Here is a 57,671-nt window from a genome sequence, read left to right as displayed (position 1 = left end):
CCGAAGAAAGCCCGGCTTCCTATTCTTCAGAAGACTGCACTTGCAGTCATTGAGGATATCCGTTCCATTTGGAAAGCACAGATGCCCTTTTTCTTCTCGGGTAATGTCTTCTACTGGGGAGAGCAGCCGGAACAGCCTCTCATATACGAGTTTGTCTATGCCGAGAATATCATCTCACTGGAGCGTTCAGGCGGTGCATGGGAACTCGAAACCGTGTCCGTCCCTTTTGTTAGGCATTCGCATGTTATTCGGGTACAACATCCGAAGGTATCGGGCGAGTTCGCTGTCAAAAAGGTTGTATTTTCTACATCGGCAACGGGATTTATCCGAACTCGAATTTACTTTTAAGGAGGGCGGTATCTTGTTAGAGGACATGATTCAAGCGGTCATTGATAAGCGGATCAAAGAGCAATATCCTCATGTGCAGCTCGCCGCCGGAATGCTCGCCGAAGTGACCAGGGTTAGCGAGGGGACGGATATCCACGAATATAACCTGAAGATGCTAAACGAAGCTCGCACGGTTGATGAGCGGTTTCCGGAGATCCCGAATGTCAAGTCTGACAAGAAATTCGATCTAGGTGATATTGTGGCCGTGCTTCTTCTCTACGGACAAGTGGATGCCCATATCATTGGCAAGGCGGCGGTGGAGTAATGGCAGGCCTTCACGATTCAGACATCCGTCTGGATGCCAACTGGCAGCCAGCGGCAGCCGCAAACGGCGAGGCCTTGCTCGTCACTGACTATGATTGTTTATTCCAAGATATCCGATTGGAAGCGTTGACCCAGGAAGGCGAGCTTTTCTATGACGAGTCCTGGGGGTGGTCATTGCTGGAGTTTATCCAGTCGCAGGATGATGAGCTCACGAGGCTGGAAATCGAGCAACGCGTGAAGGAAAAGCTGGAGCGCCGGATCGAGATTGACGCGGACACAATTCAGGTCATTACAGCGTTCAGGGGGGATGCCATTACCGTTCATGCTTCCTTCAGGTTTCGAGGCGACGAACGCTTGTATGAGCTTGATGTCGACCTGGACAGAGTGAAAGTTGAGGTGGTACTCGTTGATTGATGATAAGGTGTTGGATCAACTGCTCCCCATCCCCGACCGGGAAGAGACAAAAAACAAGCTGCGGGAAGAGCTTGAACAAGAAGGCTTCGTCATAACGAATCTATTCACGGGCGGCGTATTCTATACGCTGATGATGATTGCCATTCAAGTACGGATTGACTTGGTTCTTCTTTTGCGAAAGGTGTTGAACAACCAGTTTGTTGCGCATGCCGAATCCGGTTGGTTGGAGCTGAAAGCAGCGGACTTCTCCAAGCGGAGAAAACAGCCCGTAAAAACACGGGGATTCGTGACGTTGAAGCGCAAGGCGGCAGGAAAAGCAGTCAAGATTGCCAAAGGAGACGTTTTCCGGACGGAACCGGATATGCTCGGCGAGGAACTCCGGTTCATCGCCCTGGAAAATAGCACAATGCCAGCGGATGCCCTATCCCATCGTGTGGCAGTAGAGGCCGAAAAGGCAGGATCAACATACAACGTTCCGCCCGGTCAAATCCGGCGGTCATTGACCCACATCGAGAGCATAGACGAGATTACAAATGATGTAGATTGGATTACCCGTGAAGGCAGCGACCTCGAAGATATAGAGAGCCTACGGGCACGAACATTGAATTCCTGGGCGGAGCTCTCCACGTTGCCGATAGCTGCCAAGTACAAAAACGTATGCGAAGCTATCCCCGGCGTGCTATATGTACGCGTCGATGACCTTCACCCTCGCGGCCAGGGCACGATTGACATCATTGTCACGGGAACGGCGGGCACACCATCAGAAGGCCTCCTTCAAAAAGTCCGAGAGGAGGCCGAGAAGATAAAAGGCCCGGACGACAACCTCCTGGTTAAGGCATCGGATACGGTGACACAGGACATTGATATAACCATTTGGATAGCATCGGATGCATCCGATGCAGGCATAGAAGAGCGCGCCAAGGCCATTCTGACAGAGCTCCTCCGAATCAAAAAAGGTCGCAGCCTGAATGAATTGAATCATTCAGACATCATTTTCGCGATTCGGAAGGAACTCGACGTCAGGAACGTAAAGGTCAATAATCCGCCGCAAGACGTTGTCTTGGACAACTCCAAGGTGATTGTTCTCGGTGAGGTCACCGTTAGGCTGATGAGGGGGTAACTACATGTTTCAAAAATTCAGTGATTACATGTTTTATCTCCTATATGGCCCATTAAAAAAAATTGCCAAGAAGGATAATCAGTTCTATATCTTTCTCAAGGTAATTGGCAAATTGTTTGACCAGACGAAGGAAGACATCTTCCGCGTCCGCGAGGAATCGATGATCATCTCTGCAAGCGAGACGATGCTACTCGAACACGGTCGGGATCGGGACATGCCACGATTAAAGGGCGAAGACGTTGAGGCGTATCGTTTACGGTTGATGATGAAGAACCTTATAGCGGAACAAGCCGGAACCAAGGAAGGCATACTTACCGCGCTTCGGGCGCTTGGATATGAGCATTCATATATCGAGCCCTATTATATCCATGACCCGGAGCGTTGGGCCGAATTTATTGTCTACCTGGGCAGCTCGGCACCGAGCGGAATTAATGACATCGCCGTCATTGATGCAGAAGTGATGAAGGTAAAGCCAGCTCGTTCAAAGCCTAGTTACGGCATCGAAGAAGGGGCCGGATCGACTGTAGTGATACAATCTACCTTCAGCTTCGGCTCTGTAGGGCTGCCGCTCTGTAATACCATTAAATGCGGGACGTGGCCGACAGGGGTTGGTTACTTGATCCATACTCCTCCCTGCAACACAATCAAATGTGGCACATGGCCACCTGCTAACGAGGTGACGACGTCGTGAAGACTTTTACAGAAATCGGACTTCAAAAGCAATTACAAAGATTCGCCGATTCTCTCTCTCATGCAGCATATCAAAACTCAGGCGAGACGAAACGGATTGACTTCATGAAGCTTACTGCCGAGGGAGATACAGTTCGAGTGTACATCTATTTCGATGACAGTGTCGCGGGTCAAATTGGAAACGTTGAATTGATAGACCATGACGGCGATATTGTTGCCCGGGCTGAAAGAGAATTCATCAAGCCAGCGAGTAAGGGCTTGTATGTAGCATTCAAATATAGATTGATTGAAATGGAGGTCGAGGGGCTTGGCATATAACCGCACCGAATGGCGTGACCATATCGTTGCACCGACTGGCGAAGTCATCCAGGAAGGCACGCCGATATCAGCCCGAAACCTAAATAACATTGAGGAAGGGATATACCAGCTCAGCCAGCGGATTGATGATGTGAAGGTTCCGGCTGCTTCCCTGACCCAGGCGGGCATCACCCAGCTATCAAATGCAACGGACAGCACCGACGAGACGAAGGCAGCCACGCCGAAGGCCGTAAACGAGGCGATGCAAGCAGCTGTCAATGCACAAGGAGCCATCGAAGCTCATACTGAGGATCAAGTCCGGCATATTACGGCTGCCGAGCGGACGGCTTGGAATGCAAAGGAAACGACTGAAGGGGCACAGGCAAAAGCAAACCAAGCTGAATCGAACGCCAAAAGCGCAAGTCTGCCGCGCTCGGGTGGCACTATCACGGGCGGGCTCACTGTTAACGGTGCACTGACCGTCCAATCGCGCAATATCATAACGGAGCTCGATTCGGTAAAGCAATCTGTCGTTGATGGGAAAGGGAAAGTCGCGGGGGTCATCAACGACAAAGGTGGCGGGCCAGTCTCCGCGAATAGTACGTTTGACCAATTGGCTGCTGCAATTAGTGGTATTCCACAAGCGAAGGGCAACCTCGCCCTAACAAGCACGTTCTTTGACATGCTGGGAAACTATGTTGGGAAAGGCATGTTTATCAACAAGGATAATAATTTTGTACTAGTCAAAGAAACAACATCAGGTTCCCCGGTAAAATACCAATCGGAGCTACATGAGGTGTCGCCAAACGGAACTGTTGTGAGGGCAGTACATCTGGGCGCTCCACGGGAGTTTGCGGCGAGTAGTTTGGTGGTAGGCGATAATGTTGTACTTATCGTGTTGAGTGGCTCTTCAAAAACATATGAACTGTATGACCATGCGGGAAAACTCATATCAAAAAACAATGTGGATTCTTCTGCTCCCGACTACGAAGTAATCGCAGTCACTCGTGACGGCTCTAACACGTTCATTGTTGATAGAGGTTATAGAGATAGAGACCCTGTAAGAATTTTAAACCATGCAGCAGTACCTTATTTCACAATGCCTTCCGGAAGTGTCAGCGCCGAGGAAGCTGTTTTTTTAAGCAAGACAAAACTGTATGTAGCACGACAAAGTTATTCGCCGATAGCTCGCAAGCATACTATTATTACGAGAAACAACCTGTCCTTTAGTTACGAAATGACAGACAAAAGCACATCAGACTCAGGCGTTATTCAATTTCTTGGAGCACACGCATATCGATAAGGAGGATTAACATGATTGGATTAAAATTAACAAATGTTATAGGGCCGAGAGGCGGTAACTATGATTACAAGGGTTTGGACACGAACAAGTTTGTCCCGGGCACACTGGTATATCCTTCAGAATCATATGACTTTTATGTCATAACAGAGCAGTCAAGGGAAGAAATCCCGGAACACGAGGACATCCATCTTATTACGGAAGAAGAGTACGAGGCAGCTTATGAAGCAGAACGCAATAGACCACGTGAGCCCGGCCCGATTGAAAAGCTACAGGCGGAGAACGAAGAGCTTCGGAGGCAGCTTGACGCGTTGCAGTTGGCTGTGATGGGTATGATGGACGAAGGGGGTAATGCATAATGAAGAGCCTATTTTTCGCATTTCTTATGGACTGCTGGCGAAAAGGTTTTGCTGATGAAGATAAGCTTCAGTCGTATGTTCCTAAGTACATTTCGGCTGAAGAATGTCAAGAAATCATTGAGACGAAAGGGTGAGAACCTCACTTCTATAACGGCGCAATTTTGCCAAATATCTTGATAAACATTGCCAAAAAAAATGCGCCGCTACAAGCTATGCTACGATAAACCTTAACCTGAAGAAAAAGAATGGAGTGGAACATATGATAAAAAAGAAAAAAAGGTCACCAATTTTTTTTAAAAGTATAACCGCAGTTGCTATTTTACTAGGCTCTCTAACCTTAAATGGAACATCTGTCTCTGCGCAAGTAGCCAAAAATTCTCCAATCGATATTGGACAAGGCGCAAAGGTATACAATAACTTATCGACAAGGTTTGGCGATGAAAAAATAAAAACCTCTCTTTCTGTTTCTTTTATTGACGATCCCCATAGTAATAAACAAATTGCAGTCATTACTACGGAAGGAAGCAACATTGACGCGGACAGAAAAATCTCTTTTCCTGAACAGGATTCGTATCCAGGGTATTATAGAGCGACAATGCATTGGGCATCTTCTTATCGGGTAGCCATGGAATTAAACGGAAGCGGGGATTTTTTCAAGGTAGCTCCTACGAATACCATCGATAAAAAAACGGTATCCTCTACCATTGGATATACCATTGGCGGTACAATAGGCAGTCTCCCTAATAGCAGCAACAATTGGTCAACCTCCGTTTCTTATGAACAAGCAGACTACAAAACGATTTTAAAAACCGATACCAATAAAAAGGTGGAATGGACGGTTCCTTTTGTTTCCGCGATGAACCAAGGATGGGGACCGTATGATAGGGATTCATTTACTGTTAATTATGGCAATGAGCTTTTTAGTAAATCTCGTAACGGCCAAGTGTGGGCAAAAGATAATTTTCTTTCCAGCGATCAGATGCCTGCTTTAGCGGCTTACAGCTTTTCTCCTGCCGTTGTCGCCGTTGTCATTGCAGATAAAACGGATTCCCTTTCTGAATTAACGGTACATTTAGGAAGAACGCAAGATAGTTATAAGCTGCAATGGCATAATGAACTATTTGGTCTTGGCTTTTGGGTAGGAAGCAATGAAAAAGACACCTCCCAGGCCACCTTTACTACGAAATATATTCTTGATTGGAAAAATCATAAATTGGTAGAGAAAAACTAAGTAACTTATGGAGAAAGGTCGGAGATCATCTCCACTCGCAAATGAGGCGAATCTCCGTTTTCTTTGGTTTACTTCAAATTCTATTCAATCGATCCATCACAGCGAGCGCTCCCCTGATCTGAGCAGGAGCGCTCGTTTTTGCTTATCCCCGGCTAGTAACATGATTGCTACAAAATATAACAATCCTTATGCGATGAGGAAAGAAAAGGCATGCGATGGTAACCTTAACCCGAAGGAAAGGAGGCTTAGGAAGTAAAGTCAGCAGCATACTCAACTCGGAGGGGATACACAATGGGAATGAGAAATGGTCTCTTGTTATCGGGCTTTCTGCGCTCATGCTTGGAACCGCTTCCGTTCCGCCCCAGGCTTAAGCCGAAGCCTCGATTGCCCAAGAGAAAAGCATCGGGATCGTGGATGTGAATGAAGTGCTCAAAAAAGTGGGCACGTATTATTACAAAAATCATTTGGCAAATACGGTCGCCAACCCGGAAAGCAATGGTTTTAGATACAGGCTTCAGGCGAATCCGGATAGTGTTACGCCCGTAATCGATCTGTCTATTGAGGCGAGAACGGAAAATATACACTATGATTCAACGATACCTGTCTTTGTAGGAGAAAACATATTCACCAATAAGTGAATCCGACACATTGGAAGCTCCTTCGCAACCCGTGAAGGTTCCCCCGCATAAAACGTATAAAGCCGTAGTGGAGTTCAGTCAAAGGACGTATCGCGGAGATGTCGTATTTACAGGCCGGACGGGAAGCACGATGGCAAATCGCAGCATCATCAAAGCAACCGGCGTATATACGGGCTGGATGGGCATGCAAACATCGAAGCAATTCACCTACGACAATTTTCTGGGGAGACATTATGCCGGCCTGACAGCCGCCCAGCAGCAAGAAATCAAAAATGCCGGAGTTCTGATTACAACAAGCGGTTACGGAGCTGCGGCTGATTCCTATTCTTCTGTTGAAGTAAGCGGGAAAGGTTCTTTTTCCGGCGTATTTGGCTCCGAGTTAATCGTAAATACCTATGATATCACCGACGGGAAACCTCAGCTTGTAGAAAAACGTACGATTCCAATCGGTATGGACTGATCATTTCCGCACGGCGCTGCAAGGCTGTCCCTTAGGCAGTACACAAGGTGGCTTAACTGTAATTATAGTAAGGTACCGGCGTAAGATGGATGATTCAGTGCAATCCTGCGTTAACGCAGGAATTTACGCCTTTTGAACCGATATTTTAATAAATTACTGCAAAAGTCCATCATTTCCGCCTATTTTTGGTTTTCACCCCTTTTACAAGCTGAAATTCATGCGTTTTTACAGGAATTCCTGTAACGAAGCAAACGTCATTAGGGAAAACTGCATTTTCGCAGTTTTTCGGCAAGTCGAGCATTGAGAATAAGGGGGGTGTCTCACCATAGCAAAAAACTACGTTTGGGACAGCCCCATTATTATGAACTTTCTAGAACCCTCGCATCGCTGGCGCATGATAATCGACATACCGCGAAATATATTCCGGGAAGGTCAGGATTTCACTACCCAAGGTGTACACCCGGTCTTCCGGCCGCACGAAGCTCAGCCCCAGATGCTTGATGACGCTCGGGTATATCGGGTGAATCAGATCGATAAAGTCCGTGTCGTGAACGACGTGCGCAATCTCCTGCCCTGAAATGTGAAGCCGCTCCAAAATGTTCATCGCCAAGTACCGTATAATCTGATACCGCGGATGGCATATCGTGGCGAACAAGTGAGCTTGCCGATAGTTCTGTTCGATGAAATCGGCCAGAGGGATATCGATCCCTGCTTCCCGGCTCCGCAAATTAAGCATGAAATCATGATGATATTGATGCAAGAACCGAGCGGGGTATAAATTCTCGTCCGACAAAATAGCGATAATCATCTCTTTGCTTACTCCCGCTTGCAGCAAGCGGATAACATTCTGATCCGCATAGGCGAACAGCGGCTCCTTATTGTCCGGGATGAATTGAGGATAATAGGACATAAAAAAAGCATTGCCGATGCTGATGCGGATACAGTGGTCCGGCAGTCTGGTCAATATATAGTCGGTGGACAGATAAGGCCCGAAGGCATCGCTTGTTCTCATATAGATGAACAGATCACATTGGCTCAACAGATGATCGCCGATGCCGGTGGCCTGATTGCATACCTGAATCATCGGCACCTCTACCAATTCGTAGAATTGGCGGAACGTCGCCGACGAAGCCAAATATTTGCGAATCGGAATGCCATGGCAGTTGGCGAACACAATGCATTTCTTCATCATGCACCTCTCCCCTAGCCCTTGCGGGCGTTCGTCTTCGTCCCTTCTTCGGTTTTTTTACATATAATGCAGATCCCATGCCTTCTGCCAGGGACATTCCGTCCTTTCCGCTTCTCCAAGCGCCAGAATAGGCCCTTCACGGCGAGTTCGGGGCGGGTTCGGAGCGAGTTAGGCAATATACGGAACGGACGGCACCACATATGTGAAGGCCGGGTTGTACGGACGCGACTCCGGGGAAAAGCAAGCGTCGGAGATGTCATTCATTGCGCTCCATAGCGGCAGGTACGGTACAACCTTCGAAGCTGTCGCCTCTTGTTGCAGCCCTTCGATAAGAAAGTCCAAGGGATTTTTCGCGCTCCATTTGGACTCGTCTCTCCGTAGAAAAAATGGATTTAACACGCTCTGATCGGAGTGCCTGAAAACTGTACAATTTCCTTTGAAACGTCTATCCGGTAGGCGAAATCCGCAAAACTAACTTTCCAGACACGCCGATCCAATAAGCGAAATCCGCAAAACTGAATATTTTTTCCAGATACGTCTATTCGGTAAGCAAAATCCTGCATAAATACAGCAATTGGATATAGATGACTTCACCAAAAAGAGAATCCTGCAAAACTACAGCAATTTCACCCGTTTTGCTTCCACTTGGAGCAAAAGAGCCTAAAATGATGTAGCTGTGCAGCAATTCCTCGGGATGCGGACGCATTGAGCCGAAAATCCTGTAAAATAGCAGCAATTCCCTCCACATGTTCAAACCCCGGGAGGCAACGATGCCCTCAGGAGGCAACGATACCTCCAGAATGCAACGTACCTCAAGAATGCAACGTACCTCAAGAATGCAACGTACCTCAAGAATGCAACGTGCCTCAATAATGCAACGTGCCTCAATAATGCAACGTGCCTCAATAATGCAATGATGCCTCCAGGATCCGACGCAGTCTCTTGGTTTCCGTAAATCAGGCCGATGAGAAAGTCCATAGGGTTTTTGGCGATTCAGTTATAAATTCTATAATATAAACAAAGAAGCAGATCTCCGGGCGTTACCGCCCAGGGAGACCTGCTTTTTCTGTCGTTCTTGCATGCAAGGAATACGTTATGATTTCATCCAGCAGCCGGCTGTAAGAAAGGCCCGCCGCTTTGGCGCTTCTCGGGAGCAAGCTGTTCTTGGTCAAGCCCGGTAGCGTGTTCACTTCCAGTACATAGGGAATCCCGTCGGCAAGCATCATGTCGATGCGGGCATACACGCTGCACTTCATGGCCTTATAGATGCGGAGAGCTGCCTCGCGAACCGCCGTGCCGCACGGCTCGGGCAATTCGATGACTTCCTCCTTCGCCCCGCCGTCGCAATATTTGGACGAATAGTCGAAGAAATGAGCCTTGGCCTTGATCGATACGGTGGGCAGCAGCGTTCCATTCAGCACCGGGCACGTGATTTCGCCGCCGGCAACATATTGCTCCAGCAGCACTTCCCGGTCCCACGCCAGCGCGTCCGCCACGGCTTGACGCAGGCGGTCCGGGCCGTCCGCGATCTGCACGCCGATGCTGGAGCCGCCCGTATTCGGCTTCACGACGACGGGATAGCCGAGCCGCCGGCCGACTGCCGCCGTATCGAGCTCATCGAGCGAAGTAATCAGCATCCAGTCCGGCGTCGCCAATCCTTCGTAGCGGATGATTTTCTTCGTCAGCTCCTTATCCATGCACAGGCTGCTGGATAAGACGCCTGATCCTGTGTAGGGGATGCCGAGCGTCTCCAGCGTGCCCTGTACCGTTCCATCCTCGCCGTATTTGCCATGCAAAGCCAACAGGGCGATATCTATCCCTTTGACCTTGTCGATAAGCTCTTCCGTGGAATTCAATTCGATGGGGATCGCTTCATATCTATCATCCAGATTCGCCATCATTTCCTTCCCCGTCATGAGCGACACTTGGCGTTCAGAGGAGACGCCTCCCATAATCACGCCGACTTTCATCGCCTTCATCCCGTTACCTCCCCCATGAGCTGCCTGACCGTCCTGCCTATCGTCGCGATGCCTGCCTCCAATTCCCCTTCCGAGACGCGCGAGAAGCCGAGCCGGAACGTGTTGGCGCCGGAGCCGTCGGTATGGAAAATATCGCCCGGCGTAAAGACAACGCCTTGCCGCACGCACACGCTGAGCACATCGCGCGCGGCTAGCGATTCGTGCAGTTCAATGAATAAGTGCAGTCCTCCGTCTCCGCTCAGCCTGGCGAACGGAATATGCTCCCGGCACCATTGCACGGCCAGCTCATATTTGCGCTTGTAAGCGTTTCGGGCCCGCTTGATATACTTTTCGAAATTTCCGTTATGCAAGTATTGATATAAAATCGCTTGATCGAGCGTAGACGTATGAATGCTCCGCGCCCGCTTCATGCTCTCCAAATAATCGACGAGCTCCCGATCCGCCAGGACCCAGCCTACGCGAATCCCCGGAAACAGCACCTTCGAATAGCTGCCGATGTAGACTACGTTGTTCCCGCTGCCGCCGCAGGCAATCATCGGGGCGACATGCGAGCCGGAATAGCGCAGTTCCTCGTTGAAGCCGTCCTCGATCACCGGGATGCGGTACTCGCCGAACAAGCGCAAGGCCTCCATCCGCTTCTCCGGGGACATGACGATGCCGGTCGGATTATGATAGGACGGAATGAGATAAGCCAGGTCGAAGGACTGTCGGGCCAATGCCCGCTCCAGCTCCTCCAGCTTGAGGCCGTCCTCCTGCATGGCGATTCCGTTGATCTCCAGGCCGTGCATCTTGAACAGCTTGATCGCCGTATGATGGGTCGGATTCTCGCACAGCACGCGCCCGTGCGGCTTGCGTATGGCCGAGAGGACGAGGTCGAGCCCTTCGGTAAAGCCGTTCGTCACCAGCAAATCTTTGCCGGATAAATCCACGCCCTTCGTCTCCATGTACCGCAGCAGGCAGTCGATTAACGGCTTGTAGCCTTTTGCATAGCCGTAGTTCAGCAAAATCTCGCCTTCGAGCGACATCCGATCGAGAAAGGCCCGCTTCATATTGTCCAGATCGAACAGCTTCTCGTCCGGGGCAATGCTCGTGAACGAAATCATCCCCTTCTCCCAGCGAACGCCATGCTTCATCAGATCGAGCTCCTCGGCCGTGCGGGCGCAGGCTCCGATCCTTCCCTTCCAATCCAGCCGCGCGCCGTCCACGGCCGGCACGACCTCCTGCGCCACATAGCTGCCTTTGCCCGCCACGGAATGAATCAGTCCTTCGTCCTCCAGTTCCCGGTACGCCGTCATGACCGTGTTGCGGCTCAATTGCCATAAGGAGGCGAACTCGCGGGTCGAAGGGAGCTTCTGATCGGCGCGCAAAATTCCTTTATATATCAACTCTTTGATATAGTCCTTCACTTGAACGGAAGCGGGACGTCCATCTACGAGCTTGAAATCGTTGAACATTCACTCATCCCCTTACGACTATATTGGCATATTTCCGCGGAGAAACAAAGAACCGCGCTCTGCCTTTTTCCGGCAAAACGCGGTTCCTTCCCTGGTTATATTCATAAGATGGTCACACCATGCTATACGCTTCTTCCAGCACGATCACATATCCTGTCGTGCCGTCCAGGCGAAGCAGATCGCCCTCACGGATCAGCTTCGTCGCGCGCTCGACCCCGACGATGGCGGGAATGCCATACTCGCGGGCGATGACCGAGCCGTGCGTCATCAGGCCTCCAATCTCGGTGATGAGCCCCCTCGCTTGCTGGAACAGCGGCGTCCAGCCCGGATCGGTGAACGGCGCCACCAGTATCTCGCCTTCCTTCAGCGCAGCCGCGCTCGGATCCAGCACGATTCTCGCCCTGCCTTCGACGATGCCGGGAGAGACCGGCAGTCCAATCAAGGCCCCTTCCGGCGCATCGCCGCCGTCCAGTCTGCCCTCGATAATCTCCCCTTCGCTCGTGAAGACGCGCGGCGGCTGCAGCCGCTGATAGTGCTTGAAGCTCTCCTGTCGGGCCGCGATCAGCGACGGAACATCTTCTTCGAAGGCGCCGGTTATGATCTCCTTCATTTCGGGCAGGGTCAGGAAGAAAATATCGTTCCGTTCGCGCAGGACGCCCCGTGCCGCGAGATCATCGCCCAGCTCAAGCACCGCTTTCCGATACAGCGCCAAATGCCGCACCAGCACGAATTTGTGATGCTCCCGCAAGCCCATAAAGCTGCGGTAGACGGTAATCAAGCGGGACACGATCCGTTCCTTGAACGCTCCGTCTTCCAGGCCGCGGACTTGGGTCAGAATGCGTTCGGCGGCCCTCTCGGCTTCCTGCTCCCCTTGGCGGAAGCGTTCGCGGTGCTCTCCGTGCTTGACGCTGTCCAGATGTCCCACAATCGAGGGGATCAGCATATAAGGCCGTTCCGACCAACGCGTTCTCATGATGTCAATCTCGCCCGGACAGCGCACGCCGTATCGTTCCAGCCACGGCGCGAAGGCCGCCTTGAATTCCGGGCCTCCGGCAATGCCGTCCAGCCCCTCCATAAATCCGTCCTCGGCCGCGTTCCGCAAATACGCCGTCACTTCCGGATAAGGACGGGCGATATCCGCCACATCCCCCAGATCCAGCCCCATCTCGCTCGTGACATTGAATGGCAGGGACTTGTTCAGTGTAATCAGTTCGCCGCCGTCGAACCGCCACCATTTCGCCAGAAGCTCGAGCAGATGCTGCGCCACCATGGCTGCCACCATGTAGTGAAAGCTCTCGCCCATCAAATAGCGCGCCAAAGACTCGTAGTTTTGATGAATATACGTAATTTTGTCTGCTCCGCCGCATTCGTCCAACCGCTGCCGGCATATATCCACAAGGTGATCCGCTCCGTCCTCGACCTCCGTGTAGGCCGCTTGGCCACCACCCTCCAACATATCCTTGAGCACTTGCGTCGCAAGCCGGGGGAGCATCTCTTCCAGCCCCTCCCAACCGGAAGAGGATTCTTCTTTGACCGGAAAACGGTCAAGGATTTGTCTGGCCGCGCTGCCTATGAGGGCGTCCATCTTGCCTATCATGTGCAGCGTCACCTTCCGGGCCAAGCCGGCCTCCAGCGAACGCGTGGCATCCATGAACAATCTGCCGCCGGCTTCTACCAGCGCTACCGCGCGTTCCTGCCCGGAGGAGGCGAATTCTCTTGTCATTTGCCAGACCGAAATTCCGGCGGGCGACATCGCATCCGTCATCATCTGGATATGGCCGAACGAGAAATAAACATGCAGCTCATCGCCGGGCGCTTTCGGTATCGGAAAAAGGGAAGTGATCGGTCTGGCCTGAACAATATAAAACTGTCCGCCGGACAGGCACCACTCAATATCTTGCTCCGTCCCGTAATGCGCTTGAATCCGTTCACCCATTCGGGCCAAAGTCATGATCTCCTCATCGGACAGCGCCTGCTCCTTCTGCTTCGGTTCAGGGAGTTCTTCCACGGCTGTGCCGCCTTCGGCAAGCGTATAGACAGCCGACTTCTTGCATGAGATCTGTTTCTTCACGATCTCGCCCTGCCTGACTTGGTACAGATCAGGGTTGACGATCCCCGACACGAGCGCTTCTCCCAGCCCGAAGCTGGCATCAATCGAGATGATGCTCCGGTTCCCCGTTATCGGATCGGCGGTGAACATCACCCCCGACACGTCAGGCGCGATAAGGCGCTGGACGATGACGGCCAGCCGGACGGATCGATGATCGAACCCGTTTTTGATCCGGTAGGCAATGGCCCGTTCGGAGAAGAGGGATGACCAGCACTGCCGAATGGCAGCGAAGAGCTGCCGCTCCCCTTTGACATTCAAGAGCGTGTCCTGCTGCCCGGCAAAGGAAGCTGTCGGCAAATCCTCCGCCGTCGCGCTGGAACGAACGGCTACGACAGGATTGTCGCCCATCTCTCTCCATGCCTTGAGAATATCTTCGATCATCTCATCCGGGATTGGCAAGCTGCCGATATGCTGCTGTATGCGCTGGCTTAGACGCCGGATCGCTTCGTTATCTTGAACGTTCAAGAGGCCGAGCTCTTCGTAGAAAGAGTCCATCCGATCCGATTGTCCCACTACCGCGTCATAGACGGAAGTCGTAACGCAGAATCCCGGGGGAACGGGAAATCCGGCTTGCCGCAATTCTCCCAGATTGGCTCCCTTGCCGCCCACGAGCGGCAAATGGGTCCGATTCACGCTGTCCAAATTGACCCAATACATCAATGGCCTCAACTCCTTAAAAAAGGTTAAATTAGCCACTAACACTAGTAAATGAATATATTGTTGAAAATCATCCAATTGGATGTTTATAATTTTACCAAGTCTTGTTATTTGTTCAATGCGCAGTTCGCTCTCATCTGTTCATTACCGTACACATGCAGCCAGATTGTTGATTTTTGTGTAAATAATTTGTAAATAAGAAGGTGAAGCTTGATGTCCAACACGACGGATCGGCGAGTCAAAAGAACGAAAAGAAAAATCAGACGCGCATTAATCGAATTGATGAACGAAAAGGAGTTCGGGGCGATCACGGTGCAGGATATTGCCGAACGGGCGGACATTAATCGAGGGACATTCTATTTGCATTATCAAGACAAATACGATCTTTTCGAACGAAGCGTGGACGACATGCTGGAGGAGCTCGCCAAGGCGGTCGGGCCGACCGAAGACGAGGAGCGGAGCGCAGCCCAAAAGTACCCGGAAAAGCAAGTCATCCGCTTGTTCTCCCATTTCCGTCTTCACCGCGATTTTTACAAAACCATGTTCGGAGACAACGCGAGAACTTATTTTAACAATCGCTTCATGGAGATGTTATACCGGCAATTCAGCCAGGCCTTTGAAGCGTTGAAGCTGACGCCGCGCGCCGTGAACGGCTTGAACAAAGAGATTGTGAGCCACTACGTTCTGTTCGCTCATCTGGGAGTCTTGGTGAACTGGCTGGAGCAAGACACGCCTTATTCGCCCGAATATATGGCGAAGCAATTGGAAGCGATCTACCATTACGCCTATCCATCCGGGCGGTCGAAGGAAGAGCAAGCGGGGAGCGCCAATCTGCATCTTATGGAGGACAGGTAGACTCGATTAGAGATCGATGTACGCGATGAAATGCAAAAGAGAGCCGCGAGGAGTAAGGATTATGTCCCTCCCTGCGGCTCTGTTCTTCTAGCGGCTTGCTTGTTCTCTTACTTGCTCATCCCGTTCAGGAACGTCTCGGTGTAGACAGCGGCCACCTCGGCATCGGACAACGGGCCGTCTGGCTTGAACCAGGTATAGCACCAGTTGCAGGCGCCGAGGATGCTGAACGCCATCATGTCTGCCGGCAGATCATTCCTGAACTCGCCGCTCTCCATTCCCCGCTCGATGACAGACTGCACATTTAACCGGAACCGATCCCGCTTCTGTTTGATAGCGGCGAGGTTGTCGCCCGTAATATGAAGGAGTTCACGGAAAAAAATGCGTGCGCTGCCGCCCTGGCCTTCGATGGCCCGAATCATCATGAGGATGATCCCGGACAGCTTCTCCCGCCAGGAGCGACCGGGCTGCTCGATGATGCGCCGCTGCTCCTCCAGCATGTAATCGATATACTGCAGATGAATCTGCGTCAGCAGTTGCTCCTTGCTCGCGAAGTAATAATAGAAGGTCCCCTTGGTCACGCCCAGCGTGTCGACAATGTCCTGGATCGAGGCTTCGCTGAACCCTTTCGCTTCAAAAAGAGCAATGCTATGCTTCATAATCTTCTCTTTCATGGACGGCTCCAAACCTGATCTCCCTTCATAGCGAGTCTGGCGGCGCACTATTGTCGGCCAGGGCCGGAATCTTCCCGCTTCGCTTTGTCCCAAGCCTCATCCTGCAGCTTGCGCCATAATATTTTGCCGCTGCCGGTCACCGGAAGCGAAGCGACGAATTCGACCCGGCGCGGATATTTATAGGCGGCCATATGCTGCTGGGCCCAGCGAATAATATCGTCCGCCTCCACCGTGCCGCGCTTGTCTTCCTGCAGGACGACGTACGCCTTGATCTCCTCGCCCTTTCTCTTGTCCGGTATCCCGATGACGCAGGCTTCCTGAATCGCCGGATGCTTATACAGAATCGACTCCACTTCGGTCGGCCACACTTTGAAGCCGGAAGCGTTAATCATGCGCTTCACCCGGTCGACGATGAAGAAGTAGCCTTCCTCGTCGCAGTAGCCGATATCGCCGGAGCGGAGAAACGGTTTGCCGTCTATCTCGACGAAGGCGTTTTTCGTTTCCGACGGGTTGTTCCAGTAGCCTTGAAATAATTGCGGGCCATTCAGGATGATTTCCCCTTCTTCGCGCGGGCCCTTCTCTTCCAGCGTAACCGGGTCAATGATGCGCGCGTCCACGTCAAAGGACGGAATGCCGAGACATTGCAGCTTCGGGCGATCGAGCGGATTGAAATGCGTCTGCGCCATCGTCTCCGACAGGCCGTAGCCTTCCACGAACCGGATGCCGGTGGCTTGATGCAGCTTCTCCCCGACCGCCTCCGGCAGCCCCGCCCCGCCTCCGGTAATGGCGATCAGCGAGCTCAGATCGTAATGCGGAAGCTCGGGATTGGCCAGAAAATCAATAATCATCGTGCTGATTCCCGTCCAATGCGTGCACTTGCGGGTCTCGATGAGCCGCGCGGCCGTATTGCGGTCCCACCGCGTCATCATGACGATGGCGGCCCCCATATAGATAGGCGTGTGCATGCCGTGCACCATACCGGTCACATGGAAGAGGGGTAGCGTGGACAGCACGATCGATTCCGGCGTCAGCGCTCCCCAGAAGGCCGTCGCAATCACGTTCGCCTGCACCGATTTATGGGTATGCATGCAGCCTTTCGGCTGGCCGGTCGTCCCGGATGTGTACGGCAAGACCGCCAGATCGCTCCCTGCCGTCTCCGGGACCGGCCGCGCTCCGATGGCGGCTCCCATCGCTTCCGCCCACGGGATAACTTGAGGGGAGGCCGGGTCCAGCCGGGGAGCTTTGACGAAGTCCGGGGCATCCGCGCCTGGATTCGGGCAGTAGTCGGAATATGCGGCGAGAATAATGCGTTTCAGGAAGGTCGTTCCCAGCAGCGGCTCGATGCGCGGATACAGTTCCTGGCTGACCAGGCCGACCTTTACGGTGCCGTCTTTAATATAGAAAGAGAGCTCCTCCGTCAGATTCATCGGATTGATCGGCACGACGATGCCGCCGCACCGCAAAATGGCATAATAGGAAATGATGAATTGGGGACTGTTCTGCATGTAGATCAGCACGCGGTCGCCTTTGTCGATGCCCAGATGCAATAAATAAGCGGCCATGCGGTTGACCTCGTCTCTCAACGTTCGGTAGGTGATGACCTGATCATAATACACAATCGCCGTCCGGTCCGGGTAGCGGCGGGCGGTCACTTCCAGATTGTCGCTCAGCGTCGTGTCCGGCACCGCGAGCGTAAGCGGCATGCGTGCAGGCCAAAACGCAAAATGGGGACGTGTCACCCAAAATCTCCTCCTCAGGCATACGAATGGTCAAATGCTCGGAACGGATATAAAGTCAGCGCTTAGATCTGCCTTCGTTCCGTCTGCCGCCAAGCATGCGCAATCAACGCACGGACGGTGTCATCGAAGCGGGCAAACCGCTCATCGTTCGTCTGTCCTTTTTTCCAGCGGTAATAGATCTGCTGACATATGACGGCCAGCTTGAAATAAGCAAACGTCAAATAATACGAAATTCCGGACACATCGCGTCCGCTCCTGGCCGCATAGGCTTCGAGGAATTCATCCCTCGTCATGAAGCCCGGCAGCACCGTCAACGGCGGATGCCCCAGCCCGCGCAGCAGCTCCGGCGGATCGTCCCGCTCGAACCAATAGCTGAGCGCCGCGCCGACATCGGCCATCGGATCGCCGACCGTCGCCATCTCCCAGTCGAATACGCCAGTCATCTCGCTCGGATGGCTGCGGGAGAACATCACATTGTTCAGCTTGTAATCATAGTGGATGACGGCCGGGGTCTGCGAAGCGGGCAGCGTATCGATCAGCCGCTTCTGAAGCCGCTCCGCCTCCCGAATCTCCTCCGTCTTGGCGCGTTCATAGCGTTCGACCCAGCCCTGAACCTGACGGCGCATGAAGCCTTCCGGTTGGCTGATCGCCCGCAGATTCGCCTCTTCATAAGGCACTTCATGGAGCTGCGCGAGTGTCGACACCATCGTTGCGGAGATCTCCCTGCCCAGCGCGGGCGTATATTCCACCTGCGGGGGAAATTCCCGATCCAGAATGATTCCATGCCGTCTCTCCATCACAAAAAACGGACTGCCGATCACCGAAGAATTCCCGCAGTACAGATACGGACGGGGAGCAAGCGGGAACAAAGGATGGAGCCGCTTCAGCAGCGTGAACTCGCGCTCCATGTTATGCGCCTTCGGCGCTACCGGGCCGAGCGGAGGCCGGCGCACGACCGCTTCCCAGTCTCCGGCGCGAACCAGATAGGTCAAGTTCGAATGTCCCGCCCCGAACTGCTCGATCTCGATCGAAGCGCCGTCCGGAATGTCGAGATGCTCCCGTAAATACGCGTTAAGCGAGGCCACATTCAGCTCTTCGCCCCTGCGCACGGGAATCGTGTCCTTCGGCACTGCCTTTTGCTTGGACATCGTTTTGATAAGCCCCCTTTTCCGTACCATTCCTATTCAATCCTGCTCCCGGGCATGACTGGCTTCCTTCGCCAGCTCTGCCGCGGCGCTGCATGGCTGATATGCCCCAAAAACGGCTATGCTGACAATCATCACGAACGGAACCTGCCCGTGCTACATGGCCGACATGCCCCCATCCACGGCCAGCACCGCTCCGGTCATGTAATTTGAAGCGTCGGACGCCAGAAATACGGCGCTCCCCTTGAGATCGCTGTCCGAGCCGAGCCGCCCGAGCGGAGTATGGCGGAGGATCTGCTCGCCTCCATGATGGAGCACCTCCCGGGTCATCTTGGTCGGGAAAAATCCGGGCGCAATCGCATTGACGCGAATCTGATGCTTGCCCCATTTGACCGCCAGATCCTTCGTCAACGCGATGACCGCTCCCTTGCTCGCGCTGTAGCCGACGGCATCCAGCCACTGCGGATCGGTTCCGCTCAGGCCGGCTACGGAAGCGATGTTGATGATTGCGCCTCCGCCCTGCCCGATCATCATCCGGCCGACCGCCTGCGACATGAGGAATGTCCCCGTCACGTTAATATCCATCACTTTGTTCCACGCTTCGAGCGGCATCTCGACAGCGGGCGCGCCCCAGGAGGCCCCGCTGTTGTTGACCAAAATATCGATGCGGCCATAGATCTCCGCCGTCCGCTCCGCCACCCGCCGGACCTCGTCCGGATGTCTGACGTCGCATGCCATCGCATGGCATCTCACGCCCGTATCCCGCTCGATGCGAGCGGCCGTCTCCCGGCATGCTTCTTCCTTTCGCGAGCACAGGACCAGATTGGCCCCGGCTTCCGCCAGCCCTTGTGCAATCTGGGCCCCAAGCCCGCGTCCGCCGCCGGTGACGATTGCCGTCTTGCCCGTCAAGTCGAATAATTGCCTGACATTCACTTCTGTCTCCCCCTTCTGGATGGCAGAAATTGAATTGACTCACAACGTCGCAATCGCTCACATTAATCGTCAATTTTCGTATTTGCGAAGCTCCAGCTTGGCAATGGCGGCTTGATGCACTTCATCCGGGCCGTCCGCCAGACGCAGCGTTCTCGCATTGGCCCAATGCGAGGCGAGCGGGAAGTCCTCGCTGACCCCGGCGGCGCCCAGCGCCTGAATAGCCCGGTCCAGCACCCGCAGCGCCATATTGGGCGCGACGACCTTAATCATCGCAATCTCCGCCTTGGCGGCCTTGTTGCCGACCGTGTCCATCATATAGGCCGCCTTCAGCGTCAGCAGGCGCGCCTGCTCGATCTCGATTCGCGACGCGGCGATCCACTCCTGAACGACGCCCTGCCGGGCGAGCGTCTTGCCGAAGGCCGTGCGCCGCCGCACGCGCTTGCACAACTGTTCGAGCGCCCGTTCGGCCGCCCCGATGAGCCGCATGCAATGATGGATTCGGCCGGGGCCGAGCCGTCCCTGCGCGATCGCGAATCCTTTGCCCGCTTCCCACAGCATCGAGTCCGCCGGCACGCGAACGCGGTCATACTCGATCTCGGCATGCCCGTGCGGCGCATGATCATAGCCGAACACGGGAAGCATGCGGCGGACCCGAACGCCGGGCGCTTCCATCGGCACCAGAATCATCGACTGCTGCTCATGGCGCGGCGCGCCCGAATCCGTCTTCCCCATCACGATCGCCACCTTGCAGCGCGGATCGCCCGCCCCGGAAGACCACCATTTGCGCCCGGTCACGACATACTCCTCCCCCTCGCGCTCGATCGTCGCCTCGATATTCGTCGCATCCGAGGACGCGACATCCGGCTCCGTCATCGAGAAGCACGAGCGGATTTTCCCTTCGAGCAGGGGCACGAGCCATTTATCCTTCTGCTCCCGGGTGCCGTACCGGACAAGCACCTCCATATTGCCCGTATCCGGCGCCGAGCAATTGAACACCTCCGGCGCAATAAGCGAGCGGCCCATTATCTCGCACAGCGGCGCATACTCGAGATTCGTCAGGCCCGCTCCATACTCTTCGTCCGGCAAGAACAGATTCCACAGCCCGGCCCGCTTGGCCTCCTGCTTCATCTCCTCCATCACCGGCGGCACCGTCCACCTGCTGCCGGCCTGCTGAAGCTGCTCCTCATACGTCTTCTCGTTCGGATACACCACTTCATCCATGAACTCCAGCAGCGTACGCTGCAGCGACTTGACCTTCTCGGAATAATCAAAATTCACTAGCCTATCCCCCTTCAACCGAAACATACTGACCGGATAGTATGCTGACATGGTACATACTTACATCACCGAATTCCAAAATATTCAATATTTTTGTTTTTTAGTGATGGGCGTTGCTAGGTGGAGTGGTGGACTTATTTGTGGGGGATGTGGATGCGAACCGGGAAAAGGAGGTTAATGGAGAGGGGATGGGAGGGGAAATAGAGAAAAGCGCCTCCTGGAGGGAGACGCTGAAGGTAAGAGCATGTGCTTTTGAGGCTGGTTAGGTATTTCAATGCAAAAATGAAAAGAGATTTGGGGAGTTCGGTCTGGTTAGTTGCAGAAAAAGTACAAACGGGGCTCGAATTCGCTGGGAAGAAGCCATTGGAGCGAGATTTCAAATCCTCGTAGGTACGTTCAAAACCCCAAAAAGTGCCGTTCCTACGCCAATTCTATCAAACAGATAGTCCTCCGACAAACTAACTAATAAATATCATAATTTGCTATGTTAGCTCCAGAAACCCATGTTTCTCTGCTGATTTCTTTATCTTTCATTTTGTCGTCGATCCCCCGGGGTTTTTGCGCTATTGGGGGTCGACGACAAGTTACGGCAGGTCAGCGGTTTGGCGATTTTAGCCGCCATGTTTTCGGATATCCCCCGCCTTTTCCGGTGTTACTTTCCTTGGCTATCTCTTCAATAACACTTTCCCAAGTGACGTGTTTCGGGTTTTGCTCCGTTCCGTCACCTTTTCCGCTAACCAAATTATTTTCTGATTTGCTCTGCACGTATCTTTCAAAGTGGATCCTTTCAAAATAAGAGGTACCACCTGACTCTTCCGGTTCATTCAAAGTCAGTCCCATTGCTATCTAGTAGAACATGTTTGATTCCGATCTGCACCTTGCCAAAGCCATATGGCTTCGCTCCGCCAATGAGTTCGTATGCCTTATCGGCCGTGTCGCGATACTTTGCCGTTAATTGGCCGTATTTGCTTGAGGCAAGTACTTCTCTCCAATCTAGGCTGAGCAGCAGCAATCCCAGTTCCGCTTCGGACAAGTTTCGGAAAAACAATTTCCCTGTAAAGCTGATCCCATCACAAGATATGGCTTCCCTCGCGCTTACCATATTTTTTAGCTTTTCATCTTTACTCTTTGCCACTATCGGTTCAGGGCTAATGGTTATGTAATTGTACTCAAACCCGGGAAGTTTACTGCATATTCGAGAGACATCTGGGGATTTAATAATTATGGTCTTACAATCACAAGTTAAGTCTCTACTAGTGGTGATCGTACTAATTAGGGCTTGCTGAATAGGTATAGGTAAGGCTTTGAATAGCTCGCCACCTTTTCCCCACCTCCACACCGTGCATGCGACTTTCACCGCACACGGCGTTCCATCTTGCTACTTGAATTAAACAACAGTGCCCAAGTTACTCATTTTGCGGTATTGGTTTACCTTTTTAATCATGCTGCCTGTTAGGCCAAGCATGTTTATGAGTTTCATAATCGTTTCCTGGTTTGTGGCATGAATAAGTGTATGGACATCTTGATGAAGGATCCTCAGGTTATTGTAGCTGTCATCTCCACCAAGGTAAGTTGGAAGATAATGATGACAGTGCACATCGTCTGCATAAAGGAATATACCTGTGATCTCGCATTTTCCCATGACCATACTGTACCTACTAATCCGATTATCCAAGTATTCTGCACTGCGTTGAGGATTGTCTGATTTCATTAATATAATGATTTCTGATTGTACAAATCCAACCAGTTTTCTAGTAATCCTCTTCCGCCCCTCGACAGTAAATGGAGTTATCTCTTGACTGAAGTTCAGATTGTTAGAGGTAGTTACATCTACTATCGGGTATAAGTAGACTCCATCCACCTTGAACGTGCGATAACTGGTTGAGTAAAACTTCCTATATGTCGGAGGTGGATTATCAGGATGTTCGTATTTACCAGCCCGTTTCAAACGATTATAAGTGAACTTTTTCAGGTCATAGGCAAGTCGTGAGAACTCAATGAACACATGCGTTGCTTTCCTAAAGTAATTGTGAATCCCGAGAACAAAACTATTGAATTTGTGCACATTACCGGCTGAGGGTGATTGTTGAATATGTTGAATAAGTTTCTTATATTGTATCTTAATCTGTTGTTTTTTCTTCTCAATCACACCGGTATGTGCAACTGCCTTTTTCCCCTTCATTGTAGCTTTAATTGTAAAGCCGAGAAATTCAGATTTCTGTTTCCTCAAATTCAGAATTTTTGATTTCTCAGGGGAAATGTCCAACTTAAGGCGATCTTTCAAATAAAGTTTTACGGCATGGAACCATTTTTGGGCCGTTTTCCAATCACGACAGAGGATTTTGAAGTCATCGGCGTATCTGACGATGAATCCTTCTTTAAGCTTTGACTTCTTAAGAGCATTATATTTATTCCTCTTCGTATATGCATGTTTTGTTTGGAAATTCTCCCATTGTCCAGCTACCCAAGTATCAAGATCGTGCAGTGCAATGTTAGAAAGTAAAGGGGATAAAATTCCTCCTTGTGGGGTTCCTTTTACAGGAGTACCTTCACCTTCTATTACAGCTTTTAGCATTCGACTGATAATCCGTAAAACCTTACGATCGTGTATTCCAAGATTCCATATCTGCTTTAGCAAGGTTGAATGATTAATGTTATCGAAGAATCCTTTGATATCGATGTCTACGATAAAGTGAAGTCCCCCGTTATTAATCAAAAATTGAACTCTAGCCAATGCATTATGGGTGGAGCGCAATGGTCTGAACCCATAACTATGTTTATAAAAGTGCGCCTCGGCGATTGGTTCAAGTACTTGCTTAAAGCACTGCTGTATTAGCCGATCTAGAATGCATGGAATTCCCAGTGGTCTCTTTCTCCCATTAGGTTTTGGAATAAAGACCCGTCTAACCTTTTTAGGTTGGTAATTCTTAAGTTTTGTTTTAACAAGGTTCACAAGATCGCTGTCTGTCATTGTTTTAAGATTCTCGATTGTTTTGCCATCTGTTCCTGCTGTTTTAGATCCCTTATTTGACTTGATTGTACGGTAAGCAAGAAGGATATTTTCTCTTGATGTGATTAGTTCATAGAGACGTTTGAATGTTTTTCCTTGCTTGGCCTGCTCGTGTAAGTCTGTAAAGGTATCTGTTAGATTATAGTAATCCCAATAACGCAGAGCCTGTATTGTGGCAACCCCCTTGCAGAGATTGTCCCCACATTCATACCCGACCGATACAGTTCACTTTTGGAAAGTTGTTGTCAAGTAACAAGACTCAGGGCTGTTCCTCCACTTCTATTACGGAAGTTTCATTGGTCGTGCCCCTACTCTCACAAGGGTAAATGCATTTCGGTGTAACCTTATAGCAACCGTCTTGGACGGCAGTCCATTGTTGCAACGTCCCTTGCTTTCCTTGTTCCTTCTATCCTAGCTATGCATACTGCCCTTAGGTGACTCCTTTGAACCTGCAAGCTTGATACCGCCATTGTTCGGTATAGCGTATTTCCTAACATGTAATTGTACTTTACGCCACTTGCCCCAACATTCATTGGTCAACATGTTTCCATGAGGTAGGCATTTAGATTCTTACATTCGGAGTTTCGTCAGTTCCCCTTTGAACATTCTCACCATAGGCAATTTTTCAGCCGTCCGGCATATCAGTAAGCATACCTTCCTTGATTGGTGGCTCCAGCTTCCTTCTGCCGACTTCACCTAGCTTCATACCTCATGCCCTGCCGAACAAGACGCATGTAGGAGTCTCAACGGAACAGTTTTGGAAAACATGGATTCCTCATTCCTGTTCTCGGATAGAAAGTTAGACTTTTCTTTATAAAGTCCTTGCTTTTCCTGAAGTTATTCAGTTATAGCAAAACAAGTCGCACACATATTGCCTTTTAGGCCCACAGAGGCTGACGGCACAGATTCAGCAGCAGTCTGAAAATCGGCAAAAAGAGAACGCGCAGCTTGCGTTCGAGATTCATAACAAGCAGTTGCAGGGCAATGACCGTTTCGCTTGTCTCTCGAAGGCGTGCTCGAATACGCCCCAGTCCGTAGGAGCGTTTGCCTTCTCCGAATTTTCCTTCGATTGCGTTACGCATTGAAGCATCCTGTCTGGCCTGGTTCCGATCGGGTTCCGCTTCTTTCTTCGGACGCCCTAAGTTTGGACCACTCAAACGGATGCCGTGCTCCTTACAATAGCGAAGGTTCTCCCGATTTCGGTAGATTTGGTCGGCTAGAATGGCTTCCGGATAACACCCATATCGCTGGACGAACGACTCCACGGAAGCTTTCAGTGTCATGCTTTCGTTGAAGTTATCCCAGGACAGCTTCTCCATTCGAGCGTAACCGTCCACCAGACTGATCGCCAGCTTTGCCCCAAACTCGACGGGAGCATTCACTTTCCCGCGTACAATCGGCCGTACATGCGGTTGGGAAAGACTGACGATTCGATCTTCCACCGAGTGTGTCCGTTTGTCGTACATCTCTTGTTGTTGACGATACAGCTCGGAAATGACGAGCAATTGCCGATACTGCTGCGAACCCAGTTGATTCAAGCTGCTTTTCGCTCCCAGCATTTCGATGATGCGAAGATTACGCGAAACATAACGAAGCTGTTTGCCAACCGCTTTCCGGATGGATTTGGCACCCGTTCGCCGTTTCTTGGCGATCTCGAGGTAGCGTTTGCGGGCAGTTTGACGATACGTTCTCGGTTTCTTGGCCTTCCCGACGAAAGGCTCGTGCAGAACATCGATGATCGCTTCGAGTTTTTCCCGCGCCTCGTTCAATAATTTCAAATCGGTCGGATAGGAGATGTCGGCCGGTGCGCAGGTCGCGTCGAGCATCAAGGTGCCTTTGTTGCATGGTTTCTCTTTGCTTTTGCCGTCTTCATTAACGGATGTTCCATCAGAACCATGGCCGCTGCCTGGAGGATCTTGAGGATCGCTCTTGTTTTGTTCCTGCTTCTTTCGCTCTGCGTCCTCTTCCAAAATCCAATCGTTGATTTGTCCAATGACATCCGCACCCAATCGCTTGCGGAAATGGGTCAACAGCGAGTGATGGAACGGAGGCTTGTCTTGGAACGCCGGCAACCCAAGAAAGTACTGGTAGTACGGATTTTCGGTGATCTGCTGGACCGTCTCTCGATCATCGAGCTGCATACGTTCCTGAATGTACAGCGCTCCCAAAGCCATACGAACAGACAAAGGGATCTGACCGCGCATTGATTTCTTGAACGACTTCGCGTAGAATTCTTCTGCCCGCCACCACGGGATGATAGCGGCCAGTTGAACCCAACGGTTCTCCTTATTCAATTTACCGCCAAACGGCAAGTAGAAATCTTCGAACAACTGAAGCTGGCTTTCGGTTCTACGATACATGTCGGCTCACTCCACGTGCACGATTTTTTTCAAGAAATTCGCATTTTCCTTGCATTTTATTTCGAGTTAGAGTCCAGAAATCCTTGTAAAACCTTAGAAAAATGATTGTTCAGCAAACCCTAATTAGGGCTTGCTGAACATATTGCCTTTTAGGCCACAGAGGCTGACGGCACAGATTCAGCAACAGTCTGAAAATCGGCAAAAAGAGAACGCGCAGCTTGCGTTCGAGATTCATAACAAGCAGTTGTAGAGCAATGACCGTTTCGCTTGTCTCTCGAAGGCGTGCTCGAATACGCCCCAGTCCGTAGGAGCGTTTGCCTTCTCCGAATTTTCCTTCGATCGCGTTACGCGTTGAAGCATCCTGTCTGGCCTGGTTCCGTTCTGGTTCCGCTTCTTTCTTCGGACGTCCTAAGTTTGGACCACTCAGACGGATGCCGTGCTCCTTACAATAGCGAAGGTTCTCCCGGTTTCGGTAGATTTGGTCGGCTAGAATGGCTTCCGGATAACACCCATATCGCTGGACGAACGACTCCACGGAAGCTTTCAGTGTCATGCTTTCGTTGAAGTTATCCCAGGACAGCTTCTCCATCCGAGCGTAACCATCCACCAGACTGATCGCCAGCTTTGCTCCAAACTCGACGGGAGCATTCACTTTCCCGCGGACAATCGGCCGTACATGCGGTTGGGAAAGACTGACGATTCGATCTTCCACCGAGTGTGTCCGTTTGTCGTACATCTCTTGCTGTTGACGATACAGCTCGGAAATGACGAGCAATTGCCGATACTGCTGCGAACCCAGTTGATTCAAGCTGCTTTTCGCTGCCAGCATTTCGATGATGCGAAGATTACGCGAAACATAACGAAGCTGTTTGCCAACCGCTTTCCGGATGGCTTTGGCACCCGTTCGCCGTTTCTTGGCGATCTCGAGGTAGCGTTTGCGGGCGGTTTGACGATACGTTCTCGGTTTCTTGGCCTTCCCGACGAAAGGCTCGTGCAGAACATCGATGATCGCTTCGAGTTTTTCCCGCGCCTCGTTCAATAATTTCAAATCGGTCGGATACGAGATGTCGGCCGGTGCGCAGGTCGCGTCGAGCATCAAGGTGCCTTTGTTGCATGGTTTCTCTTTGCTTTTGCCGTCTTCATTAACGGATGTTCCATCAGAGCCATGGCCGCTGCCTGGAGGATCTTGAGGATCGTTCTTGTTTTGTTCCTGCTTCTTTCGCTCTGCGTCCTCTTCCAAAATCCAATCGTTGATTCGTTCAATGACATCCGCACCCAATCGCTTGCGGAAATGGGTCAACAGCGAGTGATGAAACGGAGGCTTATCTTGGAACGCCGGCAGCCCAAGGAAGTACTGGTAGTACGGATTTTCGGTGATCTGCTGGACCGTCTCTCGATCATCGAGCTGCATACGTTCCTGAATGTACAGCGCTCCCAAAGCCATACGAACAGACAAAGGGATCTGACCGCGCATTGATTTCTTGAACGACTTCGCGTAGAATTCTTCTGCCCGCCACCACGGGATGATAGCGGCCAGTTGCACCCAACGGTTCTCCTTATTTAATTTACCGCCAAACGGCAAGTAGAAATCTTCGAACAACTGAAGCTGGCTTTCGGTTCTACGATACATGTCGGCTCACTCCACGTGCACGATTTTTTGCAAGAAATTCGCATTCTCCTTGCATTTTATTTCGAGTTAGAGTCCAGAAATCCTTGTAAAACCTTTGAAAAATGATTGTTCAGCAAGCCCTAATTAATTGTATTTATAAATCTGTACCAATGTAAACTATTGCCCGTAATTACCAAACAAAAAGAGCCGGAAGGGTTCTTTGAACTGAACCCCGTCAAGTAGACAGTACAAAAAATAAAAATTTTTAAACGGCCTGGTTCTGAATTCCATCGGACTGAGGCCGTTTAGTTTTGCTTGTAATCGTTCGTAATTGTAAAAGTGGATGTAGGTCTGGATGTCCCCTTCGTACTCGTCCGTATAATAATGCTTCCTCTCCACCAGCTTCGTACTTCTTTACCAACTGCTATACTTGCTGGTACGACCTGATATTGGTTTACTGCCTTCTGGTACTCATGGTCATGGGCAAGACAATAAAGGACAATATCCACTCGTTCTTGCCAAGTGGTAGACCGCCCCTTAGCCATACTTTCGCTCCCCCTACATAGATTTTTAAGCTCCTATGACTAATATACTTCTTAATCCAATTGCGGAGGTTGAGTTCGAGAGGCAATCTTATACTTATGGATAATTTGACTTTGTGATAACCCCCCGAATAGATAATCTTTTACCGCCTGGAGTTTGACCTCCGCAGAATAACCTCTGTTATGGGGATGATGTTCCAACCCATCATATCCATATTGTTCTTAACGCTCCCGCCATTCAATTAGTGTCGTTGCGAGTTTTTCTTTAGCATTCAATTTTTTCGCATACTAAAAGCTCCCCTTATAGCAGAAGGTTTTGGTTATTTCACCTGTCTACTTTAAGGGGAGCATATCTCCTTCCTCAACGGCTCTTCATTTTGTTTCCCGGCGGATAATAGTACCATAAATATTAAATATTTGTTTGAGAATTTTGTCGAAAATCATACCTTTAAAATCTGGAAACCTGAAACTCACGTCCTATTGAGGTGGTAAAATGTCTCTGTTATTATAAATTTTGCAGATGTAATTTAATACCATTAAGGGGGCTATATTATTATTATGAAGAAGAAAATATTGGCGAGTATAGTTGCTACGAGTCTGCTTACTTCCGCGTTTGCTCCAACGTTAATTTTTGCTGAATCATTATCTCCAATCTCTCAATCTCAATTAGAAGAAGCTCAATCAAGAATGATTAAAACAACGGCAACTGGTGGTATTGAATTAGACCAAAAATTTATTGATGAGACTAATATTCTTAACGATTATATCACAAAAGGCCCAGACGGATTATTACACATCGATCCTAAAGCACGAGAAAAAGTTAGCAATTATTCATACATACTAATTGAAAATGGTATAAACATTCTTAACGAGTCTCTTAAATCAAATAAAACAATAATTCAGAATAATCTAGTGATTGCAAATCCGAATGCTACTGATAATAACTCAGTTCAACTTCGATCTGCATTCGCCAATACTTACTGGTGGGGCGTAGCAATAACGATGAATCAACGTGACACTGAATTGTTTGCATACCAAATGAAGCAATTCAAAGAAGGATTTGCGACAGAAGCCGCTATAGCGGGGGTTATTGGTGGTATAATTGGTGGACCCGCTGCATGGTCCGCTTCGGCAGCAGGCGCAATAATGGCGCTTGGCTACAGTCTAGTCGCGAACAGTCTTGAAGCTCACAATAATCCAAATGGTGTCACACTTAATATACATTGGTTACCACTTCCGTATTACGAAGTCACAGAAAACAGTAAAAAACCATATTGATTATGTTATAATTAACGTAACACTTCTGGGGGTGTGATTCTTTGCTTAATAACGTATCGCCAATATTAAGTGTTACTGCTCTTCTCCTTTTTTACGCACTAATTGCTGTAGGATTTGTTGTATTGATCTTTAAACGTTCAAAAAAACCCAATGTTATTAGTGCGAAATTGTTGTTAGTTATCACTTTAGTTGGTGCGCTTTGCCTGTTTATAAGCAACTCAGATAATTTCTCGATATTTGATGTTACGACTTTAAGTGTTGTGATGATAATTATTGTTACCATAACAACGATTCGTCGAAAAAACGTTTAGTTCAGTTCTGACGACTGTAATCAGGGATATATTCCTAATTACAGTCGTCGTTTTGTTTTTTCAACTTTTCGTATTTGCTATTTCCCCATCTGCTTCAAGTTGCACTCCTCCTTCGCCACCACAAGTGATTAGCCCAATATACCAACCCATCATTTCAGAGTTCATTATAAATCTTTAAAGTATTTTCAAAAACAAGGACACGATCCGTCATTTTTTGATATATTCAAAAACGTCATTTTTTTTACAAGGAATATACGTCATCCAGCACCATATATTAGACACTTTAGCTGTACGACGAGATAAGGGGGGAATATCCTATTTGATTTTCTAACGAAAAGGAGACGAACATGAAAAAATATATTTCCTTGATGTTATTTTTTATCCTTTCAGTTACATGCATTCCTCTTGCTTCTGCTCAATCCATCGCTAATTGCAATTTGCATTGCTTCTCTGCCGGCACGCCTGTACAAACGAATACAGGCTTCAAGCCGATTGAAGAAATCCGCATCGGTGATTTTGTTCTAACGAAGGATGAACTTACAGGAAAGACAGGATATAATACGGTTGTTGAATTGTTCCAAAGACAGGCATCCGAGACGTACCAAATTACGGTCAAAGGAATAACGATAACGATAACCACTACGGAAGAGCACCCGTTCTGGGTTCCTGGCCGAGGCTGGCAAGAAGCAAGACACCTAAAGGCAGGTGACCTGCTTCAAAATCCAGAAGGCAAGCTGTATCCGATTGACCGGATCGAGATTCACAACAACAGCATGACCGTGTATAACTTCCGAGTTGAAGGAGTACATAATTATTTTGTAACAGAGCTGGTGATATGGACGCATAATTGCGGAGCCGGCGGAATAAGAAATGTACCGATGAGCGCTCCTACCGGAGGAGGTCAGTATAGGGTTAATAGAGAGTTACTAAGATATGAAAATGGAATTCCGAAACCCGATACTCATTATCCCCATACTCAAATCGGCGAAAAACAAGGAAGAAACGGAAGTTATCGTCAAACAAGAGAATTCGGAAAAAACGGGGATTATATCAAGGATACAGATTGGACAAATCACGGTAGAAAAAACCATACAAATCCACATGACCATTATTATATACCCAATTCAACGGGTAGAACGAGGTGGCCCTACCCCGCTACAGTGGTGAGGTGAAAAATGAAAAAACCAGACTTTGTCTTAAGGATTGTAAAAACGAAAGAAACTCAACAATTTTCATGTCTCGGAGAACAACTTGCGGAAATTCTATCCGCTATATATGAACAAACTGAAGCATGCAATTGGTATGTTTTTGATGTAGATTTTAACACTCATCATTCAGAACAATTTTTTACGTCACCGTTTTGCAGGATTGATAGTACTGAACGCTTAGTTAATATATCAAAAATGGTTGACCAATTTCTTTCCGGTGTATTTATAGCAATAAAAGGGGAGGTTGCCGAATGGAATTTAGAGCACCTGCCAACGACTGAAGAAAAGGAAGGACTTCAACACGAACAAGCTGTAGTGGAGATTCGTGCATTTGATACATCTTATTTTGAGGTTTATGGGCTATATAAATTGAATTAAAGTTTTAGAGAATTATGGTAAGGAATTTCATACCTGCATGTCGAATGAATAAAGGACCACAAAAAGACAGGTAGGGAGTAGAACATGGAAAACCCAACGAAGCTTGACGAAGTGAAGCAAGCCATGAGAAAAGCAAAGGATCGCCGAATGTACGAGCGCTACCAGGCATTATATTTACATCTCCAAGGGGCTCCGGTAAAAGAGATTGCCCATACGTTGGACCGAAGCGTTCAAACGGTAAAGGCATATATCAAGGCTTATGATCAGGGCGGACTTTCCGGACTGCAAATGAATCATTCGCCGGGCGCGCCTGTTCGCTTAACAAAAGAGCAGCAGGAAAAGCTGAAGCAGACCATAGCTCATTGTGTTCCTCATGAGGTGGGCTTTACCGCTCGCCATAACTGGACGCTGGAACTGATTGCAGCCTTTATTAAGCGTGAATTTGGGCAAACGTATTCGCTTCGCGGGGTCTCGAAGATGATGCACCGCCAAGGGTTAAGCTACACCAAACCGACATACACTTTAGCTGCAGCAGACGAGGAGAAGCAACGCCAGTTCTCGGAAACCATTTTTCCTGCGTTAAAAAAAGACTGATGAATGATGAGATCGACCATTTGCTATTTGAAGATGAGTCCATGATCCGTGACTACCAAGCCATTCAAAAAACATGGTTTCTTAGGGGCAAACAGCGAATGATTCGAACGGCAGGCAAACACCGTGGAGTCAAGCTGCTGGCCACGCTTGACTATTCCACCGGCAAGGTGGTTTGGCAGGAAGACGAGCAATACACAGCCGAGACCTTTTTGAGTTTTCTCCAAAAGGTTGTTGCTCACTATCCTGCAGGCAAAATCGTCATCGTGTTAGATAATGCTCGCATTCATCATGCCAAGCTGCTCCGGCCGTTTTTGGACGAAATGAAAAGGCGGCTTGAACTTGTTTTCCTGCCCCCTTACAGCCCTCAACTCAATATTGTTGAAGGGCTATGGAAATGGCTGAAGTCCGATGTCATTAACAATGTGTTCTATCACACGGTTGCCGATATTCGCAAGAATGTCCTGCAGTTTATGAACGAGATCATGAAATCTCCATGGTCCATTATTGATCGCCTGTGTATTAGGTTCTAGTTGAATGGTTCAATAGTTCAACTTATATAGAATCGGAAGTAAAAGAAAAATTAAAGTTGGCTTTCTTGCCATTCTGTCAGTAAAACGCAAGTCATAATGTTATCTCCAATAATCTACATTTCTCTTCTCATTTCTTCTTATTTCAAGTTGTCGTCGATCCCCCGGGGTTTTGACGCTATTAGGGATCGACGACAAAAAAATGGAGACTATACTCAAACGGATTATGGGCAACAGGAGGTATCCTTCTCATGCTGTCACTTCTAGCAGCATGCGACATTAAATTGAAAACTTCATTATACCGGAATATTTCGACACATTCTATAATACTTCGCAAATATCGACAAGCGCCTAAAAACCCCAGCATAATACCAGGGCTTTCACTCATTTCCCCGTTAGATAAGCTCTCAAATCTCCAACGGCCAGAATGTCTATGTATCCGTTATCGTCAAGGTAGGCGCCCACAGCGGGAAAGATGGCGGGGGGTTCCTCTATAGGCAGGTTTTTATGATCATCTAATTCAAGCGGCTTATTATGGATCCGATCGTAAACATATACAAGACTCCCGCCTATTATTTCTTTATCGTCTATCGTTGCCGTTCCGTATTTTTTCCTTAATTTATCCGGGAGATCACCGATTTTTGCTCCGGAGGGATGCGCATAATAATCTCCTTCGGCAATGTAAATAAGCGAGGCAACCTTGTTACGATAATATACCGCCCAACCATGATCGTACATCAAGAACTCTCCATTTGACGCTAATTCCCCTTTTCCCGCTACCCACTCGACTTCAGCCGCCTCCATCCCATAACAAATGACTCCTCCGTCATGTACGCGAAAGATACATGGATCAGGGCGTGATGAGCCTGCCAGGGAACGACATCCCGCAAGCAAAAGAGCAGCGACGACAACCACAATAATTTTCCTCACGGTCCCCCTCCTCTAAAAAAGTCCTCACCAGCGGGGGAATGCATATACAAAACAACGAGCCCAGCGAGGGTTTCCCGGCCTGGCCCGTCTCCAAGCTATTTGCGGCTCTTCTCGATCAATGCTTCTTTAACCAGGCGGAGTTCTTCGGTGCGTCGGGCCATCGCGGCTTTACATTCCACCAGCAGTTTTTTCGCAGCTTCGTACCCCTCTTTGTCGCCTGCCTGCAATCGTTCTGTCATCTTGGCACTAATCTGTTTTCTTCTCTTTTTCAGATTAGGCAGCGTTTCGTTTTCCAGAGTTCGTTGCAATGCTCTTAATTCCGATGCATTCTTCTCCATAAATTCGTTTGGCGGAGCCGGACTTTCCTCCCCCACCGTAATGACTTTATTTGATCCATCAACGGTAAAACCAACGTCCAGCTCTTTCAACATTGGGCGTAACGGAACATAGAGATTTCCCTCAATCAGGGCTCCTTCCATCGGCTTCCCATTAATCACCACCTTGTATTCCTCGCTGACCTTCTTCCCGGTGAGTGAATAGTGGCTCCGGCCGTCAAGTGAACAACCCGCAGTCGCAGCCACAGCGACAACGGCCACTCCAAATAACGACAAATAAATCCATTTCTTCATCTAATTTCAACCTCGCAACGTAGCCATAATTTCTATATGATACCACTTTTGCTTTGAGAGTGTGAAGGTTTCCCCTTCCATTCGCGTTTTTTTGCAAGAATAGCCATGCTCACAGGCCATGAAAGCAACCTAGACCCATTCTATGAAATTTCATGCCGTGCTCCTTTCCTCTTGTCTATCATTTCTATGGCAAATCTCCCTGTTTTTGCGTAAAATAGAAACCAGAAAAAAGAGTTGCAGATTCGCGTTCGCATCGATGCGCGACAGAAAGAGGGTAGTTCGATGAAAAAGAGGCGTTATATCTATTCTATGTTGGCGGCGCTATGTATAGCAGCGATGCTGTTCCCGCAGCAAGCCGCGCAGGCCGCCGGAGAGCCGAAGCAGGCCGAAGGCACGAAGATTGTGCTGGACGGTGATCCGCTCGAATTCTCGGCGAAGCCGATGATTATACAAGGAACGACCATGGTTCCGTTCCGCGGCATTGCGGAAGCGCTGGGCATCGAGGTGAAATGGGATCCGAAGACCAAGACCGTCGCTGCGAAGCAGACGACGGCGGATGGGGAGAAGTCCGTGCTGCTGCAGTTGAACCAGAAGACAGCGAAGGTGGACGGGCAAGCTGTCGCGCTGTCCATGGCGCCGTTAGCCAAAGCGGGGACGACGTATATTCCGCTCAGCTTCTTCGGCAAGCAGTTCGGGGCGAAGGTGTCCTGGAATGCCGCAGCGAAGACGGTGTCCATTCAATCGCCGCCGAAGAAAATGTACAGCATGACCTACTATGCCATTGCTTCCTTCAAGGAGCGCCATCTCCTGACGAAGTTCGATGCGGCGGCATTCGGCTGGGCGCGGCTGCAGGAGGATAGCACGATTACGACCAGCGGCAAAGACTTCTATTGGCCGGAGCCGGCGGGAGAGATTACGCCGGAATCGATCGTGGACGGAGCGAAGCAGGACGGGACGAGCCCTTACCTAATGGTCTTCGCCTCGGATCGCAAGAACGAGCTTACCAATATGCTGGAGGATGAAGCGCTCGCGGCCAAGGCAAGGGAAGATATTATCGAGTTGGCCCAGGAAAAGGGCTTCTCCGGCATAGCGCTTGATTTTGAAGGATTGGGACTGTCCGGCGACATCGCTAAGGCGAAGCAGGACTACAACCGCTTCGTTGCTCAGCTTGCCAAGCAAGCCGAAGCCGCCGATCTGAAGGTGACGCTCGTGCTCCATCCGCTGAACGGCGCATATCAAGGCTACGATTATAAGGCGCTCGCCTCCGAAGCGGACGATATCATTATTATGGCGTATGCGTATGAGGATGAAAAAGCCCCGGAACCGCTGCATAAAGTGGACGAGGCGATTCAGCTCGCGCTGAAGGAAGTGCCGCGGCATAAGCTGATCCTCGGCTTGTCGATGGGCAGCGAGAACAGCAAGTCCGTCTCTTCGGTGATCGGGCTTGCCAAGCGGCACAATCTGAAAGGCACGGCCATCTGGAGACTGGGACTCATCGGGGAAGACGCGATGGCGCAGGTCGAGAAGAGCATCATGCCGTTGAAGCAGTAACCGGAAGCAGCCGACCGCGAAGGTCGGCTTTTTTCCGTCTATTTTTCAACACGCAATGAATCGGCCGATCGCAGCCGCCCCAGCACCAACCAGGCAACCGCTGCGACCAAGATCCCGAACAGGGCGAAGACGGCGGAGCCGCTGAGCCCGGCGAGCAGCCATCCGCCTGCGATCGGTCCCGCCGCCATGCCGACATAGCGAATGAAGTTGAACAGCCCCAATGCGCTGCCTCGCTGCGATTCGAACTCATTGCTGATCATCGTGGCGAACAAGGGCGTCAGCACGCCGCCGGATATCCCGTACAGGACCAAGGCGGCAGACAAGCCGATCAAGGAGACGGACTCGGTCGCCGCGAACAGCAGCATGCTGGCGGCAGCCAGGACACTGCCCCCGGCCGCCAGCGCGCGGTGTGGCAGCTTCGCCTGGATCGATTTAAATATCATCGTCCCCGCAATATTGCTCAGCGCCATCGGCAAATAAAGCAGACCGACGATTTGCAGGCTGACCTGATAGTGATCGGTCAAGAGCGCGGGCAGGTAGACAAGGATTTCAAAGTAAATGAAGAAATAGAGAAAAGCGAGCGCGAAAATCCCCTTCGTTAATTTATTTTTCATAATACCGGCGTATTGAGCAAATAGGTCGCGCAGGCGAACCGTCTTCCCATCTGCCCCCTTGTCTCGCGGAAAATAGACTCCGTTCGCGGCCAACAGGAGGATAGACACGCCTGCCAGGAACCAGAAAATACCGGGGTAGCTGTACCGCTCCCCGATCCATCCGCCCAGCACCGGCGCGGCCGCAGGCGCGACCGACAGCAGCATCTGATACGTCCCCATTGCGCTGCCGCGCTGACTGCCCTGGAACAAGCGGCCGATGGTCGTGGCCGCGATAAGCGGAATCGCAGCCGTTCCGAAGGCTTGCAGCGCCCTGCATATGAGGAATACGGCAAAATCATCCGTAACCGCGCAGCCGATACTGGCCGCTATCGTAAGCACCAGGCCGGGAATCAACACAATTCGCGTTCCCTTCACGTCAATGACAGAGCCGATCACGATCTGCAATACCGCTACGATAAAGATAAATAAGGAGACGGACAGATTGACCATGGAAAGAGAAACGCCGAAGGAATCCCGCAGCAGGGGAAGGATGGGCGAATACATATTTTGCATCAGCGAGGCAAAGAAGGTGCTGATACATATCAAATAGAGCAAAAATGCGGAGCGGGCTTCCTTGCCTGCCATCATGCTTCCCCCTCCCCCGCCGCTTGAGAGGAGCGAATGCGAAGCTCTCCCGCTTCCAAGGACGCGATCCCGTCCATCAGCACGCGCTTCAAGAAGCTCAATTGCTCCCCGTCGTACCGGTCGAGAAAACGAACGAACAATTGCTGCGCTCTTCCATGGAGCTGCTCATGCAGCAGAAAAGCCTTCTTTCCCGCCGCCGTCAGGCGAAAATAAATTTCTTTCTTGTTGTCGCTGAGCTGCGTCTTGCGAATCCAGTCTTCCTTCAGCAATTTGCTGCAAATTTTCGAGATATTTCCTTTGCTGATGGACATCTTCTCCGCAATGGCCGTCACATTGATCGGCTCATTCTGACCGATACAGGAGATGACATGGATCTCCGTGAGATTGAGCGAAGCGCCTCCGGACAACGAATGCTGGATTTCGGCCAGGAGCGCCTCGCTTTCCAACTGTTCTTGCAGCTCCTGCTGGTGCAGGAATTTCATGTAGAGCTCGTGAATTTGCATTTTTACCACTTCGGTATTGTCCATGTTGCTTACACCACCCATTACTTTGTTTCATATGAAACAATATTCCCGAAATAAAAGACCTGATCAGATAGAAAGCGATCTTATTATTGTTTCCAAGGAAACTATAATGGCATCGTACTCCTTTTTCAGCAGATCGTCAACCCCCTGGATCAAAAAAAGAACACGCCCCACTATACAGCGGACAGCGTGTCCTTATTTCTCGGATAATGCGGCGAAGCGCATATCTCTGCCGTCCCGGTTCATCCGAAAATTTGGGCCGCGATCCCGTACAAAGGTGCCGTTTTGCTCCGGCACATCCCGCCCATGAAGGAACATGACAGGAGGCCGGGTTGCCCGTTCGAATCCGCATTCTTGCAAGAAAGGCAAAAGAGCGTGCTACTCGTCCGGCACATCGATGCGGAGCTTGCCGTCATGCTTGGCCGCCAGATGATGGACGAGACAGGCCGCAGCTTCGGGATTCGGCGCAATAATGGGACCGAGAACCAAATGGACCGGTCCGGCCACGGCTAGGCCATATCCTGTAATCTGCTTCGCTTTATCCCGCAGCACAACGCATTGCTTCGCTTGCCGGATTCGCGAGTGGAGAAAAGTATGGCGCTCTGCGCCTACTGCCATTCGATCAAGCCTATGAACTTGGTCCAGGCACACCTCATCGAATGGCTCGATCTCGTATTGTTCCGCTTCATGGACAGGGAGCTCCGCTCAATAACGATCGGCCACCATTTTATGCACGCATGTCATGGCACCGAACCCTAGCTTCTCATAGAGCGGCTCGCCTTCCTTCGTTGCAATCAGCATGACGGCGGCTTGTTCGCTAACCTTGCCCATACAAGCCTGAACCGCTGCTTTGCCCAGACCTCGCCCCCGATACGCCGGATGAACAATGAACATGCCAATGGAAGCCAGCTTGTCCCCATAAGAGAGCACAGCCGAGCTGGATACGAGGCTTCCCTGCTCCGTCTTGTGGCCGAACACCCGCCCCGCCGACAGGATCGTCACGAGCTCGGGCTCGTCATAGTTCCAGCCGACAGAATCGGATAGAGCGATCAGACCCGGAATATCCTCCTCATACAGTTCGAGCAATCGAACTTCGGTACCGCACGTAGACACACGCCCTCATCCTTTCCGAAAAAATTGCCGCTTACCCTGTTATCGGGCATCATGCACGCACCTTCCTATCCCGACCGAGGCAGCGTTACCGTCCTTCGAATCGGCGGAATCTTTTTCTCATAATGATTCGCGGGCCGGAGACAGTCCAGCTTCCCCTGATTCAGCATCCACAGGAACCCGCCACACACAGCGCGGTTGCAAGGAGGCTGAACCCGATCACCCAACAAAAATAAACGATAAACTGGCGCTTGAACGGATAGATTTTCATTGGCTGTCCTTCCACTTGTACCCGATGCCCCATATCGTTTCGATCCAGCGGGAGCCGGGTTCGGCCGCCGCCATTTTTTCGCGCGGATATTTTTCACATGCTCAGTTACCGTCGCATCGTCGCCGACCGCATCCAGTCCCCATACCTGCTCATAAATATGCTCGCGCGCGAAGACTTGGCCCGGATTCATCGCAAGCAGCTCCACAATGGCGAACTCTCGGCTCGTGAGCGCCAGCGCCTTCCCATGACAACTCAGCTCATGCCCCCGGATATTGACGGTAAAAGAGCCGTACCTCAGCAAGCCGCGGTCCTTGCGCTGCGAACTGCGGCGTTCCCGGCGAAGATGCGCCTCAATGCGCGCCATCAGCTCCCGCAAGCTGAACGGCTTCACGAGATAATCATCGCCTCCTGCCGCCAAGCCGTAGATCCGATCCGCCTCGCTCACCCTGGCGCTAACGAAGACGATCGGACACGCTACCGCATCCCGCACCTGCTTGCAAAATTGAAATCCGTCCGTTCCCGGCATCATAACGTCCAGCACAATAAAGTCCGGCGTCTGCCTGCGGATCATCCGCTCCGCTTGCTCCGCGCTGTATGCCGTCATCACCGTATAGCCCGCATCCTCCAGCGCATCCTGCACGAACACGGTCATTTCCTCTTCGTCATCGTGCTCGGCCTGACGCTCGCCGCCAATCTGAGCGGCAGGATGGAGCTGATCGGCATCAGTCAAGCGACGCCGCTGATTGCCGTGCTGCTCCTGCTTCTGCTCCGGCCCGGGCGGAAGGACACGCTGCGAGGAACAGGCATAACGAGACTCGGGAAGCCGCGCTGGTACATCGTCGCCCTGCTCGCCGGCCTGCCTGTGGCCGCGGGCTTCGCCGCCGCCTGGGCGCTCGGCTATGTTGCTTTGCCGGCGGCGCAGGAGCTGGGGGGCGGAATGACGGCAGCCGCCTATGTTCATCGCGTGACCCTGAACCTGTTCAAGCCGAATCTGTTTATTTTGATGACGCTGCTGTTCGCCTTCGGCGAGGAGATCGGCTGGCGCGGCTATTTGCAACCGAAGCTGACCGAACGCTGGGCGTGAGAAAAGCGATTCTGATCACGGCCGCCGTCTGGGCCGTATTCCATTATCCGTTCTCCTTGAACGGGGATAATGACGACGGCATGCCGCTCATCACGATCGCGCTGTTCACGGCCATGATTTTTCCGCTGTCGATCGTCATGGGATGGGTTCGCTACGCAAGCGGCAGTATATGGCCCGCCGTCCTGATTCATACCGTCATTAACCACAGCCGCTACTGGCTCGAGGTCCTGTTCTATCACAAGCAGAGCGGCTTGACCTATATTGCCGGAGAATCCGGCGCCGTCACGCTGCTGATCTGGTGCCTCGCCGCCCTCTTCATATAGAGGGCCCTGCCCGGGGCGCAAAAATAAATAATGCCTCTTTCCCGCCGCAAGGAAATAGAGATTCGCTTGCGGCAAAAAAGAAGCATTGCTGGCAAACCCGCTTCGGGCTTGCTCATACCCGCGCTCCCCTAGACCATCGCAGCCGACTGCGCATAATCCAGCGGGAAATGACAGGCTACTTCCCTGCCCGGCATAACCTCCCGAAGCTCGGGCGGGATGTCCCGGCACTTGGCCTGCGCGTAAGGGCAGCGCGGGTGGAAGCGGCAGCCGGATGGCGGATTGGCCGGCGACGGCACATCGCCCTGCAGCACGATTCGCTCTGCCTTCCGGTGCGGCGTCGGCCTGGGGATGGCGGAGAGAAGCGCTGCCGTATACGGGTGCAGCGGATTGGCGAACAGCTCCTCCGTGCAGGCCACCTCGACCAGCTTGCCCAAATACATGACCCCGATGCGATCGGAGATGTGCCGTACCACATTGAGGCCATGCGCGATAAAGAGGAACGTCAGGCCCAGCTCCTGCTGCAGCTTCATTAACAAGTTCAGCACCTGCGACTGAACTGACACATCCAGCGCCGAGACGGCTTCATCCGCTACGATGAATCGGGGATGGAGCGCGATCGCTCTGGCGATGCCGATCCGCTGGCGCTGTCCGCCGGAGAATTCATGCGGATACCGGTTGCGTCTGGAGGCATCGAGGCCGACCAGTTCCATCAATTCAACGACACGTCTGTCGATCTCCTTGGCAGATGCCTTCTGATGAACACGCAGCGGCTCTCCGATAATATCCCGGATAGGAAAACGGGGATTCAAGGAGCCGAACGGATCTTGAAAGATAATCTGCATCTCCTGCCGCATCCGCCGCAGCTGCTGTGAAGTCATCTGCTGCACCTGCTTGCCGTCAAAATACACCTCGCCGCCGCTCGGCTTCTGCAGTTGGAGAATCGCGCGGCCCAGCGTCGATTTGCCGCAGCCCGATTCGCCACCGAGTCCGAACGTTTCCCCCTTGTAAATGTGGAACGTAACATCATCTACCGCCTTCACGTGGCCGGCGACCCGATTGAACAACCCGGTCTTGATCGGGAAATACTTTTTCAGGTGGCGAATATCTATTAGCGGATCTCGTGTCATGCGCGGTTCACCTCAGACTTTCCGTCATCTGTGCCTGCCGTCCTTCCGGAGTCATATATCCAGCAAGCCACTTGATGATCTGGCCGGAATTCGCCAAGAGAAGGCTCGCTTTGCCGGCACTTCTCCTCCGCCCTCGCGCACCTCGGGTGGAAGCGGCAGCCCGCAGGCAGATGATGAATGCTCGGAATCGTCCCCGGAATCGTATATAACGACCCGCCTCTCTCGCCCTCCAAGCCCGGAATCGACCGCAACAGCCCGATCGTATACGGATGGGAAGGGTGATCGAAGATTTCCTCTACGCTGCCTTCCTCGACGATCTTGCCGGCATACATGACCGCAACCCGATCCGCCATTTCCGCAGCGACGCCCATATCATGCGTAATGAGCACGATCGCCATCCCCAGCTCACCCTGCAGTCGCCGCAGCAGATCAAGGATCTGGGCCTGGACGGTAACGTCCAGCGCAGTTGTCGGCTCATCGGCAATAAGCAGCTCGGGCTTGCACACGAGAGCCATGGCGATGACGACACGCTGCCGCATGCCGCCTGACATCTCATGCGGATATTGCTTGGCCCGGATCTCGGGATCGGGGATACCGACCATACGCAGCATATCGACGGCCTGCTTCCAGGCCTCGGCCCGGCTTAGCCGCTGATGGAGCTGCAAGCTCTCGGCGATCTGATCCCCGATCGTGAACACGGGATTGAGCGCCGACATCGGATCTTGGAAGATCATCGCAATCCGATTGCCGCGAATTCGGATCATCTCTTTCTGGGCCTTCGATGTCAGTTCTTCGCCAGTGAAGCTGATGCTGCCTTCAAAGAGAGCGCCCCCTGCATAATCAATCAACCGCATAATGGAAAGTGACGCCACGCTCTTGCCGCTGCCGGATTCGCCCACAATGCAGAGAGTCTTGCCTTTCTCCACGCTAAGTGAAATCCGGTCGGTCGCTTTGGCGATGCCTTGCTCCGTCACAAAGCCCGCCGTCAGATTTTGGACTTCAAGAAGCTTTCCTGCCATTTCCGCAGCCTCCTCCGTGGAATTTTGACCTTCTTGCGCGGGTCGAACGCATCCCGGATACCGTCTCCGATAAAGTTCACCGCCAACACGACAATAAAGATGCACAGCCCCGGATACAGCGTTTGCAGCGGATCGACCAGCATGAACTGCTGAGCGTTGCTGAGCATCAGCCCCCAGCTTGGAGCCGGAGCCTGAACGCCCAATCCGAGATAGGACAGCGCCGATTCGGACAGGATGGCGCCGCCTACCATCAAGGTCGCGTTCACGATAATCGGAGCCGTTGAATTCCGCAGCAAATGCCGGCCGATGATGCCCCAACTGGATACGCCAATCGCCTTCGCGGCTTCCACGTACTGCATCTCTCTCAACTGGAGGAAGTTCCCCCTGACGAGACGGGCCAAGCCCATCCAACTGGTAGCCCCAAGAATGAGAATCATATAGCTAAACTTGGAGCCGAATATGGACAAAACCAGGATATTCAAAAACAAGGTCGGCACGGAGTTCATCACATCGACCAGCCGCATGAAGAACGTGTCGATCCAGCCGCCGAAATAGCCGGAAATCGAACCGATCGTGCTCCCGATAACGACAGAAATCACAGCGACGGAGAAGCCGACCAACATCGATACTTGACTGCTGTATACGAGCCGGGACAGAATATCTCGTCCCAATTCGTCGGTTCCGAAAAGATGGCCGGGGCTTCCCGCCGGCAAATTCGCGTTAAGGAAATCGATCGCGGCCGGATCGTATGGAGCGATAAAGCGGGCGAAGAACGCGATAACGATAAAAAAACAGAGAACCACTAAACCGCCTACCGCAAACGGATTGCTCATAAACTTCTTCCAGGCTATCCTCCACGGCTTATCGTTCGCATCCGGCGCCGGCAGATGTGGCTTGAATTCGGCATCCGGCCCTTGCTCCGGCTGAAGCCCCTGCAGATTGATCCCACTCATGCTGACGCCCCCCCTTTACGTCCCAACTGCACGCGCGGATCAACAACAGCATACAGGATGTCCGCTATCAAGTTCCCTAACACGACAATGACCGCCGTAATTAAGGTGATGGCCATCAACACCGAGTATTCCCGGGCCAAGGCCATCTCGACGAACAATCGTCCCATGCCCGGCCAATTGAATACGCTTTCCGTAATCGCGGCCCCTCCGACAAGGATCGGCAGATCCAGGCCGAGGATCGTAATAATAGGTATCATCGCATTGCGCAGCGCATGACGGAAAATCACTCTTCTCTCCTTCATTCCCTTGGCTCGCGCCGTACGGATGAAGTCTTGCTCCAACACTTCCAGCATGCTGGAGCGCGAATACTTTACATAGGAAGCAAGGAAGCCAAGCGTGAGCACCGAGACCGGCAGCACAAGATGCAGGAAGAGATCCCCGAGCTCCCCTTCCTTCCCCATCGAATACATATCGGATAAGGGAAGCAGATCCAATTTCAACGCGAAGAGCTCCTGCAAAATGATCCCGAACCAAAAGGTGGGCATCGCGAACCCGATATACGAAATCAGGGAAGCGGTCTGATCCGACAACCCATATTCGGAGGTGCTGTTATAAATGCCCCACGGTATCGCGATCAGCATCGCAAACAGCCAGGCCGCGCTCATCAGAATGACCGTATTTTTCACCGTGGGCCACAGGATATCGCCTACCGGCAAATTGTTCTTGAACGTATGGCCCATGTCGCCCTGCAGCAAGCCGCCAATCCACTTCATGTATTGGATATGGATCGGCTTATCGAGCCCAAGATTCTGCGCTTGAATCTTGCCGGCCTCCTGAGACAATCCCGGCGACAGAAAAATTTGCGTCGGGCCGCCCGGCGCCGAATGGATAAGCCCAAAGGTAACGATGGAAACGAGAAACAGCACCAAAAGGGATTGCAGTATCCGGCGGATCAGAAACTCCGTCATCAATAATCCTCCTAGACCATAAAGTGCGTGCCGAAAAACGAGCAACCTCATAAAGGGGAAGGGGCAAGCCCCCCTCCCCTCTTGAAGCATGTTCTGATGCGTTGGTTGCGTTACTCTACCCACCAGTTGATGATGCGGAACATATAACCGTAGGCAAGCAAAGGCTCCGGTCTGTCTTCTTCCGCAAATTTGACCTTAGGGCCCAAGCCTTGCGGCGTGCCGTACTGGTACAAGAATACATAAGGAAGATCCGTGGTGATTTCTTTGCCGATCTCTTCGTATACTTTTTTCCGTTCGTTCTGATCGACGACGGAATACCCCTTTACCCACAGTTCATCCAGCTTCTCGTTCTTGTACCAGCCCCCGTTTTGATTCGGCGGGAAGAATTTCGATGAGAAAATGCTTTCCGAGTTCGGGTCCGGATCGGTCAAGGACCATGCCGCCAATACGGCCTGATATTTCCCTGGAATCACGTTCTGTTCTTGCCATGCGGAAAAGTCGATTCCCCTTGGCTGCACTTCAATCCCGACGTCCTTCAAGTTCTGTTGGATAACGGCGGCGACTTGCTCGCGGCGGCTGTTCCCCGTATTGTATTGAAGCTCGAAGGAGAAGCGCTGCCCGTTCTTTTGCAAAATGCCATCAGCGCCCGGTACCCATCCGTCTTCCGCCAGCAGCTTCTTCGCTTTTTCCAGATCATAGTCATACTTGACCGCTGCTTCTCCCGGGTCTGCCCAGGAGCCTGGCAGGAACGGCGAATTCATCAATTGGCCGGTGCCCTTCAGGATGTTGTCAACCATGCCTTGACGGTTGAGCGCATGCGCGATCGCCTGTCTCGTCTTCTGGCCGGTGAAGAAGCTCTCATTGTTGGGGAAGTTCATGCCGTTGAAATTGAAGCCAAGGTATTCATACATTGGCCCCGGGGCGAGTATGACGCGGAGATTTTCCCGTTTCTGCACCGCAACGAGCTGCGTGACCGGAATCGCAGAGATGGAGTCGATATCGCCTTTGATGAGCGCTTGCACTTCGGTATTTTGGTCCGCATAAATTTTGTAGATGACTTTAGCGATATGCGGCTTCTTGGCCCCCCAATAATTCGGGTCGGCTTCGAAGCTCAAATACTGCTTCTGCTTCCATTCCGTCCATTTCCATGGGCCGTTCGTTACGGTCTTGGCAGGGTCGGAGCCAAAAATATGCTGCTTCAGTTCCTTGACGGGAACATCCTTCAAAATATGTTGGGGCACGAGTTCCATTTTTAGAGAGTAAAGGAAGGGAGCATAGATTTGCCCGAGCTTGATTTCTACGGTGTGGGTATCGATTTTGGTGATGGTGTCGACATGTTCGAATTGACTGATGCCTGGGGAACCGGTATCCGGGTTGCGCATCGTATTAATCGTGTAGATCAGATCATCCGCCGTAACCGGCTGGCTGTCGCTCCATTTCGCTTCGGGCTTCAGCTTGATCGTATAGGTCTTCGAGTCTTCGCTAATCTGGGGAAGCTCGGCGGCTAGGGACCAGGGCTCTACCACAATGTTGGCTTGCCGATCAAGATCGTACAGTCTGGCAAACATCAAGTTGACGGCATCTCCTGAAGCAGTGTCGCTCGCAAATAACGGGTTGGCCGTCACGATGTCCGAGAAGGTGCTTAGCGTGAGCGTTCCGCCATCCTTTGGCGTTTGCGCCGTATTTTCATTTGCCGGTTCCGTCTTGGCTGTGTCGGACGGTTTTGGTTCTTCCTTGGGCGGATTCGTCGATGAAGGTGAACCACTGCACGCTGAGACCAGCGTTCCCATAAGCACCACAAGCAGCATGAATGAAAACCACTTCTTTTTTACCACGTAATTCCCCTCTCTCAAATTCGAATTTTATGTGAAGGATATATTTTCCTCACATTGTACCACTAACCCCTTGACAGCGGGTAGTAAAATAATAGAAAAAAATTCGTGCTCTTGCAGTTTTTATGAGATAAAGCTCGTATTTTACAGAACGGGGCCAAAACATACCGATCCGCAGGCATGAAACGGGACGGACTTCCGGGCTCATTTTGCGCTTGCCTTCCGGGAGACGGCGGCATACGATCAGGAAGATGACGGGCCACCCGTCTGCAAAGTGCAGCATACTTGAAAAAATAACGGCAACGGAGCGTGAACGCCCCTCATGATGACAACGCGGCATCTTGAACATATTTTGCCATCCTATGTCAAGGATTCAATCCTGTCCTATAACCCCATCGACAATATCTACGAGGACGAATACCGGTATATTGCCATCGTCCAGACCGCGAAGCACGGCCAGCTTGTCTTAAAATGCTATAGCGATTCGTTATGCTGTATAACATTATCCGGCCGTTCCGCTGGATAAAGTAAACAATACGCTGCAGGCGGCGCAGGCCGGCGCAGGGCAGGAAGTGAACGAGCGCCTGCGCTGGATGCGCCGCGAGTTGACGCGAGAGGATATATTGGACTATTTGGAGTCGTAGCGGCTCGCCCTTCATATCGCCCGGGAAGCGGCGGACGGGACATCCTTCATCCAATGGAGCCGACGGAGAAATTGCCGCGTCCGCTCCTGGGTTGGCCGGTCGAACAGTTGATCCGGCGGGCCCTCCTCGATGACAACTCCTTAATCCAGGAAAAGAACCCGGTCGGCCATGGATCGCGCGAACTGCATCTCATGGGTGACGATGACCATCGTCATCCCTTCCCGCTTCAGCTCGGCCATCACGTTCAACACTTCGCCCGCGATCTCGGGATCAAGCGCCGACGTGGGCTCATCGAACAGCATCACATCCGGTTCTAACGCCAATGCTCTCGCGATGCCGACACGCTGCTGCTGCCCGCCCGACAACTGGTACGGGTACGCCTCCGCCTTGTCGGCCAATCCGACCTTCTCCAGCAGCTTGAGCGCGTTGGCCTGCGCTTCCGCCTTCGCCCGCCCCCGTACCGTCACCGGACCTTCCATCACATTGCGCAGCGCGGTCATATGCGGGAACAAATGATGCGCCTGGAACACCATCCCGGTATGCAGGCGCAGCTTGCTTACCGCTCCCGCTTCAACCCTTGTCCCCTCCCGGAAATGGAGCTCGGCGCCGCCGATGCCAACCGAACCGCTCGTCGGCTGCTCCAGCAGATTCAAGCAGCGAAGCAGCGTCGACTTGCCGGAGCCCGAAGGGCCGATGATAACGACCGTCTCTCCTTTGTTCACATGCAGACTGATCCCTTTCAAGATCGCCGCATCTCCGATATGTTTGCGCACATCTCTTATATCTATCATGACCTGCTCCTATCGAACGGCGTAGCGTTCAATATATTTCTCCGTCTTCGCCTGCAGGGCGGACAAAATCGTGCTGAACAATAAATAAAGGAGCGCCACTTCGCAATAGATGAGCATATGCTCGTAGGTGGCCGCCGCAATCTGCTGCGCGCGCTGGAACATCTCCGTCACCGTAATGGTCGCGGCCAGCGAGGTATCCTTCACCAGGCTGATGAACGAGTTCGACAGCGGCGGCACCGACACCCTGGCCGCTTGCGGCAGTATAATCCGGCGCAAAATCTGCCTGCGCGTCATGCTGAGCGATTCCGCCGCTTCCCACTGTCCCTGCGGGATCGACTGAATGGCGGCCCGCAGCACTTCCGAGTTGTAGGCCCCAACGCTCAGCGAGAACCCGATCACCGCGGCCGGGAAAGCTCCGATTGTAATGCCGACGCTGGGCAGACCGTAGAAAATAATAAATAATTGCACGAGCAGGGGCGTCCCCCGAATAATCCAGACATAGAAGCGGGCGGCCCACACGAGCGGCCGAATATTCGACAAGCGGGCCAAGGCCGTCAATAAAGCGAGCGCCAGACCCAGCGCGAACGAGATCAGCGTAAGCGGAATCGCGAACAACAACCCCGATTTAAGCAAGGGCCATAGCGAATCGATAAAGATCTGTATGTTTTTATCCATAAGCAACCACCCGGTTATTTCGAAATATCGGCATTAAAATATTTTTGAGAAATGTTCAAATACGTGCCGTCGGCCTTCATGTCCGCCAAGGCCTTATTCACCGCATCGACCAGATCCGGATTCCCTTTGCGCAGCAGAATGCCGCTGCGGGACGCGTTCGCATGCTCCGCCACGACCTTCACCTTGGCGTCGGGACGGTGCTTTTTGAAATCGAGGAAGGAGAGGCCGTCGTTCACCGTGACATCAATGCGCTTCGATACAAGCAATTCGATCGCCTGGTTGAAGCTGTCTGTCTGCACGATGTCAGCGCCGTTCTCTCTCGCCAGCCCGGTCAGGTTGGAAGTGAGCGTTTGTCCGGCTTTTTTGCCTTGAATATCCGCAAAAGCCTTCACATTCTGATTATCTTCATGCACGATCAGCACGGCCTTCGACACGCTGTACGGATCGGAAAAGTCATACTTCTGCTTGCGATCCTCGTTGATGGCCACCTGGTTCACGACGATGTCGAACCGCTTCGCGTCCAGCCCGGCGAACATTCCGTCCCACTTCGCTTCGGTGAATTCCGGCGTCACCCCTAGGGCGTGTATGCAAACCTTAAGCCAACCAGATCATGGAAGAGGCCAGCTTTAAGAAGGCAACAAAAGTACAGGCCAATTTATCGTACCGAGTTGCCAGCCGACGATTATGTTTGAGTTTGTTGAACAGGCATTCGACCAGATGACGCTCTTTATACAACCACCAGTCGGTTGTACGTTGGATCGTGCGATTCTTCTTACTGGGAATGACGGAATGGGCCAGTTTCTCTTCCAAAAGCGCAATGATTTTATCGGTATCGTATCCGCGATCCGCCAAAACATGTTTACCTTGTATGTCTTGGGTTTGCAGGATCTCATAACCCGTTACACAATCATTGATGTTGCCTGCGGTTACTTCGAAGCGTAGCGGATTGCCAAGGCCGTCTACAACGGCATGAATCTTGCTGGTTAATCCTCCGCGTGATCGTCCGATGGCTTGGAATTGCTGCCCCCTTTTGCCCCCGCGCCGTGTTGGTGAACACGAACGATGGAAGCATCGAGCATAACACTTTCGTCATCGGGATTGGCAGCCAGAACGTCTAGCATTCGATCAAAGATGCCTGCTTTCTCCCAGCGGCGGAAACGACTGTAGACACTGCTCCAGGAGCCATAATGCTCTGGCAAGTCTCGCCAAGGCGCACCAGAACGAATCACCCAAAGCATGGCATTGAACATTTTTCGGTTATCGATTGCCGGACGTCCACCCTGTGGTTTCCGTTCCGGTGGCAAGAGGTCTTTGAGTCGTTCCCATTGGTCATCTCGTATCTCATATCGTCTTCTCATAGGATAAGTTTACCAGATATTTGGCTATTTCGATAGTTTGCGTACACGCCCTAGCCGCTTCGCGACCTCTTCTGCGATCTCGACGTCGAACCCGGTCAGCTTGCCGCTGTCATCATGGAACGTGAATGGCGGGTACGTCCCCTCGGTGCCGATGCGCAGCTTCCCGCTCGCCTTGATCTCTTCCAACAAGCCGCCCGCTTCGGCCGATGCGGCCGTCCCTTGTCCGGACTCCGGCTTCGCGCCCTCGCTCTGGCTGCCGCAAGCCGCCAGCATCATGGCCGCAAGGGCAAGCAACAGAAATGTTACCGTTCTTTTCTTCATTGCGCACAACCCCCTGAACGTGAAATATCATTCGATGCAATCTTATGAATCCGATGATTGTTCCGATGATATCACGGTTCTTTGGGGGATACAATATTTTTTCGCATAATTCCTATCTATTAACTATGTTTTGTGATGGAATCGCCCCATTCCGGGCTGGACAGCCCTTCATCACGCGCCAATGGCTGCGTGTCTCCGTCTTCCGTTCCGCTTGCCAATTCGGGATGGCGTGGCATGCGATGAGAGAGTCAACGGTCAGCGGGCCAATGATATTGAGCGGGAGGCATGACATTGCCATGATACGAACGCCATACGACTTAATCCTCTTCTCGTGCGAGGATCATATTTCTTTTCTGACCAAAAAGATCGATGCCAGGGATCATATCCATCACTATATTCAAGTAACCGTTGGGCTTGAACATGATTTCGATATCACGATCGCCAATCAACCCTTGCGCGCCTCCGGGGTAATTCTTCCCTCGAATACAAGACATAAGCTGTATGGGGCGAAGAATGGCAATGGTATTTGCTGGTCAATCCGGAATCGCTTTTCGGCGAGATGCTGAAGCGGGCCTTTATACACAGGAACAATGCTTATGTTCTCGATCCGCACACGGTCAATCAATTGCGGTCTGTCGCCGCCGACTCCTTGCTTGCATCTGCTTGTCCCGAAGCGTATATGAAGGCGTTCGGCCGAACCAGGGAAGCGCTGGGGCTGCAAGCTTCCGGAATTGATCATGCGCTGGATGATCGGATTGTGAACGTGCTAAGCTGCATCGAGCAGTCCCCCTTGCATCGCTTGACCGTCAAGCGGCTCAGTGAATGCGTTTATTTATCGGAAAGCTGCGACGAGCCTCGTTGATTACAACCATCCATCTATTCGCAAGCTGGTGGAAGAACGCCAATGGGACCAACTCGCCGACTACGACAAAATTCGGGCAATCTATGATTTTGTTCGAAACGAGATTCCTTTCGGCTACAATCGGAGCGACGATATTCCCGCTTCCGAAGTGCTGCGGGACGGCTGCGGGCAATGCAATACAAAAAGCATTCTTCTCATGGCCCTCCTGCGCAAAGTCGGCATTCCCTGCCGCATTCACGGATTTTACATCGATAAGCGCATGCAAAAAGGGGCGTTAACCGGATTGGTTTACTTTTTTGCGCCGCAAAAGATCGTTCATGCCTGGACCGAGGTGTATTACGATAAAAAGTGGCTGGCTCTTGAGGGAGTTATTATCGACGATCCGTATTTGAGCCGGGTCAAGGATAGGCTGTGCAGTTCGGATGGAGGGTTTATCGGATACGGGGTAGCCGTCAAGAACCGGGAGCGGATCAACCTCTGCTGGCGCGGGGACAGCACATATATTCAGAGCTTTTCCATTACGGAAGATTTGGGGTATTACGACCATCCGGATGAGTTCTTTTCCGCTTACAACAATACGAAGAGTCCCCTCAAAAAGATGCTGCTGAATCTGCTGCGCAAACGGGTGAACAGACAGGTGGATTCCATCCGCAACGGAACGCGGTAGCAGACCATGCCGGGCAAGCGGGTTGTCCCATTGCTGCGGTATAGTATCGACGACGAACAAAGGGCCTGCCCGGTAAGAAGAATTCGGTTCTCCCCCCGCGGCAGGCCTCCCCGTCGCTTCGGTTCAGGCTGGCCGATGGCGTCCGCCGATCTTCCAGCCCCCGATTTTCTGCTGCTCCTGCCACAACCGCTGATACAGCCCGCCCTGCGCCAGCAGCTCGTCATGCGTGCCCGTCTCGGCGATCCGCCCCTGATCCACGACGATGATCGAATCGGCCCCGCGTATCGTCTTCAGGCGATGGGCGATGACGAGCACCGTCTTGCGCTGCGTCAGCTTGCCGATGGCACGCTGCAGATGCATCTCGTTCTCCGGATCGAGCGAGGCCGTCGCTTCGTCGAGAATAATGATGGGCGCATCCTTCAGCATCGCCCGGGCGATCGCGATCCGCTGTTTCTCGCCGCCCGACAGCATGGCCCCGCCCGCGCCGGAAGGACCGGCCAGCGCGACGAGGCTGCATTCCGGAATCGTCAAATCAATGCCTCTCAGCACCTCGTTCTCCCCGTGACCGAACCTCACATGATCGAACTGGATATCGTAAGACTCCGGGCGCTGCGGCTGTTCCGGCTCGGGCAGCGGCTTCTCGGCGAAAATGGACTGAATGCGCTCGCCTGCGGAGTCCATATACCGCATCTGCGTCAATGACGCGCCCGCGCGCAGCGGCTGATAGAACTTCATGCTGATGACGAGGAAAATGAGCAGCATCGGCGCATCGATGCGCCCGCCTTCAAGCAAGTAGCAGCCGACAAGCAGCAGCAGGATGAAGCCCAATTCCAGCACGATGGAGAACAGCATCACGACCGGCGACGTCATCGCTTCGACGCGGATGCTCTCGTCCCGCAGACGGGCCATCGCCCGGTCCAAGCGCGCGAACCGCTGGCCTGTCTGGTTATGCGCCTTCAGCAGGCGAATCGTCTGCACATATTCGAGCAGGCGCGAATTGACCGCGGCGCCGCTCCTTGCCGCTGCTTGCTGCGCTTCGCCATCACGCGCTGGGACCAGGACAGGAGCGGCATTGCCAGCGGCACGGATACGAGCACGGCCAGCGCCAACCGCCAATCGACGGCCAGCAGGAACAAGGCGCTTACGATCGGCAGCGTTACCGCCCCGATGAACTGATTGAACAAATGCGTCAACATCATTTCCGCTTCATCGACGTTCGCCAGGAGCGTATGACTGATATCCTCCTGATCGTTGCGGGCAAAAAAGCCCATCGGCAGCTTGCGCAAATGCTCGCCAAGACGCAGCCGCACCTCTTTCATGGTCGAGGCTCCCCTGCTCTGCGCCTCGATCTGTCCCAGGCTGCCGAATACCGCCTGGATCGCGAACAGCACGAGCAGAATCGCTGCCCACCAGACGATCTGCTCCACGGTCGGCGCGGCTTGGAACAGCGAGGCCAGGATGAAGAACAGCAGCCCCATCGGAGCGGCGTTCGCGATCATTTCGATAATGGTATAGAGGGTAGCCCGCGTGAACAATGCCCCGGATCGCCCTGTAATCCTGCGTACCGTGTCAAACATAAGCTCCCTCCTGTCCCCCCCTCCAATGACCACGCCTCCGCTTCCCGGTGCGCCTTCCACAATCCGGCGTATAACGGGCAGTCCCGAAGCAGCTCGGCATGCGTCCCCTGCCCGGCGACGGCGCCGTCCTCCAACACAACGATGCAATCCGCGTCCGTAATCGAAGATAGCCGATGGGCGATGACGATCACCGTTCGATCCTGCAGCAGCCGGCTTAGCGCTTCCTGGATTTTCGCTTCATTTTCCGCATCGGCGAAGGCGAAGGCTTCATCCAGAATGAGCACGGGCGCATCCTTCAATATCGCGCGCCCAATCGCAATGCGCTGCCGCTCACCGCGGCTCAAATGAACGCCGCCTTCTCCGATCACCGTGTCGTATCCGTCCGGGAGCGCCGCGATAAATTCATGCGCCTGCGCGGCTTCCGCGGCGCGAATCAGATCGCGCTTATCCGCATCGGCTCTGCCCATCCGCAGATTGGCGGCCACCGTATCGCTCACCACCGGGACGTCCTGGAACACGAAGGAGATCATGTCCATCAGCTGCGCCTGCGGGATGGAGCGAATATCGGCGCCCCCGATCTGAATCGAGCCGTCCGTCACCTCGTAGAAGCGGGCGATGAGCTGTGCGGCGGTTGACTTGCCCGCGCCGGAAGGCCCGACGAGCGCCGTCACCTTCCCGTGCTCGGCCACCAAGTCAATGCCTCTCAGCACCTCGCGTTCTTCATAGCCGAAGCGAACTTGCCGGAACTCGATATCGAACCGTTCGGGCGCGGGCACCGCAACCACCCCTGCTTCGGACTGCTCCTTTTCCTCCAGAAGCTGTTGGATTCGTCTTACGCCCTCCATATTAGTCTGCATCATATGCCCGAGCGTGGAAATCTGGCGCAGTGGAGCGGTTAGTCCGACACCAAGCAGCAGGAACAGCACCAGGACGGAAAGCGTGATCATCTGCTGTCCGTACATCCAGACGCCCATCGGCATAATGAACAGCAGGCCCGACTCCAGCAGGAGGAGGAATAACGTATATAATGGCGTCTTTTGGCGCGCGATCTGCGACCACAGGGCCGCATAGCTCTCCACCGAATGGCGGTAACGGGCGAACGAATGCACCGTCTGATTGAACGATTTGATGACCGGCATCGCATGAATGAACTCCACCATCGCCCCGTTCATTGCTTCGGACAGATCATGCATGCGCTTCATATCGGTCGAGCGCTTCCCTCGATGTCTTTGCCCGCAATCCGCTGGCTTAGATTCGGGAAGTTCCGTTCGATCGTATCTACTCCTTGCGCGGCAATCGGATACGCATCGAGCACGGCCATATAATCGACGAACGCGATATACGGCGTCGCAATCTTCATCGGCTTGGCCTCAATCACCGTCTCGCCCGCCAAATGGGCCACGGTTCTCAGGAATGATGCCGCTGAACCCCTATCCTCCGCTCCAGGCTGCTGCGTTTCCTTCGCAGCCTGTTGTACCGCCGGCTCCTGAACGGCCCCCTCCTGTGAAGTGCTTTTACCGCAACCGGCAACCACCCACATCATGGCGCAAAGTAGAACCGCAAAACGTGCTATATTCCGCATCCTTCCCATTCCCCTTTTCTTCATCTCTATCGTTCGACAATGAGAACCATTATCAATAAAAACATCGTACTACTTCACCCCGCCCGGCTTCCACACCACCAGCACACGGAATGGAAATAGCGGTTGTACGGATCGAGTTTGATTAAAAGTAATGAAAAGAAGGAAATTATTAAAAGTAGAGGAATATTAGATATAGGTACTACGAGGCAACACAGGGAGAGAAGGGGATGTGCCTTATCCATTTAACTGATAGCGAGGTGATATAATGCAACGCCTGCCCTTTCTTGCTTTGCTCCTTATCTCTATCATTTTAGTGGCTAGCTGCAATCGGGCTCCGAGGATGGAAGAAGAACATGTCGCGAAGGATAAATTCATATTATCCTATCAAAATCAATTTCAGTATGTGATCGAAGAGGAGCAGCTTACCTCCCCCTTTGATCCTTACCATAGTTTTCATGGGGTAAGCCCCTTCTTGAGGAAGGAATGGGCTTCTTTAGATATCCAATCGACCCGGGCGGCAGGGAAACAGTTTTATTTTTCATATGATGAAAAACATAATCAACTAATTCCCATCGATAAAGAGCGATTTCATTCGTTGTCAAAAGAGAAAATGAACGAACTGTATCGGCTTTCATTATATCTGATCATCGAAGATAACAGCGGGCAAACCTATGCTACAGAAGCGCGGCTGATTGGTTCCTTTGAGTGGTCGCGCCCGTTGCCTGACACGTTGAACCACCTGCCCTATGCTTTTTTAGGAGCCTATGGCAGACTTGCCTATTTAGAAGATTACGCATCGTTTCAAGGCAATATCGAACCAATGCTTTTCTTTGGAGGAAAAGGGTTCGGTTGGCAAGGAGATTCCAGCGGACCTGTTCCCCTCTATGGAACATTCAGCATGATTGCATACCAGACTAGGGAGGCAACGATATCCAAAGAACAGTTTGTATATGTCGTACCCTTTCACAGGGATAACCATTCTGCCTATCAAGTAGCCCATGAAGATAACTATATCAAAGTTTATCAGCATAGGGATACTCCGCTTGACAATCTGTATGTGCGGTTTCCGTAATTTCTTACCCTGTCACATGATTCAGCCATCGTCCCCAGCATTGACAAAAAGCCATTTTCGAGAAGTCTTCTCCTCGAAATGGCTTTCTTTCGTCTATTTCCGATTACGATAGATTTCTCCGGCATGAAATCGCGATATTTGATTGCGTTTCGGCAAGGCATTCCCATGGGAACACATCTCCGCTTGAATAATCTCTCTTGGCGACTTCGGGAACATACGGATATCCTTGTCTTTGCATTTCCTATAACAACGTCGTTTTCCCCGCGCCAGGACCGCCGGTGATAATGACAAAATCATTCCTCAAAAATGTACACTCTGTCATGTTTCCACTCCCCCCATCAACCCGCTTACATCTCTTTTTGCAGAAGAAGCTCATTATCCTGTACATAGCCGCAGCGTTCATATGTTTTAATGGCGGCGGCGTTGTCACTGCCTGTTAATATCTTTATATTCTTTACCCCACAGGCTGCCAGCATTTCCTCGAGTAATGAAATCATCGAGGCGGCCAGTCCCTGTCTTCGGACCGAAGGTTCCACATACATTTCCGTAATCTCCCCTTGCGCTTCCCGGTAACAAAACGATTCAAAACGTTGCGCGCAGGCAAAACCTGCGACTTTCCCGTTCATGGTCGCAACCGCAATGAATTCATCGCTTCTGTTCATGCTCTCGATAATCTCTGATACGGGCCGAAGTTCCCCGCCATTAAAGGCTTGATTCAATCTGGAGAGCGCCTCCGCATCGTCAATCGTGGCCAATCGTACTGCCGACGCCATTATTCCGGTTCCTCCTATGGTAGACATTTTAATCCAGTTTCGTTGGATTTATTGTGATGAAGGTTCAATTCCTCAAAAAATATAATGTGCTTGGAACATAGTGTACTACATTCTTTAAACCCCTTGTATTTTTTCTGTCAAGGCCCAAAAAAATAACCTGTCAAATGACAGGTTATTTTTCATTCGAACTTCAGCCCCAAATAAATGAGCACTTTCATGGCTGGCATCGTCTAATAATTATGATTTGACTCGACTAAAACTATTATCCTTTACGTTTCCCTCCACAATTGCAAGACTTTGTTTTTACACTACGACTTTTACGGGAAGTGTTATTTCTAACTCTGCAGTGCTCACAGAGATCCCAGTGATCACCATACCAACAAGCTCTACGACATCTGTTATGACATCTATGGCGCGGGGAATTATATTGCTTAATTAAGCGTCGTGCTTTTGCCATTTGAATTCACCTCCTCCATACCTTATAAGATGCTGAAGGACGATGAATCGCTTGGACATGTTATGAAAATAGAGTATGTATCATAATGCTAATATGCATGAAATCTCTATCCAGCAATAGAAGTTGAATCTGTCTCCAGCAACCGCTATGTTGATAATATGTGGATGTATTGTGGACAGACTGTGGATAAAAAACAGCAGCATAAGACCTCCTCGTATAGTATTTCCTGAAGGCAGTTTTGAGTCTTTTTCCAGTCCTTTATAGAAACATAGAATGCCTTCAAAATTTCCAGCTTGCACATTGAAAATTAATATGGGGACTGGACTTTCCGGAATGTCTCTGGACA

General features: G+C 51.7%; 56 protein-coding genes and 4 pseudogenes (1 of these 60 cut by a window edge). 21 read left to right on the top strand and 39 right to left on the bottom strand.

The window, feature by feature from the left end; translation table 11 throughout:
- From OCY70_RS31975 to OCY70_RS31930, 10 genes are all read left to right on the top strand, one after another.
- On the top strand, positions 1 to 348 hold the 3' portion of the coding sequence (locus tag OCY70_RS31975; RefSeq protein WP_261945408.1) for a serine/arginine repetitive matrix protein 2. It extends 408 nt beyond the left edge of the window; only the last 348 of its 756 coding nucleotides appear in the window; the start codon falls outside the window, past its left edge; the stop codon is at positions 346 to 348.
- A gap of 13 nt (positions 349 to 361) precedes the next feature.
- Positions 362 to 652 (top strand): hypothetical protein, encoded by a 291-nt coding sequence (locus tag OCY70_RS31970; protein ID WP_213430852.1) that lies wholly within the window; start codon positions 362 to 364, stop codon positions 650 to 652.
- Positions 652 to 1,065 (top strand): DUF2634 domain-containing protein, encoded by a 414-nt coding sequence (locus tag OCY70_RS31965; protein WP_213430853.1) that lies wholly within the window; start codon positions 652 to 654, stop codon positions 1,063 to 1,065. The genes OCY70_RS31970 and OCY70_RS31965 overlap by 1 nt, the downstream gene beginning before the upstream one ends.
- Positions 1,058 to 2,185 carry a baseplate J/gp47 family protein gene (locus OCY70_RS31960; protein WP_261944656.1) on the top strand — a complete coding sequence of 376 codons (1,128 nt, stop codon included), beginning with the start codon at positions 1,058 to 1,060 and terminating at the stop codon, positions 2,183 to 2,185. The genes OCY70_RS31965 and OCY70_RS31960 overlap by 8 nt, the downstream gene beginning before the upstream one ends.
- A 4-nt stretch (positions 2,186 to 2,189) precedes the next feature.
- Positions 2,190 to 2,876 (top strand): hypothetical protein, encoded by a 687-nt coding sequence (locus OCY70_RS31955; RefSeq protein WP_213431380.1) that lies wholly within the window; start codon positions 2,190 to 2,192, stop codon positions 2,874 to 2,876.
- Positions 2,873 to 3,193, top strand: a complete 321-nt coding sequence (locus OCY70_RS31950) for a hypothetical protein (RefSeq protein WP_213431381.1) — start codon at positions 2,873 to 2,875, stop codon at positions 3,191 to 3,193. Before OCY70_RS31955 ends, OCY70_RS31950 begins: the two co-directional genes overlap by 4 nt.
- Positions 3,183 to 4,475, top strand: coding sequence for a phage tail protein (locus OCY70_RS31945; protein WP_213431382.1), 1,293 nt, complete (start codon positions 3,183 to 3,185; stop codon positions 4,473 to 4,475). Before OCY70_RS31950 ends, OCY70_RS31945 begins: the two co-directional genes overlap by 11 nt.
- Positions 4,476 to 4,486: 11 nt before the next feature.
- Positions 4,487 to 4,831, top strand: a complete 345-nt coding sequence (locus OCY70_RS31940) for a hypothetical protein (RefSeq protein ID WP_213431383.1) — start codon at positions 4,487 to 4,489, stop codon at positions 4,829 to 4,831.
- Positions 4,832 to 5,090: 259 nt separating this feature from the next.
- Positions 5,091 to 6,062 carry a beta-channel forming cytolysin gene (locus tag OCY70_RS31935; protein WP_213430342.1) on the top strand — a complete coding sequence of 324 codons (972 nt, stop codon included), beginning with the start codon at positions 5,091 to 5,093 and terminating at the stop codon, positions 6,060 to 6,062.
- A 669-nt stretch (positions 6,063 to 6,731) separates the two neighbouring features.
- Positions 6,732 to 7,160 (top strand): hypothetical protein, encoded by a 429-nt coding sequence (locus OCY70_RS31930; protein WP_249725515.1) that lies wholly within the window; start codon positions 6,732 to 6,734, stop codon positions 7,158 to 7,160.
- A gap of 370 nt (positions 7,161 to 7,530) precedes the next feature.
- Here the strand turns inward: OCY70_RS31930 and OCY70_RS31925 are convergent, their stop codons facing one another.
- From OCY70_RS31925 to OCY70_RS31910, 4 genes are all read right to left on the bottom strand, one after another.
- The gene (locus OCY70_RS31925) at positions 7,531 to 8,352 is read right to left on the bottom strand and encodes a WcbI family polysaccharide biosynthesis putative acetyltransferase (RefSeq protein WP_249725514.1); all 822 of its coding nucleotides are present in this window, start codon (positions 8,350 to 8,352) and stop codon (positions 7,531 to 7,533) included.
- Positions 8,353 to 9,389: 1,037 nt separating this feature from the next.
- Positions 9,390 to 10,319, bottom strand: a complete 930-nt coding sequence (locus OCY70_RS31920) for a D-alanine--D-alanine ligase (protein WP_213430343.1) — start codon at positions 10,317 to 10,319, stop codon at positions 9,390 to 9,392.
- A gap of 5 nt (positions 10,320 to 10,324) precedes the next feature.
- The gene (locus tag OCY70_RS31915; protein ID WP_213430340.1) at positions 10,325 to 11,782 is read right to left on the bottom strand and encodes an aminotransferase-like domain-containing protein; all 1,458 of its coding nucleotides are present in this window, start codon (positions 11,780 to 11,782) and stop codon (positions 10,325 to 10,327) included.
- Between the two features lie 112 nt (positions 11,783 to 11,894).
- Positions 11,895 to 14,549, bottom strand: coding sequence for a phosphoenolpyruvate synthase (locus tag OCY70_RS31910; RefSeq protein ID WP_213430339.1), 2,655 nt, complete (start codon positions 14,547 to 14,549; stop codon positions 11,895 to 11,897).
- A 213-nt stretch (positions 14,550 to 14,762) separates the two neighbouring features.
- Between OCY70_RS31910 and OCY70_RS31905 the strand changes: the two genes are divergently transcribed.
- Positions 14,763 to 15,404, top strand: coding sequence for a TetR/AcrR family transcriptional regulator (locus OCY70_RS31905; protein ID WP_197257583.1), 642 nt, complete (start codon positions 14,763 to 14,765; stop codon positions 15,402 to 15,404).
- A 107-nt stretch (positions 15,405 to 15,511) separates the two neighbouring features.
- Here OCY70_RS31905 and OCY70_RS31900 read toward each other — a convergent pair whose 3' ends face one another.
- The 11 genes from OCY70_RS31900 to OCY70_RS36430 form a co-directional block, all read right to left on the bottom strand.
- Positions 15,512 to 16,075, bottom strand: coding sequence for a TetR/AcrR family transcriptional regulator (locus OCY70_RS31900; protein ID WP_213430338.1), 564 nt, complete (start codon positions 16,073 to 16,075; stop codon positions 15,512 to 15,514).
- 47 nt (positions 16,076 to 16,122) lie between these two features.
- On the bottom strand, positions 16,123 to 17,814 hold the full coding sequence (locus OCY70_RS31895) for a long-chain fatty acid--CoA ligase (protein ID WP_213430337.1): 1,692 nt from the start codon (positions 17,812 to 17,814) through the stop codon (positions 16,123 to 16,125).
- 62 nt (positions 17,815 to 17,876) lie between these two features.
- Positions 17,877 to 18,962: a phosphotransferase family protein gene (locus OCY70_RS31890; protein ID WP_213430336.1), complete on the bottom strand. Its 1,086-nt coding sequence runs from the start codon at positions 18,960 to 18,962 to the stop codon at positions 17,877 to 17,879.
- A 153-nt stretch (positions 18,963 to 19,115) separates the two neighbouring features.
- Positions 19,116 to 19,892, bottom strand: coding sequence for an SDR family oxidoreductase (locus tag OCY70_RS31885; RefSeq protein WP_213430335.1), 777 nt, complete (start codon positions 19,890 to 19,892; stop codon positions 19,116 to 19,118).
- Between the two features lie 69 nt (positions 19,893 to 19,961).
- Entirely contained in the window at positions 19,962 to 21,170 is a 1,209-nt protein-coding gene (locus tag OCY70_RS31880) for an acyl-CoA dehydrogenase family protein (protein ID WP_213430334.1), read from the bottom strand.
- 594 nt (positions 21,171 to 21,764) lie between these two features.
- A complete protein-coding gene (locus OCY70_RS31875; protein WP_213430333.1) occupies positions 21,765 to 21,998 on the bottom strand; it encodes a hypothetical protein in 234 nt (77 codons plus the stop codon).
- Positions 21,991 to 22,305 carry a hypothetical protein gene (locus tag OCY70_RS31870; protein WP_213430332.1) on the bottom strand — a complete coding sequence of 105 codons (315 nt, stop codon included), beginning with the start codon at positions 22,303 to 22,305 and terminating at the stop codon, positions 21,991 to 21,993. The genes OCY70_RS31875 and OCY70_RS31870 overlap by 8 nt, the downstream gene beginning before the upstream one ends.
- A 252-nt stretch (positions 22,306 to 22,557) precedes the next feature.
- Complete coding sequence (ltrA, locus tag OCY70_RS31865) at positions 22,558 to 24,351, bottom strand: group II intron reverse transcriptase/maturase (protein WP_213431462.1); 1,794 nt, start codon at positions 24,349 to 24,351, stop codon at positions 22,558 to 22,560.
- 707 nt (positions 24,352 to 25,058) lie between these two features.
- Positions 25,059 to 26,540, bottom strand: coding sequence for an IS5 family transposase (locus OCY70_RS31860; protein WP_261945236.1), 1,482 nt, complete (start codon positions 26,538 to 26,540; stop codon positions 25,059 to 25,061).
- A 109-nt stretch (positions 26,541 to 26,649) separates the two neighbouring features.
- Complete coding sequence (locus OCY70_RS31855) at positions 26,650 to 28,170, bottom strand: IS5 family transposase (RefSeq protein WP_261948887.1); 1,521 nt, start codon at positions 28,168 to 28,170, stop codon at positions 26,650 to 26,652.
- A gap of 156 nt (positions 28,171 to 28,326) precedes the next feature.
- Entirely contained in the window at positions 28,327 to 28,548 is a 222-nt protein-coding gene (locus OCY70_RS36430; protein ID WP_213431340.1) for an IS3 family transposase, read from the bottom strand.
- Positions 28,549 to 29,249: 701 nt separating this feature from the next.
- On the opposite strand from OCY70_RS36430, the gene OCY70_RS31850 reads away from it, so the two are divergent.
- The 4 genes from OCY70_RS31850 to OCY70_RS31835 all read left to right on the top strand — a co-directional run bounded on the left by OCY70_RS31850 (position 29,250) and on the right by OCY70_RS31835 (position 32,990).
- Positions 29,250 to 29,969 (top strand): hypothetical protein, encoded by a 720-nt coding sequence (locus OCY70_RS31850; protein WP_213431341.1) that lies wholly within the window; start codon positions 29,250 to 29,252, stop codon positions 29,967 to 29,969.
- A gap of 658 nt (positions 29,970 to 30,627) precedes the next feature.
- Complete coding sequence (locus tag OCY70_RS31845) at positions 30,628 to 31,452, top strand: polymorphic toxin-type HINT domain-containing protein (RefSeq protein WP_249725675.1); 825 nt, start codon at positions 30,628 to 30,630, stop codon at positions 31,450 to 31,452.
- A gap of 3 nt (positions 31,453 to 31,455) precedes the next feature.
- Positions 31,456 to 31,866 carry a hypothetical protein gene (locus OCY70_RS31840; protein ID WP_213431342.1) on the top strand — a complete coding sequence of 137 codons (411 nt, stop codon included), beginning with the start codon at positions 31,456 to 31,458 and terminating at the stop codon, positions 31,864 to 31,866.
- A gap of 84 nt (positions 31,867 to 31,950) precedes the next feature.
- Positions 31,951 to 32,990, top strand: a protein-coding gene (locus tag OCY70_RS31835; RefSeq protein ID WP_213431522.1) for an IS630 family transposase whose coding sequence is annotated in 2 segments (ribosomal slippage) — positions 31,951 to 32,454 and positions 32,457 to 32,990 — 1,038 coding nt in all. Because the reading frame shifts where the segments join, the coding sequence is not laid out codon by codon here.
- Between the two features lie 381 nt (positions 32,991 to 33,371).
- Here OCY70_RS31835 and OCY70_RS31830 read toward each other — a convergent pair.
- Both OCY70_RS31830 and OCY70_RS31825 read right to left on the bottom strand, forming a co-directional pair.
- Entirely contained in the window at positions 33,372 to 33,791 is a 420-nt protein-coding gene (locus OCY70_RS31830; RefSeq protein WP_261948886.1) for a hypothetical protein, read from the bottom strand.
- 221 nt (positions 33,792 to 34,012) lie between these two features.
- Positions 34,013 to 34,546 carry a hypothetical protein gene (locus OCY70_RS31825; protein WP_213430421.1) on the bottom strand — a complete coding sequence of 178 codons (534 nt, stop codon included), beginning with the start codon at positions 34,544 to 34,546 and terminating at the stop codon, positions 34,013 to 34,015.
- A gap of 282 nt (positions 34,547 to 34,828) precedes the next feature.
- Here OCY70_RS31825 and OCY70_RS31820 point away from each other — a divergent pair, with 282 nt between their 5' ends.
- Complete coding sequence (locus tag OCY70_RS31820; protein ID WP_213430420.1) at positions 34,829 to 36,097, top strand: stalk domain-containing protein; 1,269 nt, start codon at positions 34,829 to 34,831, stop codon at positions 36,095 to 36,097.
- 38 nt (positions 36,098 to 36,135) lie between these two features.
- On the opposite strand, the gene OCY70_RS31815 is transcribed toward OCY70_RS31820, so the two are convergent.
- The 5 genes and pseudogenes from OCY70_RS31815 to OCY70_RS31795 form a co-directional block, all read right to left on the bottom strand.
- Entirely contained in the window at positions 36,136 to 37,335 is a 1,200-nt protein-coding gene (locus OCY70_RS31815; RefSeq protein WP_213430424.1) for an MFS transporter, read from the bottom strand.
- Complete coding sequence (locus OCY70_RS31810) at positions 37,335 to 37,862, bottom strand: MarR family transcriptional regulator (RefSeq protein WP_213430419.1); 528 nt, start codon at positions 37,860 to 37,862, stop codon at positions 37,335 to 37,337. The genes OCY70_RS31815 and OCY70_RS31810 overlap by 1 nt, the downstream gene beginning before the upstream one ends.
- A gap of 375 nt (positions 37,863 to 38,237) precedes the next feature.
- A complete protein-coding gene (locus OCY70_RS31805) occupies positions 38,238 to 38,477 on the bottom strand; it encodes a hypothetical protein (protein ID WP_249725523.1) in 240 nt (79 codons plus the stop codon).
- An 87-nt stretch (positions 38,478 to 38,564) separates the two neighbouring features.
- A complete protein-coding gene (locus OCY70_RS31800; protein WP_249725522.1) occupies positions 38,565 to 38,972 on the bottom strand; it encodes a GNAT family N-acetyltransferase in 408 nt (135 codons plus the stop codon).
- A 264-nt stretch (positions 38,973 to 39,236) separates the two neighbouring features.
- Positions 39,237 to 39,892, bottom strand: a pseudogene (locus tag OCY70_RS31795) (response regulator transcription factor).
- Positions 39,893 to 39,946: 54 nt separating this feature from the next.
- On the opposite strand from OCY70_RS31795, the gene OCY70_RS31790 reads away from it, so the two are divergent.
- Together OCY70_RS31790 and OCY70_RS31785 are read left to right on the top strand one after the other, a co-directional pair.
- Positions 39,947 to 40,324, top strand: coding sequence for a CPBP family glutamic-type intramembrane protease (locus OCY70_RS31790; RefSeq protein WP_261948885.1), 378 nt, complete (start codon positions 39,947 to 39,949; stop codon positions 40,322 to 40,324).
- Positions 40,321 to 40,647, top strand: coding sequence for a CPBP family intramembrane glutamic endopeptidase (locus tag OCY70_RS31785; protein ID WP_261948884.1), 327 nt, complete (start codon positions 40,321 to 40,323; stop codon positions 40,645 to 40,647). Before OCY70_RS31790 ends, OCY70_RS31785 begins: the two co-directional genes overlap by 4 nt.
- Before the next feature lie 128 nt (positions 40,648 to 40,775).
- On the opposite strand, the gene OCY70_RS31780 is transcribed toward OCY70_RS31785, so the two are convergent.
- The 12 genes and pseudogenes from OCY70_RS31780 to OCY70_RS31725 form a co-directional block, all read right to left on the bottom strand.
- Positions 40,776 to 41,774 (bottom strand): ABC transporter ATP-binding protein, encoded by a 999-nt coding sequence (locus OCY70_RS31780; protein ID WP_261948883.1) that lies wholly within the window; start codon positions 41,772 to 41,774, stop codon positions 40,776 to 40,778.
- Positions 41,771 to 42,793 carry an ABC transporter ATP-binding protein gene (locus OCY70_RS31775; RefSeq protein WP_213430417.1) on the bottom strand — a complete coding sequence of 341 codons (1,023 nt, stop codon included), beginning with the start codon at positions 42,791 to 42,793 and terminating at the stop codon, positions 41,771 to 41,773. The genes OCY70_RS31780 and OCY70_RS31775 overlap by 4 nt, the downstream gene beginning before the upstream one ends.
- Positions 42,760 to 43,746 (bottom strand): ABC transporter permease, encoded by a 987-nt coding sequence (locus tag OCY70_RS31770; protein ID WP_213430416.1) that lies wholly within the window; start codon positions 43,744 to 43,746, stop codon positions 42,760 to 42,762. The genes OCY70_RS31775 and OCY70_RS31770 overlap by 34 nt, the downstream gene beginning before the upstream one ends.
- On the bottom strand, positions 43,743 to 44,714 hold the full coding sequence (locus OCY70_RS31765; protein WP_261948882.1) for an ABC transporter permease: 972 nt from the start codon (positions 44,712 to 44,714) through the stop codon (positions 43,743 to 43,745). Before OCY70_RS31765 ends, OCY70_RS31770 begins: the two co-directional genes overlap by 4 nt.
- Positions 44,715 to 44,824: 110 nt before the next feature.
- Positions 44,825 to 46,522, bottom strand: a complete 1,698-nt coding sequence (locus tag OCY70_RS31760; RefSeq protein WP_213430423.1) for an ABC transporter substrate-binding protein — start codon at positions 46,520 to 46,522, stop codon at positions 44,825 to 44,827.
- Between the two features lie 76 nt (positions 46,523 to 46,598).
- Positions 46,599 to 46,895, bottom strand: coding sequence for a hypothetical protein (locus OCY70_RS31755; protein ID WP_213430414.1), 297 nt, complete (start codon positions 46,893 to 46,895; stop codon positions 46,599 to 46,601).
- A 306-nt stretch (positions 46,896 to 47,201) separates the two neighbouring features.
- Positions 47,202 to 47,981 (bottom strand): annotated as a pseudogene (locus tag OCY70_RS31750) (amino acid ABC transporter ATP-binding protein).
- 9 nt (positions 47,982 to 47,990) lie between these two features.
- Positions 47,991 to 48,656: an amino acid ABC transporter permease gene (locus tag OCY70_RS31745; protein WP_213430413.1), complete on the bottom strand. Its 666-nt coding sequence runs from the start codon at positions 48,654 to 48,656 to the stop codon at positions 47,991 to 47,993.
- A 14-nt stretch (positions 48,657 to 48,670) separates the two neighbouring features.
- A pseudogene (locus OCY70_RS31740) lies at positions 48,671 to 49,234 on the bottom strand (transporter substrate-binding domain-containing protein); the annotation flags it as partial.
- 16 nt (positions 49,235 to 49,250) lie between these two features.
- Positions 49,251 to 50,014 (bottom strand): IS5 family transposase gene (locus OCY70_RS31735; RefSeq protein ID WP_261944570.1). Its coding sequence is split into 2 segments (ribosomal slippage): positions 49,251 to 49,693 and positions 49,693 to 50,014, totalling 765 coding nucleotides; the frame shifts between segments, so codons are not numbered across the junction.
- A 24-nt stretch (positions 50,015 to 50,038) separates the two neighbouring features.
- Positions 50,039 to 50,335 (bottom strand): transporter substrate-binding domain-containing protein, encoded by a 297-nt coding sequence (locus OCY70_RS31730; protein WP_306433990.1) that lies wholly within the window; start codon positions 50,333 to 50,335, stop codon positions 50,039 to 50,041.
- A gap of 317 nt (positions 50,336 to 50,652) precedes the next feature.
- Entirely contained in the window at positions 50,653 to 50,784 is a 132-nt protein-coding gene (locus OCY70_RS31725) for a hypothetical protein (protein ID WP_261948881.1), read from the bottom strand.
- Positions 50,785 to 50,861: 77 nt separating this feature from the next.
- On the opposite strand from OCY70_RS31725, the gene OCY70_RS31720 reads away from it, so the two are divergent.
- Both OCY70_RS31720 and OCY70_RS31715 read left to right on the top strand, forming a co-directional pair.
- A complete protein-coding gene (locus OCY70_RS31720; RefSeq protein ID WP_213431138.1) occupies positions 50,862 to 51,197 on the top strand; it encodes a hypothetical protein in 336 nt (111 codons plus the stop codon).
- Positions 51,154 to 51,864, top strand: coding sequence for a transglutaminase-like domain-containing protein (locus OCY70_RS31715; RefSeq protein ID WP_213431139.1), 711 nt, complete (start codon positions 51,154 to 51,156; stop codon positions 51,862 to 51,864). The genes OCY70_RS31720 and OCY70_RS31715 overlap by 44 nt, the downstream gene beginning before the upstream one ends.
- A 123-nt stretch (positions 51,865 to 51,987) precedes the next feature.
- Here OCY70_RS31715 and OCY70_RS36630 read toward each other — a convergent pair.
- From OCY70_RS36630 to OCY70_RS31695, 4 genes and pseudogenes are all read right to left on the bottom strand, one after another.
- Positions 51,988 to 52,350 (bottom strand): annotated as a pseudogene (locus OCY70_RS36630) (ATP-binding cassette domain-containing protein); the annotation flags it as partial.
- Positions 52,351 to 52,820: 470 nt separating this feature from the next.
- Positions 52,821 to 53,441, bottom strand: a complete 621-nt coding sequence (locus tag OCY70_RS31705; protein ID WP_249725633.1) for an ABC transporter transmembrane domain-containing protein — start codon at positions 53,439 to 53,441, stop codon at positions 52,821 to 52,823.
- Positions 53,360 to 54,643, bottom strand: a complete 1,284-nt coding sequence (locus tag OCY70_RS31700) for an ABC transporter ATP-binding protein (RefSeq protein ID WP_249725634.1) — start codon at positions 54,641 to 54,643, stop codon at positions 53,360 to 53,362. Before OCY70_RS31700 ends, OCY70_RS31705 begins: the two co-directional genes overlap by 82 nt.
- Entirely contained in the window at positions 54,640 to 55,023 is a 384-nt protein-coding gene (locus tag OCY70_RS31695; protein WP_213431140.1) for a hypothetical protein, read from the bottom strand. The genes OCY70_RS31700 and OCY70_RS31695 overlap by 4 nt, the downstream gene beginning before the upstream one ends.
- Before the next feature lie 340 nt (positions 55,024 to 55,363).
- Here OCY70_RS31695 and OCY70_RS31690 point away from each other — a divergent pair, with 340 nt between their 5' ends.
- A complete protein-coding gene (locus tag OCY70_RS31690; protein WP_213431141.1) occupies positions 55,364 to 56,095 on the top strand; it encodes a hypothetical protein in 732 nt (243 codons plus the stop codon).
- Between the two features lie 347 nt (positions 56,096 to 56,442).
- Here OCY70_RS31690 and OCY70_RS31685 read toward each other — a convergent pair whose 3' ends face one another.
- Positions 56,443 to 56,850, bottom strand: a complete 408-nt coding sequence (locus OCY70_RS31685) for a GNAT family N-acetyltransferase (RefSeq protein ID WP_306433991.1) — start codon at positions 56,848 to 56,850, stop codon at positions 56,443 to 56,445.
- Positions 56,851 to 57,671 lie beyond the last annotated feature (821 nt).

The sequence above is a fragment of the Paenibacillus melissococcoides genome (assembly GCA_944800085.1).
In the GTDB taxonomy this organism is placed as follows: domain Bacteria; phylum Bacillota; class Bacilli; order Paenibacillales; family Paenibacillaceae; genus Paenibacillus_B; species Paenibacillus_B melissococcoides.
This window is presented reverse-complemented; position numbering and strand designations above follow the sequence as displayed.

Excerpts from the sequence above, each read along its gene's own strand:
- OCY70_RS31965 (WP_213430853.1), top strand. The coding sequence starts at position 652 with ATGGCAGGCCTTCACGATTCAGACATCCGTCTGGATGCCAACTGGCAG.
- OCY70_RS31955 (WP_213431380.1), top strand. The coding sequence starts at position 2,190 with ATGTTTCAAAAATTCAGTGATTACATGTTTTATCTCCTATATGGCCCA.
- OCY70_RS31940 (WP_213431383.1), top strand. The coding sequence starts at position 4,487 with ATGATTGGATTAAAATTAACAAATGTTATAGGGCCGAGAGGCGGTAAC.
- OCY70_RS31935 (WP_213430342.1), top strand. The coding sequence starts at position 5,091 with ATGATAAAAAAGAAAAAAAGGTCACCAATTTTTTTTAAAAGTATAACC.
- OCY70_RS31925 (WP_249725514.1), bottom strand. The coding sequence starts at position 8,352 with ATGATGAAGAAATGCATTGTGTTCGCCAACTGCCATGGCATTCCGATT.
- OCY70_RS31920 (WP_213430343.1), bottom strand. The coding sequence starts at position 10,319 with ATGAAAGTCGGCGTGATTATGGGAGGCGTCTCCTCTGAACGCCAAGTG.
- OCY70_RS31915 (WP_213430340.1), bottom strand. The coding sequence starts at position 11,782 with ATGTTCAACGATTTCAAGCTCGTAGATGGACGTCCCGCTTCCGTTCAA.
- OCY70_RS31910 (WP_213430339.1), bottom strand. The coding sequence starts at position 14,549 with ATGTATTGGGTCAATTTGGACAGCGTGAATCGGACCCATTTGCCGCTC.
- OCY70_RS31905 (WP_197257583.1), top strand. The coding sequence starts at position 14,763 with ATGTCCAACACGACGGATCGGCGAGTCAAAAGAACGAAAAGAAAAATC.
- OCY70_RS31900 (WP_213430338.1), bottom strand. The coding sequence starts at position 16,075 with ATGAAAGAGAAGATTATGAAGCATAGCATTGCTCTTTTTGAAGCGAAA.
- OCY70_RS31890 (WP_213430336.1), bottom strand. The coding sequence starts at position 18,962 with ATGTCCAAGCAAAAGGCAGTGCCGAAGGACACGATTCCCGTGCGCAGG.
- OCY70_RS31860 (WP_261945236.1), bottom strand. The coding sequence starts at position 26,540 with ATGTATCGTAGAACCGAAAGCCAGCTTCAGTTGTTCGAAGATTTCTAC.
- OCY70_RS31855 (WP_261948887.1), bottom strand. The coding sequence starts at position 28,170 with ATGTATCGTAGAACCGAAAGCCAGCTTCAGTTGTTCGAAGATTTCTAC.
- OCY70_RS31850 (WP_213431341.1), top strand. The coding sequence starts at position 29,250 with ATGAAGAAGAAAATATTGGCGAGTATAGTTGCTACGAGTCTGCTTACT.
- OCY70_RS31845 (WP_249725675.1), top strand. The coding sequence starts at position 30,628 with ATGAAAAAATATATTTCCTTGATGTTATTTTTTATCCTTTCAGTTACA.
- OCY70_RS31840 (WP_213431342.1), top strand. The coding sequence starts at position 31,456 with ATGAAAAAACCAGACTTTGTCTTAAGGATTGTAAAAACGAAAGAAACT.
- OCY70_RS31830 (WP_261948886.1), bottom strand. The coding sequence starts at position 33,791 with ATGGAGGCGGCTGAAGTCGAGTGGGTAGCGGGAAAAGGGGAATTAGCG.
- OCY70_RS31825 (WP_213430421.1), bottom strand. The coding sequence starts at position 34,546 with ATGAAGAAATGGATTTATTTGTCGTTATTTGGAGTGGCCGTTGTCGCT.
- OCY70_RS31820 (WP_213430420.1), top strand. The coding sequence starts at position 34,829 with ATGAAAAAGAGGCGTTATATCTATTCTATGTTGGCGGCGCTATGTATA.
- OCY70_RS31815 (WP_213430424.1), bottom strand. The coding sequence starts at position 37,335 with ATGGCAGGCAAGGAAGCCCGCTCCGCATTTTTGCTCTATTTGATATGT.
- OCY70_RS31810 (WP_213430419.1), bottom strand. The coding sequence starts at position 37,862 with ATGGACAATACCGAAGTGGTAAAAATGCAAATTCACGAGCTCTACATG.
- OCY70_RS31805 (WP_249725523.1), bottom strand. The coding sequence starts at position 38,477 with ATGGCAGTAGGCGCAGAGCGCCATACTTTTCTCCACTCGCGAATCCGG.
- OCY70_RS31790 (WP_261948885.1), top strand. The coding sequence starts at position 39,947 with ATGGAGCTGATCGGCATCAGTCAAGCGACGCCGCTGATTGCCGTGCTG.
- OCY70_RS31780 (WP_261948883.1), bottom strand. The coding sequence starts at position 41,774 with ATGACACGAGATCCGCTAATAGATATTCGCCACCTGAAAAAGTATTTC.
- OCY70_RS31775 (WP_213430417.1), bottom strand. The coding sequence starts at position 42,793 with ATGGCAGGAAAGCTTCTTGAAGTCCAAAATCTGACGGCGGGCTTTGTG.
- OCY70_RS31770 (WP_213430416.1), bottom strand. The coding sequence starts at position 43,746 with ATGAGTGGGATCAATCTGCAGGGGCTTCAGCCGGAGCAAGGGCCGGAT.
- OCY70_RS31765 (WP_261948882.1), bottom strand. The coding sequence starts at position 44,714 with ATGACGGAGTTTCTGATCCGCCGGATACTGCAATCCCTTTTGGTGCTG.
- OCY70_RS31760 (WP_213430423.1), bottom strand. The coding sequence starts at position 46,522 with ATGCTGCTTGTGGTGCTTATGGGAACGCTGGTCTCAGCGTGCAGTGGT.
- OCY70_RS31755 (WP_213430414.1), bottom strand. The coding sequence starts at position 46,895 with ATGTTCAAGATGCCGCGTTGTCATCATGAGGGGCGTTCACGCTCCGTT.
- OCY70_RS31745 (WP_213430413.1), bottom strand. The coding sequence starts at position 48,656 with ATGGATAAAAACATACAGATCTTTATCGATTCGCTATGGCCCTTGCTT.
- OCY70_RS31730 (WP_306433990.1), bottom strand. The coding sequence starts at position 50,335 with ATGAAGAAAAGAACGGTAACATTTCTGTTGCTTGCCCTTGCGGCCATG.
- OCY70_RS31705 (WP_249725633.1), bottom strand. The coding sequence starts at position 53,441 with ATGTTTGACACGGTACGCAGGATTACAGGGCGATCCGGGGCATTGTTC.
- OCY70_RS31700 (WP_249725634.1), bottom strand. The coding sequence starts at position 54,643 with ATGAAGCGCATGCATGATCTGTCCGAAGCAATGAACGGGGCGATGGTG.
- OCY70_RS31695 (WP_213431140.1), bottom strand. The coding sequence starts at position 55,023 with ATGCGGAATATAGCACGTTTTGCGGTTCTACTTTGCGCCATGATGTGG.
- OCY70_RS31690 (WP_213431141.1), top strand. The coding sequence starts at position 55,364 with ATGGAAGAAGAACATGTCGCGAAGGATAAATTCATATTATCCTATCAA.